The 44280-nt window shown below is 61.6% G+C and carries 46 protein-coding genes and 1 pseudogene (1 of these 47 only partly in view); 30 read left to right on the top strand and 17 right to left on the bottom strand.

Annotation, left to right across the window (positions count from 1 at the left end):
• From ACR0MM_RS14405 to ACR0MM_RS14350, 12 genes are all read left to right on the top strand, one after another.
• The coding region (locus ACR0MM_RS14405; protein WP_480696934.1) for an NAD(P)H-dependent oxidoreductase at window positions 1-503 on the top strand (503 nt) is incomplete at its 5' end.
• Window positions 490-1209 carry a glutathione S-transferase family protein gene (locus ACR0MM_RS14400; RefSeq protein ID WP_480696932.1) on the top strand — a complete coding sequence of 240 codons (720 nt, stop codon included), beginning with the start codon at window positions 490-492 and terminating at the stop codon, window positions 1207-1209. The genes ACR0MM_RS14405 and ACR0MM_RS14400, both read left to right, overlap by 14 nt.
• 223 nt (window positions 1210-1432) lie before the next feature.
• The gene (locus ACR0MM_RS14395) at window positions 1433-3412 is read left to right on the top strand and encodes a bifunctional 2',3'-cyclic-nucleotide 2'-phosphodiesterase/3'-nucleotidase (RefSeq protein ID WP_480696930.1); all 1980 of its coding nucleotides are present in this window, start codon (window positions 1433-1435) and stop codon (window positions 3410-3412) included.
• A gap of 311 nt (window positions 3413-3723) precedes the next feature.
• On the top strand, window positions 3724-4491 hold the full coding sequence (locus ACR0MM_RS14390; protein WP_480696928.1) for an urease accessory protein UreD: 768 nt from the start codon (window positions 3724-3726) through the stop codon (window positions 4489-4491).
• A gap of 1 nt (window position 4492) precedes the next feature.
• Window positions 4493-4795, top strand: a complete 303-nt coding sequence (locus ACR0MM_RS14385) for an urease subunit gamma (RefSeq protein ID WP_005976933.1) — start codon at window positions 4493-4495, stop codon at window positions 4793-4795.
• An 11-nt stretch (window positions 4796-4806) separates the two neighbouring features.
• Window positions 4807-4965, top strand: a complete 159-nt coding sequence (locus ACR0MM_RS14380) for a hypothetical protein (RefSeq protein WP_170407662.1) — start codon at window positions 4807-4809, stop codon at window positions 4963-4965.
• A complete protein-coding gene (locus ACR0MM_RS14375) occupies window positions 4962-5267 on the top strand; it encodes an urease subunit beta (RefSeq protein ID WP_480696926.1) in 306 nt (101 codons plus the stop codon). Before ACR0MM_RS14380 ends, ACR0MM_RS14375 begins: the two co-directional genes overlap by 4 nt.
• Entirely contained in the window at window positions 5267-6976 is a 1710-nt protein-coding gene (ureC, locus tag ACR0MM_RS14370) for an urease subunit alpha (protein ID WP_480696924.1), read from the top strand. The genes ACR0MM_RS14375 and ureC overlap by 1 nt, the downstream gene beginning before the upstream one ends.
• A gap of 14 nt (window positions 6977-6990) precedes the next feature.
• A complete protein-coding gene (locus ACR0MM_RS14365; RefSeq protein WP_170341538.1) occupies window positions 6991-7437 on the top strand; it encodes an urease accessory protein UreE in 447 nt (148 codons plus the stop codon).
• Window positions 7421-8074, top strand: a complete 654-nt coding sequence (locus ACR0MM_RS14360) for an urease accessory protein UreF (RefSeq protein ID WP_480696922.1) — start codon at window positions 7421-7423, stop codon at window positions 8072-8074. Before ACR0MM_RS14365 ends, ACR0MM_RS14360 begins: the two co-directional genes overlap by 17 nt.
• On the top strand, window positions 8071-8706 hold the full coding sequence (gene ureG / locus ACR0MM_RS14355; protein WP_480696920.1) for an urease accessory protein UreG: 636 nt from the start codon (window positions 8071-8073) through the stop codon (window positions 8704-8706). Before ACR0MM_RS14360 ends, ureG begins: the two co-directional genes overlap by 4 nt.
• Before the next feature lie 175 nt (window positions 8707-8881).
• Window positions 8882-9721 carry an EamA family transporter gene (locus ACR0MM_RS14350; protein ID WP_480696918.1) on the top strand — a complete coding sequence of 280 codons (840 nt, stop codon included), beginning with the start codon at window positions 8882-8884 and terminating at the stop codon, window positions 9719-9721.
• A 9-nt stretch (window positions 9722-9730) separates the two neighbouring features.
• Here ACR0MM_RS14350 and ACR0MM_RS14345 read toward each other — a convergent pair whose 3' ends face one another.
• Window positions 9731-10348, bottom strand: coding sequence for a TetR/AcrR family transcriptional regulator (locus ACR0MM_RS14345; protein ID WP_170365819.1), 618 nt, complete (start codon window positions 10346-10348; stop codon window positions 9731-9733).
• Between the two features lie 127 nt (window positions 10349-10475).
• Here ACR0MM_RS14345 and mbfA point away from each other — a divergent pair, with 127 nt between their 5' ends.
• The 6 genes from mbfA (at window position 10476) to ACR0MM_RS14315 (ending at window position 15978) form a co-directional block, all read left to right on the top strand.
• On the top strand, window positions 10476-11450 hold the full coding sequence (gene mbfA, locus ACR0MM_RS14340; protein WP_170365821.1) for an iron exporter MbfA: 975 nt from the start codon (window positions 10476-10478) through the stop codon (window positions 11448-11450).
• 44 nt (window positions 11451-11494) lie between these two features.
• Window positions 11495-12424, top strand: coding sequence for an AEC family transporter (locus ACR0MM_RS14335; protein WP_480696916.1), 930 nt, complete (start codon window positions 11495-11497; stop codon window positions 12422-12424).
• 101 nt (window positions 12425-12525) lie between these two features.
• Complete coding sequence (fghA, locus tag ACR0MM_RS14330) at window positions 12526-13359, top strand: S-formylglutathione hydrolase (protein ID WP_480696914.1); 834 nt, start codon at window positions 12526-12528, stop codon at window positions 13357-13359.
• Between the two features lie 3 nt (window positions 13360-13362).
• Window positions 13363-14832 (top strand): Si-specific NAD(P)(+) transhydrogenase, encoded by a 1470-nt coding sequence (gene sthA / locus ACR0MM_RS14325; RefSeq protein WP_480696912.1) that lies wholly within the window; start codon window positions 13363-13365, stop codon window positions 14830-14832.
• Window positions 14829-15284 (top strand): YaiI/YqxD family protein, encoded by a 456-nt coding sequence (locus tag ACR0MM_RS14320; RefSeq protein WP_170341523.1) that lies wholly within the window; start codon window positions 14829-14831, stop codon window positions 15282-15284. The genes sthA and ACR0MM_RS14320 overlap by 4 nt, the downstream gene beginning before the upstream one ends.
• A 73-nt stretch (window positions 15285-15357) precedes the next feature.
• Complete coding sequence (locus ACR0MM_RS14315; protein ID WP_480696910.1) at window positions 15358-15978, top strand: HAD family hydrolase; 621 nt, start codon at window positions 15358-15360, stop codon at window positions 15976-15978.
• 2 nt (window positions 15979-15980) lie between these two features.
• On the opposite strand, the gene ACR0MM_RS14310 is transcribed toward ACR0MM_RS14315, so the two are convergent.
• The gene (locus tag ACR0MM_RS14310; protein ID WP_170365830.1) at window positions 15981-17222 is read right to left on the bottom strand and encodes an MFS transporter; all 1242 of its coding nucleotides are present in this window, start codon (window positions 17220-17222) and stop codon (window positions 15981-15983) included.
• A gap of 145 nt (window positions 17223-17367) precedes the next feature.
• Between ACR0MM_RS14310 and zapE the strand changes: the two genes are divergently transcribed.
• Entirely contained in the window at window positions 17368-18426 is a 1059-nt protein-coding gene (zapE, locus tag ACR0MM_RS14305) for a cell division protein ZapE (RefSeq protein WP_480696942.1), read from the top strand.
• Window positions 18427-18465: 39 nt separating this feature from the next.
• Here the strand turns inward: zapE and ACR0MM_RS14300 are convergent, their stop codons facing one another.
• From ACR0MM_RS14300 to ACR0MM_RS14285, 4 genes are read right to left on the bottom strand one after another with little or no spacing between them, the layout of a single operon-like run.
• A complete protein-coding gene (locus ACR0MM_RS14300) occupies window positions 18466-19740 on the bottom strand; it encodes a bifunctional folylpolyglutamate synthase/dihydrofolate synthase (RefSeq protein ID WP_480696908.1) in 1275 nt (424 codons plus the stop codon).
• A complete protein-coding gene (gene accD / locus ACR0MM_RS14295) occupies window positions 19737-20681 on the bottom strand; it encodes an acetyl-CoA carboxylase, carboxyltransferase subunit beta (RefSeq protein WP_480696906.1) in 945 nt (314 codons plus the stop codon). Before accD ends, ACR0MM_RS14300 begins: the two co-directional genes overlap by 4 nt.
• Before the next feature lie 58 nt (window positions 20682-20739).
• Window positions 20740-21639, bottom strand: a complete 900-nt coding sequence (locus ACR0MM_RS14290) for a CPBP family intramembrane glutamic endopeptidase (RefSeq protein WP_480696904.1) — start codon at window positions 21637-21639, stop codon at window positions 20740-20742.
• 1 nt (window position 21640) lies between these two features.
• On the bottom strand, window positions 21641-24721 hold the full coding sequence (locus ACR0MM_RS14285; protein WP_480696902.1) for an ABC transporter transmembrane domain-containing protein: 3081 nt from the start codon (window positions 24719-24721) through the stop codon (window positions 21641-21643).
• Between the two features lie 245 nt (window positions 24722-24966).
• Here ACR0MM_RS14285 and ACR0MM_RS14280 point away from each other — a divergent pair, with 245 nt between their 5' ends.
• From ACR0MM_RS14280 to ACR0MM_RS14270, 3 genes are all read left to right on the top strand, one after another.
• Window positions 24967-25728, top strand: coding sequence for a DUF6478 family protein (locus ACR0MM_RS14280; RefSeq protein ID WP_480696900.1), 762 nt, complete (start codon window positions 24967-24969; stop codon window positions 25726-25728).
• Window positions 25729-25739: 11 nt separating this feature from the next.
• On the top strand, window positions 25740-26099 hold the full coding sequence (locus ACR0MM_RS14275) for a hypothetical protein (protein ID WP_480696898.1): 360 nt from the start codon (window positions 25740-25742) through the stop codon (window positions 26097-26099).
• A 110-nt stretch (window positions 26100-26209) separates the two neighbouring features.
• Window positions 26210-27736: an MFS transporter gene (locus ACR0MM_RS14270; RefSeq protein ID WP_480696896.1), complete on the top strand. Its 1527-nt coding sequence runs from the start codon at window positions 26210-26212 to the stop codon at window positions 27734-27736.
• 54 nt (window positions 27737-27790) lie between these two features.
• On the opposite strand, the gene ACR0MM_RS14265 is transcribed toward ACR0MM_RS14270, so the two are convergent.
• From ACR0MM_RS14265 to ACR0MM_RS14235, 7 genes are all read right to left on the bottom strand, one after another.
• Window positions 27791-29137 (bottom strand): S41 family peptidase, encoded by a 1347-nt coding sequence (locus ACR0MM_RS14265; RefSeq protein WP_480696894.1) that lies wholly within the window; start codon window positions 29135-29137, stop codon window positions 27791-27793.
• Window positions 29138-29143: 6 nt separating this feature from the next.
• On the bottom strand, window positions 29144-30277 hold the full coding sequence (locus tag ACR0MM_RS14260; protein ID WP_480696892.1) for a murein hydrolase activator EnvC family protein: 1134 nt from the start codon (window positions 30275-30277) through the stop codon (window positions 29144-29146).
• Window positions 30274-31791 (bottom strand): 2,3-bisphosphoglycerate-independent phosphoglycerate mutase, encoded by a 1518-nt coding sequence (gene gpmI, locus ACR0MM_RS14255; RefSeq protein ID WP_480696890.1) that lies wholly within the window; start codon window positions 31789-31791, stop codon window positions 30274-30276. The genes ACR0MM_RS14260 and gpmI overlap by 4 nt, the downstream gene beginning before the upstream one ends.
• A 92-nt stretch (window positions 31792-31883) precedes the next feature.
• Window positions 31884-33551, bottom strand: coding sequence for a sulfatase-like hydrolase/transferase (locus tag ACR0MM_RS14250; protein WP_480696888.1), 1668 nt, complete (start codon window positions 33549-33551; stop codon window positions 31884-31886).
• Window positions 33552-33797, bottom strand: coding sequence for a (Na+)-NQR maturation NqrM (gene nqrM / locus ACR0MM_RS14245; protein WP_170341485.1), 246 nt, complete (start codon window positions 33795-33797; stop codon window positions 33552-33554).
• Window positions 33798-33812: 15 nt separating this feature from the next.
• Complete coding sequence (locus ACR0MM_RS14240) at window positions 33813-34838, bottom strand: FAD:protein FMN transferase (protein ID WP_170359443.1); 1026 nt, start codon at window positions 34836-34838, stop codon at window positions 33813-33815.
• A 66-nt stretch (window positions 34839-34904) separates the two neighbouring features.
• Window positions 34905-35090, bottom strand: a complete 186-nt coding sequence (locus ACR0MM_RS14235; protein ID WP_170439636.1) for a hypothetical protein — start codon at window positions 35088-35090, stop codon at window positions 34905-34907.
• Window positions 35091-35215: 125 nt separating this feature from the next.
• Between ACR0MM_RS14235 and ACR0MM_RS14230 the strand changes: the two genes are divergently transcribed.
• Window positions 35216-35740, top strand: a complete 525-nt coding sequence (locus ACR0MM_RS14230; RefSeq protein WP_093963355.1) for a CBS domain-containing protein — start codon at window positions 35216-35218, stop codon at window positions 35738-35740.
• An 86-nt stretch (window positions 35741-35826) separates the two neighbouring features.
• Window positions 35827-36006: a hypothetical protein gene (locus tag ACR0MM_RS14225; RefSeq protein WP_480696885.1), complete on the top strand. Its 180-nt coding sequence runs from the start codon at window positions 35827-35829 to the stop codon at window positions 36004-36006.
• 267 nt (window positions 36007-36273) lie between these two features.
• Here ACR0MM_RS14225 and ACR0MM_RS14220 read toward each other — a convergent pair whose 3' ends face one another.
• The 3 genes from ACR0MM_RS14220 to ACR0MM_RS14210 all read right to left on the bottom strand — a co-directional run bounded on the left by ACR0MM_RS14220 (window position 36274) and on the right by ACR0MM_RS14210 (window position 39122).
• A complete protein-coding gene (locus ACR0MM_RS14220) occupies window positions 36274-37059 on the bottom strand; it encodes a GNVR domain-containing protein (protein WP_480696883.1) in 786 nt (261 codons plus the stop codon).
• 642 nt (window positions 37060-37701) lie between these two features.
• Window positions 37702-38205, bottom strand: a complete 504-nt coding sequence (locus ACR0MM_RS14215) for a sugar transferase (RefSeq protein ID WP_480696881.1) — start codon at window positions 38203-38205, stop codon at window positions 37702-37704.
• 116 nt (window positions 38206-38321) lie between these two features.
• Window positions 38322-39122: a metallophosphoesterase family protein gene (locus ACR0MM_RS14210; protein ID WP_480696879.1), complete on the bottom strand. Its 801-nt coding sequence runs from the start codon at window positions 39120-39122 to the stop codon at window positions 38322-38324.
• 728 nt (window positions 39123-39850) lie between these two features.
• Here ACR0MM_RS14210 and ACR0MM_RS14205 point away from each other — a divergent pair.
• Window positions 39851-40314 (top strand): annotated as a pseudogene (locus ACR0MM_RS14205) (phage head spike fiber domain-containing protein).
• A gap of 150 nt (window positions 40315-40464) precedes the next feature.
• Complete coding sequence (locus ACR0MM_RS14200) at window positions 40465-40884, top strand: hypothetical protein (protein WP_480696877.1); 420 nt, start codon at window positions 40465-40467, stop codon at window positions 40882-40884.
• Between the two features lie 5 nt (window positions 40885-40889).
• On the opposite strand, the gene nusG is transcribed toward ACR0MM_RS14200, so the two are convergent.
• The gene (gene nusG, locus ACR0MM_RS14195; RefSeq protein WP_480696875.1) at window positions 40890-41450 is read right to left on the bottom strand and encodes a transcription termination/antitermination protein NusG; all 561 of its coding nucleotides are present in this window, start codon (window positions 41448-41450) and stop codon (window positions 40890-40892) included.
• Between the two features lie 301 nt (window positions 41451-41751).
• On the opposite strand from nusG, the gene ACR0MM_RS14190 reads away from it, so the two are divergent.
• From ACR0MM_RS14190 to ACR0MM_RS14175, 4 genes are all read left to right on the top strand, one after another.
• The gene (locus ACR0MM_RS14190; RefSeq protein ID WP_480696873.1) at window positions 41752-42036 is read left to right on the top strand and encodes a hypothetical protein; all 285 of its coding nucleotides are present in this window, start codon (window positions 41752-41754) and stop codon (window positions 42034-42036) included.
• Between the two features lie 618 nt (window positions 42037-42654).
• On the top strand, window positions 42655-42942 hold the full coding sequence (locus ACR0MM_RS14185) for a helix-turn-helix domain-containing protein (protein WP_480696871.1): 288 nt from the start codon (window positions 42655-42657) through the stop codon (window positions 42940-42942).
• 15 nt (window positions 42943-42957) lie between these two features.
• Window positions 42958-43530: a glycosyltransferase gene (locus ACR0MM_RS14180; protein ID WP_480696869.1), complete on the top strand. Its 573-nt coding sequence runs from the start codon at window positions 42958-42960 to the stop codon at window positions 43528-43530.
• Between the two features lie 502 nt (window positions 43531-44032).
• Window positions 44033-44280 carry the 5' portion of a hypothetical protein gene (locus ACR0MM_RS14175; RefSeq protein WP_480696867.1) on the top strand. The gene runs 25 nt beyond the window's last position, so the window shows 248 of its 273 coding nt (coding positions 1-248); it begins with the start codon at window positions 44033-44035; its stop codon lies beyond the right edge, outside the window.

Raw genomic sequence — 44280 nt, 5'->3', positions numbered from 1 at the left:
GCCACGAGGTGCGCGTGACCACGGTTGCCGAAGGATACGACATCAATGCCGAGATCGACGCCCATGTCTGGGCGGATGTGGTCATCATGCAGTTTCCGGTGAATTGGATGGGTGTACCGTGGGTGTTCAAAAAGTACCTCGACGAGGTCTACACCGCGGGCATGGACGGCCGGCTGCTGGCCGGCGACGGCCGGACCGCCGAGGCGCCCAAGGCCAATTACGGCACCGGTGGCCTGCTGCACGGGACGAAATACATGCTGTCGGTCACCTTCAACGCCCCGCGCGAGGCGTTCGACAACCCGGCCGAGCCGTTCTTTGCCGGGGCCAGCGTCGATGACCTGCTGTGGCCAATGCACCTGAACGCCAAGTTTCTGGCGATGCAGCCCCTGCCCACCTTCGCGGCCTTCGACGTGATGAAGAACCCCCGGATCGAACAGGATTTCCAGCGGTTCGACGCGCATCTGAAAGAGCTTTTCGAGGAGATCGCGCATGTCGCAGCCTGACATTCACCTCTACACCGCGGCCACGATGAATGGCTACAAACCGGTGATTTTCCTGGAAGAGGCAGGCGTGCCCTACGACCTGACCCCCATCGACTTTTCCAAGCAGGAACAAAAGACGCCGGCGTTCTTGTCGCTGAACCCCAACGGCAAGATCCCGGCGATCGAGGACCGGGCCGAAGGTCGAGCGATTTTCGAAAGCGGCGCGATCCTGTGGCACCTCGCGCAGAAATACGGTCAGTTTCTTCCCTCAGACCCCGCGCAGCAGTCCGAGGTGATGCAGTGGATGCTGTTCCAGGTTGGGCATGTGGGTCCGATGATGGGCCAGGCGATGTATTTCCAGCATATTGCCGCACCCAATGGCCATACCGAGCCGTTCTCGATCCGCCGCTACGTGAACGAAAGCCGCCGCCTGATGGAGGTGATGAATGATCGCCTGAATGGGCGCGACTGGATCGCGGCAGACGAATACACGATCGCGGACATGATGCTGTACCCGTGGGCGCGGGCCTATGTCTGGGCGCGGGTTCAGGTCGATGACCTTCCGCAACTGAACGCATGGTTCGACCGCATTGATGCCCGGCCCGCAGTGCAGAAGGCGCTGACCATTCCCAAGGCCAATCCCCAGTTCTGGGATGCCACGGCTGATGCCAGCGCCTTTGCTCGGGAAAACGCCGCGCGGTTTGCCGGTGACGTGAAAAAGGACTGAGGCCTCGGCCCGGGTGCGCCAGCCCGGGCCCGCGCCACAGCACCTTGGGCGCCGCACGGCTCAAGCGCAGGTCGATGGCCGCGTGGACGCTTTACTCGGGTGTCAAAAGCGGTCAGTCTGAACCTTCGGCGCGCCGGGTGATCCCCTCGGATCGCGCTGTCACATCATTGTCGTCATAAACGTTCAGATGATGCGTCGACCAATTTATTTCGAGAGGTGCCTCATGACCCTATCCAGCAAATTCGCGATGTCGCGGCGTCAATTCATGGCCACGACCACGGCCGGCGTCGCCATGGTTTCCCTGCACCCGTTTTCCGCCGCTGCCGCAAACAATCAAGCGCATCTGCGGATCATGGAAACGACCGACATTCACGTTCACGTCTTTCCCTACGACTACTACGCCGACAAGCCGCGCGATACGGTGGGCCTGTCGCGCGCGGCCTCGATCATCAACCAGATCCGTGCCGAGGCCACAAACTCGATGCTGGTCGACAATGGCGACTTTCTTCAGGGCAACCCGATGGGCGACTACATCGCCTACGAGCGTGGCATGAACGATGGCGACACCCACCCGATCATCAATGCGTTCAACACATTGGGCTATGATGCCGCGACGCTGGGCAACCACGAGTTCAACTATGGCCTGAGCTTTCTGGAAAAATCGCTGGCCGGGGCGCAGTTCCCGATCGTGCTGGCCAATATCGCCAAGGAACAGGGTGCAAATCCGCGCGCGGACAAGACGCTGGTGCAGCCCTATGTCATTCTCGACCGCGAGATCGAGCTGGGCGATGGCAGCAAGCAGCCGATCCGCATCGGCGTCATCGGCTTCACCCCGCCGCAGATCATGAACTGGGACCGCCGCCACCTGGAAGGCAACGTGCAGGCCCGCGACATCGTCGAGACCGCCAAGGCCTATGTGCCCGAGATGAAAGAGCAAGGCTGCGATCTGATCCTGGCCCTGTCGCATTCGGGCATCGGCGCGGCCGATCACGCGGACGGGATGGAGAACGCCTCGGTCCCGCTGGCCGGGGTCGATGGCATCGACGCGCTGGTGACCGGGCACAACCACCTGGTCTTCCCCTCGCCCACCTTCGCCGACCGTGCGGGCGTTGACGTGGACAAGGGTACGCTGATGGGCAAGCCGGCCGTCATGGGCGGGTTCTGGGGGTCGCATCTAGGCGTGCTCGACCTGCTGCTGGAACGCGACGGCAACGAATGGCGCGTGGTCACCACCACCTCTGAGGCGCGGCCGATCTCGAAGCGCAACGAAGACCGCTCGATCAACGCGCTGGTCGAGGACGACCCCAAGGTGCTGGCCTCGGTCGCGCAGGACCACGAGGAAACGCTGGCCTATGTGCGCCGCGCGGTGGGCAAGACCTCGGCCCCGCTGCACAGCTATTTCGCGCTGGTGGCCGATGATCCGTCGGTCCAGATCGTGTCGATCGCGCAGAAATGGTATGTTGAGGAGATGCTGAAAGGCACCGAGCACGAGGGTCTGCCGATCCTGTCGGCCGCGGCGCCGTTCAAGGCCGGTGGCCGGGGTGGCCCGGAATACTATACCGACGTGCCGGTGGGCGATGTGGCGATCAAGAACGTGGCCGACCTGTATCTCTATCCCAACACCGTGCGCGCGGTGCGGGTGAACGGCGCGCAACTGCGCGGCTGGCTGGAGCGTTCGGCCGGGATGTTCAACCAGATCGAGCCGGGCGCCAAGGATGCGCTGCTGCTGAACCCCGAATTCCCGTCCTACAATTTCGACGTGATCGACGGTGTAACCTATCAGATCGACCTGTCTCAGCCCTCGCGCTTTGGCCCGAAGGGCGAAGAGGTCAACCCTGATGCGGCGCGCATCGTGAACCTGCAGTTCAACGGTGCCCCGGTGACCGACGACATGGAGTTCATCATCGCCACCAACAACTACCGCGCTTCGGGCGGCGGATCGTTCCCGGGCGCGATGGGCGACACCATCGTGTTCGAGGCCCCCGACACCAACCGCGACGTGATCGTGCGCTATATCGTCGAGCAGGGCACGATCGACCCCAAGGCCGACGGCAACTGGTCCTTCGCACCGCTGGGCGACACCACGGTTCTGTTCGAAACCGGTCCCAAGGCGCGCGATTACATCAGCGACGTCAAAGGTTTGGCGCTGGAAGACGCAGGCGACGGGGCCGACGGTTTCGCGGCCTTCCGCATCACGCTCTGACTGGCGACAGACATCGGATCGGGCGGCCAATCTGGCCGCCCTTTTCTCTTGATTTGTGGCCGAAGACCGGATGCTCACACGCATTGGCGTGATGCTTATTTTTCAGGCGTTAGGTGAATTAATGCTCGGGAATTGGGCAAACAAGTGTTCTGACCCAATTGCCTCTGCCGGGCTGCGCTGACTCGAGGAAAAGGCTGTGGTGCTTTCGCATCCGACAGTTCTTTCGCCCGGAGCCACCAATTACTTCTTTGTCCGCAATAACTGCCGCGCAAGCGATCGCCGCGCCTCCCCGTGCTGACGGGCGGGGTGTTGTGTCCGTAGTTGGCCGCGCGGGCCGAACCGAGTTGCGGGACCTGCGCCAGCAGGGGTCGCTGAAGCTGCTGTTTCCTCGGCGCGATGGCGCTGACATGCAGGCTGTTCTGGTCAATACCGCCGGCGGCGTCACCGGCGGAGACAGTTTTGACCTTTCCGCCACCGCCGTGGCAGATGCACATCTGACCCTGACCACGCAGGCGGCCGAGCGGGCTTATCGCGCGTCCGGAGCAATTCCGGGCCGGATTCGGACGCACCTGACCGTGGAGGCAGGCGGCCAGTTGAACTGGCTACCGCAGGAAACGATCCTGTTCGACGGTTGCGCGATCGACCGCCGCCTGCGTGTCGATCTGGCCCCCGATGCCGGCCTGCTGCTGGTGGAATCGCTGATCTTCGGACGCGCCGCGATGGGCGAGCAAGTCACATCGGCCCACTTCCAAGACCGCATCGAAATCTGGCGCGCGGGCCGGCTGGCCCATCTGGACGCGCTGCGTCTGACCGGTGATCTGGCGGCGGAAATGGCCCGGCCGGGCGTTGGCGACGGCGCCGGCGCACTCAGCAGCCTGATACTGATCCGCCCGGATGCCGCCGCGCATCTGGACCCGATCCGCGCGGCCTTGCCTGACACCGGCGGCGTCAGCCTTGTGGGTGAGGACATGCTGTTGATGCGCCTGCTGGCGCCCGACGGTTTCACGCTGCGCCAGACCCTTGTGCCGATCCTGAACCGGCTGACCCGCAACTCCCTGCCAAAACCCTGGATGATCTGACATGCAACTCTCGCCGCGTGAAAAAGACAAACTGCTGATCGCCATGGCCGCCGAGGTGGCGCGCAAACGCCTGGCCCGGGGCGTGCGCCTGAACTACCCCGAGGCCATCGCGCTGATCACCGATGCAGTGGTGGAGGGCGCCCGCGACGGCCGCTCGGTCGCCGACATGATGGAGGCCGGCGCGCAGGTCATCACCCGCGATCAGTGCATGGACGGCATCCCCGAGATGATCCACGAGGTGCAGGTCGAGGCGACGTTCCCCGACGGCACCAAGCTGGTCACCGTCCACAACCCCATCCGCTGAAGGAGATGACGATGAAACACCTGGCTTCCCTGCCCTTCGCCCTGATGGCCGCGCCCGCGCTGGCGCATGACGGGCCGCACCTGCACCCGCATGAAGCCGGCACCTGGCTGGCGCTGGTCCTGCTGCTGGCGATCGGCGGCGTCGCGATCTGGCTGAAGGCGCGCAAATGATCCCCGGAGAGGTCATCACTGCCCCCGGCGAGATCGAGCTGAACGCGGGCGCGGCGGCAATTACCCTGATGGTGGCCAATACCGGTGACCGGCCCGTGCAGGCGGGCTCGCACTATCATTTCGCCGAAACCAATCCGGCGCTGGATTTCGACCGGGCCGCCGCCCACGGCATGCGGCTGGACATCGCCGCCGGAACCGCCGTGCGGTTCGAGCCCGGTCAGCGGCGCGAGGTGCAGCTGATCCCGATCGCCGGCGCGCGGCGTGTCTTCGGGTTCAACGGCGCAGTCATGGGAGACCTCTGATGCCAGCCCGGATCAAACGTTCCGACTATGCCGCCATGTACGGCCCCACCACGGGCGACAAGGTGCGGCTGGCCGATACTGACCTGATCATTGAGGTCGAGCGCGACCTGACCACCTATGGCGAAGAGGTCAAGTTCGGCGGCGGCAAAGTGATCCGCGATGGCATGGGCCAGTCTCAGGCCTCCCGCGCCGAAGGGGCGGTGGACACCGTCATCACCAATGCGTTGATCGTCGACTGGACGGGCATCTACAAGGCGGATGTGGGCCTCAAGGATGGGCGCATCGTCAAGATCGGCAAGGCGGGCAACCCCGACACGCAGCCCGGCGTCGATATCATCGTCGGCCCCGGCACCGAAGCCATCGCCGGCGAGGGCCGCATCCTGACTGCCGGCGGGTTCGACAGCCACATCCATTTCATCTGCCCGCAACAGATCGAGGATGCGCTGCATTCCGGCCTGACCACCATGCTGGGCGGCGGCACCGGCCCGGCGCATGGCACGCTGGCCACCACCTGCACGCCCGGCCCCTGGCATATCGGACGCATGCTGCAGGCGGCCGATGCCTTTCCGATGAACCTGGCCTTTGCGGGCAAGGGCAACGCCTCGCAACCGGCGGCCCTGCGCGAACAGGTCCTGGCCGGGGCCTGCGCCCTGAAACTGCACGAGGACTGGGGCACCACCCCGGCAGCCATCGATTGCTGCCTGTCGGTGGCCGACGAGATGGACGTGCAGGTGATGATCCACACCGACACGCTGAACGAAAGCGGCTTCGTCGAAAACACCGTGGCCGCCATGAAAGGCCGCACGATCCACGCCTTCCATACCGAGGGCGCGGGCGGCGGCCACGCTCCCGATATCATCAAGATCTGCGGCGAGGCGCATGTGCTGCCATCGTCGACCAACCCGACCCGGCCTTTTACCGTGAACACGGTCGAAGAGCATCTGGACATGCTGATGGTCTGCCATCACCTCGACAAATCCATCCCCGAGGACGTGGCCTTTGCCGAAAGCCGCATCCGGCGCGAGACCATCGCGGCCGAGGACATTCTGCACGACATGGGCGCCTTCAGCATCATCGCCTCCGACAGCCAGGCGATGGGCCGCGTGGGAGAAGTGCTGATCCGCACCTGGCAGACCGCCGACAAGATGAAGAAACAACGCGGGCGCCTGCCGGAGGAAACAGGCGAAAACGACAATTTCCGCGTGCGCCGTTATATCGCTAAATACACGATCAACCCGGCCATTGCGCACGGGCTTGGCACCCATATCGGCAGCATCGAGGAGGGCAAACGCGCCGATCTGGTGCTGTGGAGCCCCGCTTTTTTCGGCGTGAAGCCCGAGATGGTGCTGTTGGGCGGCACCATCGCCTGTGCGCAGATGGGCGACCCGAACGCCTCGATCCCCACGCCGCAGCCGGTCTATTCCCGGCCGATGTGGGGGGCCTATGGCCGCTCGGTCGAACAGAGCGCGGCGACCTTCGTATCGGAAGCCGCGCAGGAGGACGGCATCGCCGCGCGTCTTGGCCTGGCCAAGCAGACCGTAGCCGTGCGCAACACACGCGCGATCGGCAAGCGCGACCTGCGGCTGAACGATGCCCTGCCCGAGATCGAGGTGAACCCCGAAACCTACGAGGTGCGCGCCGACGGCGAATTGCTGACTTGCCAGCCCGCCGAAACCCTGCCCATGGCGCAACGCTATTTCCTGTTCTGAGAAGGGACGCCCTGATGCTTGCCACATCACAGAAAATCCGCCGCAACGGGCAGTGGGACGAAACCCATGGCACCGTGACGCTGAACTACGAAGACCGCTTTCTGCGCCGCCGGATGCTGCGCACCGCACAGAATGAAGAGTTCCTGGTGGATCTGTCGCAGACGACCTCGCTGGACGGGGGGGATGCGTTCGAACTGGCTGATGGCCGCCTGATCGAGGTGGTCGCCGCCGAAGAGGACCTGTTCGCCGTCACCGGCCCCGATCTGACCCGGCTGGCCTGGCATATCGGCAACCGTCACACACCCTGCCAGATCGAGCCTGAACGCCTGGTGATCCGCCGCGACCATGTGATCCGCGACATGCTGTTGAAGCTTGGCGCGACGGTCCAGGACATCCGCGCACCCTTCAGCCCCGAAGGCGGCGCCTATGGGCACGGACGGACGCATGGCCACAGCCATTGACCTTGATCTGCTGACGCTGACGCAATGGCTGTCGCCCGCCTATCCGGTGGGGGCTTTTGCCTATTCGCACGGGCTGGAACGTCTGGTTCAATCGGGCGCGGTGCACGATGCGGCCAGCCTGCGGGACTGGCTGCAGGACGTGCTGGAACACGGTGCCGGATGGTCGGATGCCCTGTTTCTGACCGCCGCTTGGCGCGCCAAATCCGAGCTGGCCTTGATCGAAGTTGACGATATGGCCCGCGCCTTCGCCGGCCCCTTCGAGCGCAGGTTCGAGACCGCACAGCAGGGCGCGGCCTTCTGCGGTGTGACGGCTGCAGTCTGGGGCATCGAACTGACGGAACTGACCTACCCCGTCGCTGTCGGCTGCGCCGCGCGCCAGGCCGGTTTGCCGGTGGAACCGACCGCGCGGCTGTATCTGCATGCGTTGATCAGCAATCTTGTTTCTGCCGCGCAGCGGCTGTTATCCTTGGGCCAGACCGCTGCGCAAGGGGTGGTCCGAGACATGGCGCCCTTGTGCGCACATCAGGCGCACGCGGCAGTGGAGGCCGATCTGTCTGCCCTGTCCGGCACCGCCTTTCTGGCCGAGATCGCGGCCATGCAACATGAAACCCAACAACCAAGGATTTTCCGCACATGAGCAGCATGAACGGCCCTCTGCGGGTGGGCATCGGCGGCCCGGTCGGTGCGGGCAAGACCAGCCTGACCGCCGCCCTCGCCCGCGCGCTGCGCGACACCCATTCGATCGGGGTGATTACCAATGACATCTACACGCAGGAAGACGCCGATGCGCTGATGCGCATGCAGATCCTGCCGCAGGACCGGGTGATCGGCGTGGAAACCGGAGGCTGCCCCCATACGGCGATCCGTGAGGATGCCTCGATCAATCTGGCCGCCGTGGCCGAGATGGTGCGCCGTCACCCCGAGGTCGAGATCGTTCTGATCGAATCCGGCGGTGACAACCTGTCGGCCACCTTCAGCCCGGAACTGGCGGATGTGACGATCTATGTGATCGACGTGGCCGCGGGCGAAGAGATCCCCCGCAAGGGCGGCCCCGCGATCACTCGTTCTGACATCCTGATCATCAACAAGATCGATCTTGCCCCGCATGTCGGAGTGGACCTGTCGGTGATGCAGCGCGATGCGGCCCGGATGCGCGGCGATCGTCCATTCGTATTCACCAACCTGCGGAGCGGTAGCGGAACAAGTGAAATCATCGATCTGTTGGACAAGATTGCCGGCATCGACGCCGGACGGCGTGCAACGGCGTAAGACCCACAACACGACAATGGGCGTTTCCGGTTCCAGAATTTGGAACCTTGCGCCTGCCGGGTAATCCGATGTAACCGGATTCGACCACCGACGCTGTCCTTGCGATAGCCCGGTGCGAGAAAGTTGCAGCCGGGCCGACCCTTCTTGGGGCCGCCCCATCACCTGAGGACCGCCGGTGAGCCCATTCGTCGTCGCGATCATTCTGTCGGCTGCCATCCTGCACGCCGTCTGGAACGCCATCGTCAAAACCGCGGGCGACCGGACGACGACTCTGGGCCTAGTGGCCTTCGGGCATGTAATCCCGGCCAGCGTCATGATCCTTGTCCTGCCCTTTCCGGGCGGCGACAGCTTTGTCTACATCCTTTTGTCCACCGTGGTGCATTTCGGATATTACTTCATGCTGGGCAAAGCCTATCAGCATGGCGACCTCAGCGTGGTCTACCCGATTGCCCGAGGTATCGTCCCGGCGCTGGTGGCGCTTTGGGCTTATCTTTTGCTGGATGAGGTTCTGCCCCTGCAAGCCTGGATCGGCATCGGCCTGATCGCGATCGGCATCCAGCTCAGCAGTTGGAGCTCGCTCCGGCAAGGCGTCGGCGGCGCGGCGCTGGGGTTTGCGGTGGGTACCGGACTTTGCATCTCGGTTTATTCGGTTGTGGACGGCATCGGGGTGCGGCTGTCTGGAAACACGCTAAGCTATTGGGCTTGGGGGGCGTTTCTGCACCTGTTCATTGCCGGATTCGTGGGCCTGCGACGCCGGCAGGTTCTGACACAGCTTCCGGCGCGCACCTGGGCGATCGGCATCCTGGGCGGTTTCGTGTCGATGCTGGCTTATGGGCTGGTGCTCTATGCCAAGAATTTCGCGCCGCTGGGGGCAGTCTCGGCGTTGCGGGAAACCTCGGTGATTTTTGCGGCCCTGATCGGGTTCGTATTTCTGCACGAAGGCTATTGGGTGCGCAGGCTGGGGGCCGCCATCCTGATGGCGGGGGGCGTGGCGCTGGTTGGACTGTCGGGCTGAGCCGGTCCGTCAAGTGCCGTAACGCGCCATGAACATGTCAACGGCGTTGGTGGCCACTTCGTCGATTTCCTCGTCCGAGAACCGGGTTTGGATCCCCAAAGCCGCGAGGGTCCACAGGCGCACTTTGCACAATTCCGAGAACTGCTCGGCGGCAAAATGCACGTCGTCAATCGCCAGTTCACCTTTGGCCACGGCTTTTTCCAGATACTCGGCCATCTGGCGCTGACCGTTGGCGGGGCCGGCTTCGTAGAACGCCTTGCCCAGTTCCGGGAACCTGTCACGCTCGGCCACGCAGATGCGGAACACCTGTTGCGCAAAATCCGAAACCAGAAACCGGGTCAGATGCGTGGCGGTGATCATCAACGCCTCGCGCACTGGCTTGGTTTCGTCGATCATGGACAACACGTTTTCCGCCATGCGGCAACACTCGGTCTGCGCCACTTCGGAGAACAGAAGTCGTTTGTCTGGGAAATAGCTGTAGAGCGTTGCCTTCGACACACCCGCCGCGCGCGCGATATCATCGACGCTGGCGCCTTCGAACCCATCCGCCATGAAAACCTCTCGGGCGCCGTTCAGAACCTGGTCGAATTTCCGTCCGGTACGCACGATGGTAGCGGCTTGGGTCATGGTGTCTCCTTGGCTGAGTGCTGCGACAAATCTATAAACCAGTCAGTTCAGTTTCAACGGTTTTCAATTCGGCTTGAAAGTTCCGTTGCGCGGCGTAGATTAGAATAATTCTAAAACGAGGGTGGCTATGCGGTTTTTCACTCAGCGCAAACACTTCAGGGATCTGACCGAGCAGGAAGTTATCGCACTTGCGATTTCGTCCGAGGAAGATGACGCGCGGATCTATAGGTCATATGCAGAAATGCTACGCCCCGACTATCCGGCGACGGCCAAAATCTTCGATGGCATGGCTGCCGAGGAAGACGAGCACCGCCGTCGCCTGATCGCCCTGCACGAGGATCGGTTCGGCCCGGTGATCCCTCTGATTCGGCGCGAGCATGTCGCCGGTTACTACGCCCGCCGTCCGATCTGGCTGGTCGAGAATCTTGGAATCGAGCGAATCCGCGAAGAAGCCGAGATGATGGAGCGCGACGCGGAGCGCTTCTATCTGGCGGCTGCCGGTCGCACGACCGATGCAGCAACACGCAAACTTCTGGGCGACCTGGCTGCGGCCGAAGCGGGACATCAAGCTGCGGCCGCCGAATTGGAAGAAGCCCACCTGGATCACGATGAAAAAGAAGCTGAAAAGGTGATTTCGCACCGGCAATTCATCCTGACCTGGGTCCAGCCGGGATTGGCCGGGCTGATGGACGGGTCGGTGTCGACCTTGGCGCCGATCTTCGCGACGGCCTTTGCCACGCACGACCCTTGGACGACCTTTCTTGTGGGCCTTGCAGCGTCAGTGGGCGCAGGTATTTCCATGGGCTTCACCGAAGCGGCATCGGACGATGGCGAGCTGTCGGGCCGTGGATCACCGGTCAAGCGGGGTTTGGCGTCCGGCGTGATGACAACGGTCGGCGGATTGGGCCATGCCCTGCCCTATCTGATCCCGGAATTCTGGACGGCCACGATCATTGCATTCATCGTGGTGTTTTTCGAATTGTGGGCGATCGCGTGGATTCAGAACCGCTATATGGAAACTCCGTTCTTCCGCGCGGCTTTTCAGGTCGTTTTGGGCGGAGCGCTGGTGCTGGCAGCCGGAATATTGATCGGCAGCGGGTGATGACCCTGCTTGCGATGTGGTAATTCTATGTTACCAATCTGCGCATGGTCGATATCTTTCTGCGCACCCTGCCCTTCTTTGCGATCATCGGCCTGGGATACTGGGCCGGGCGCAGCCGGTTCTTCACCGAAGACGCCACGGCCTATCTGACCAAGTTCGTGTTCTATTTCGCGTTGTCGGCAATGCTGTTCCGCTTTGCCGCCACGCTGCCCTTTGCCGAGATCTTCAACGCGCGGCTGATGCTGGGCTATCTGATCGGCACCGCCGGCGTATACGCGCTGGCCACGTTGGTCGCCTATCTGCGCGGGCTCGACATCCCCACCGCGGCGGTCGAGGCGCAATGCGCCGCCATCGGAAATGTGGGCTTTCTGGGTCTGCCTATGTTGGCCCTGCTGTTTTCCGAAGCCGCCATCGGACCGGTCATGCTGGTTCTGACGGTCGATCTGGTGGTGTTTTCCTCTCTGATCGTGATCCTGATCAACGGCGGGCGGGATGGAAAGCTGACGGTTGGGACGTTGCGGCTCATCGGAGTCGGGCTGCTGAAAAACCCCATGATCGTCTCGATCTCGGCCGGGTTGATCTGGTCGGCCCTGCAGATGCCGGTGCCTGACCCGTTGAACGATTTTCTGACCATTCTGGGCGGCGCCGCGACGCCGGGGGCGCTGTTCGCAATCGGCGCCTCGCTGGCCAGCAAATCGGCCGAGCGGGTTCAGATCGCGCTGTGGCTCAGCCTTTGCAAACTGGCCGTGCATCCGGCCTGTGTGGCAGTGGTGCTGCTGTGGCTGCTGCCGACTGATCCTTTTGCCGCGGCGGTGGCGATCTCCGCCGCCGCCCTGCCCGTGGCCGGCAATGTCTATATGCTGGCGGCCCACTATGGGGTGGCGCCGCACCGGGCATCTGCCGCCATTCTGCTGTCGACCATTGTCAGCATTCTGACCGTGCCGGTGGTCATCGCGTGGGTTGCCGCATTCTGACGCGGCGACTTCAAAATGCGTGCGAACATTGGTGCCCGGACTTTACGCCGAGGCCTTCGCCCGTTAGCCATGGCACGAACCCAACGTAAGGATGATGCCAGATGGAAACCCTTTCCGAAAACGCCTGTTTCGGTGGTGTGCAGGGCGTGTACCGCCACGCCTCGACGGCGTGCCAGTGCGATATGACCTTTGGCCTGTTCCTGCCGGCGGAGGCCAAGGACGGCCCGGTTCCGGTCCTGTGGTATCTGTCGGGCCTGACCTGCACCCATGAAAACGCGATGGTCAAGGCCGGCGCGCAGGGCTGGGCCGCCGAACAAGGCATCGCACTGGTCTTCCCCGACACCTCGCCGCGCGGCGAAGGCGTCGCCGATCATGAGGATTACGACCTGGGCCAAGGCGCCGGGTTCTACGTCAACGCCACGCAATCGCCGTGGGCGCCGCATTTCAACATGTGGGACTATGTGGCCGAGGAACTGCCCGCGCTGCTGGTCGAAAACTTCGCAATCGACGGCGACCGACAGTCGATCACCGGCCATTCGATGGGCGGCCACGGCGCGCTGACGCTGGCGATGAACCTGCCGGGCCGGTTCCGTTCGGTCTCGGCCTTTGCGCCGATCTCGAACCCCACGGCCAGCGACTGGGGCCGTAAGCAACTGGGCGCCTATCTGGGCGATGACCCGGCCGCCTGGGTCAAACATGACGCGACTCTGATGATGAAGGAAAAGGGCTTTGACGGCCCGATCCTGACCGACACCGGCACCAACGACCAGTTCATCGACCTGCTGCGCCCCGAGGCCCTGGCCCAGGCCATCGCCGAACGCCGCCAGCAGGCGACGGTCCGGTTGCAGCCCGGCTATGACCATTCCTACTTTTTCGTGTCCACCTTCATGGAGGACCACGTCACCTTCCACGCCGAAGCCCTGTACGGAGACTGAGGGATGAGCGAATTCGACTATGACCTGATCATCATCGGCTCGGGTCCATCGGGCCGCGCGGCGGCGATTCAGGCGGGCAAGCTGAAACGCAAGGTTCTGGTGGTTGACCGCCGTGACCGGTTGGGCGGCGTGTCGGTGCACACGGGCACGATCCCGTCGAAGACCCTGCGCGAAACGGTGCTGAACCTGTCTGGCTGGCGCGAGCGCAGCTTTTACGGCCGTTCGTACCGGGTCAAGGACCAGATCCGCGCCGAGGACCTCAAGGCCCGGCTGCACATGACGCTGGACTATGAGGTTGACGTGCTGGAACACCAGTTCAACCGCAACCACGTTGAAACCATGGACGGCGTAGCGCGTTTCGTGGGCCCGCACGAGATCGAGGTCACTGCCGATGCGGGCGACACCACCCGCCTGACGGCCGCGAAATTCCTGATCTCGACCGGGACGAAAACCTATCGCCCCGATTACGTGCCCTTTAACGGCAAGACCATCGTCGATGGCGACGAGTTCCTGGAAATGGCCGAGATTCCGCGTTCGCTCTGCGTGATCGGCGCGGGCGTGATCGGGGTCGAGTATGCCACGATGTTCTCGGCGCTGGATGTGCGGGTGACGCTGATCGAACCGCGCGAGACCTTCCTTGATTTCATCGACAAGACCCTGATCCAAGAATTCACCCACCAGATCCGTGAAAACGGGGTGGACCTGCGCCTGGGCTCGGCCGTGGAAAAGATCGAGGACGCCGGCAAGCATGTCGAGATCACCATGTCAAACGGCCGCCATGTCCGGGCCGAGATGCTGCTGTTCGCGGCGGGCCGCATGGGCAACACCTCGGCGCTGAATCTGGGTGCGGTTGGGATCGAAACCGACCACCGCAACCGCATTTCGGTGGACCGCAAGACCTATCAGACCTCGGTACCGCATATCTATGCCACCGGCGACGTGATCGGGCATCCCTCGCTGGCCTCGACCTCGATGCAGCAGGGCCGCGTGGCCGCCTGCCACGCGCTCGAGACCCCCACCCTGCCCGAAAGCCCTTGGTTCCCTTATGGCATCTACTCGGTGCCCGAAATCTCGACCTGCGGCATGTCCGAGGAAGAGCTGCAGGAACGTGGCATTCCCTACGAGGTGGGCGTGGCCCGGTTCCGCGAGACCTCTCGCGGGCATATCATGGGGCTCGAGCACGGGATGCTGAAGATGCTGTTCTCGCTTAAAACCCGCCGGGTGCTGGGCGTGCAGATCGTCGGCGAAGGCGCGACCGAGCTGATCCACATCGCCCAGGCGGTGCTGAACCTGAAGGGCACGGTGGACTATTTCGTGCAGAACACCTTCAACTATCCGACCCTGGCAGAGGCCTACAAGATAGCCGGGCTCGACGCCTTCAACCGGATGCCGATCCCGGACGAGTTCAAGGTGCGCAAGTCCGAAGCGCCCGAGCCAGCAAAATTGGCGCCCAAGAAGGCCAAGCAGGCGTGACGACCCTGTATGTCGATGGCGACGCCTGCCCGGTCAAGGCCGAGGCCGAACGCGTCGCCACGCGGCACAAGGTGCCGATGGTCGTGGTCGCAAATGGCGGGCTGCGCCCCTCGGCCAACCCGCTGGTTCAGATCGTGACCGTAGCGCAAGGCGCGGACGAGGCCGACAAGTGGATCGCCGAGCGGTGTGGCTCGGGCGACATCGTCATCACCTCGGACATCCCGTTGGCCGCCAAATGCGTCGAGGCCGGCGCGCGCGTGTTGCGTTCCAACGGTGAAGCCTTCACCGCCGCAAATATCGGCCAGCAACTTGCGATGCGCGATCTGATGGCGGATCTGCGCGCCGCCAATCCGCTGGGTGCCGGGGGCGGTGGCAAACCGTTTTCCAAGGCCGACCGATCGCGGTTTCTGGACGCGCTCGAGCGCGAGATGCGCGCCGCCTTGCGCGGCTGAGATTGGCCTTGCATCCCGCCCGGCGGGTTGGTTCAGTCAGCCCCGAACGCAACACAAGAGAACAGGAACCCCCATGCCCGTAGAAGCGGTCGTTTTTGACATCGGCAACGTTCTGATCGAATGGCAGCCCGAGCGGTATTATGACTACGTGATCGGCGAGGACCGGCGCCGCGAGATGTTCTCGACCGTCGACCTGCACGGCATGAATGACTTGGTCGATCAGGGGCATCACTTCACCGACACGATCTATGCCTGGGCCGAGAAATACCCCGAATGGCGCAATGAGATCCGCATGTGGCACGACAACTGGATCGAACTGGCTGCGCCCGAGATTCCGCATTCGGTCCGGCTGCAGCGCGCGCTTCGGGCCAAGGGCGTGCCGGTCTTTGCGCTGACCAATTTCGGGGTGCAGAATTTCGACTATGCCTCCACCGTCTATCCGTTCCTGAACGAGTTCGACCGGCACTATGTTTCGGGGCGGATGAAGATGGTGAAACCGCATGCGCCGATCTACCAGATGGTCGAACAGGATTGCGGCCTGCCACCCGAGACGCTGCTGTTCACTGACGACCGGATCGACAACATCGAAACCGCCCGTGCGCGTGGATGGCAGACCCACCATTTCGACGGCCCGCAGGGCTGGGCCGAAAGGTTGGTGGCCGAAGGTCTGCTCTCCCCGGACGAGGCCGCCTGATCCTAGGCGGCAGCGGGCTGTGCGGGGCGGTTTTCGCGGATCGGCAGGTGCACGATCGCGCTGAAGGCGCCGATGGCCACGCCGATCCACCAGACAACGGTGTAATCGCCATAAAGGTCATACATGCGGCCGCCCAGCCAGATGCCCAGGAAACTGCCAACCTGATGGCTGAAGAATATGATGCCATACAGCGTGCCCATGTAGCGCAAGCCGTAAAGATGCGCGACGAGGCCGGAGGTCAACGGGATCGTCGCCAGCCACAGTGACCCCATGACCAGCGAGAACAGGATCACGGTCAGAGGCGTGATGGGAAACAGGATGAACGCCGCGGCCGCGATCGTGCGCCCGGTGTAGACCGCCGCCAGAAGGTATTTCTTGGGGAAGTGATTGCCCGCCCATCCGGCCAGAAGGGTGCCTCCGATATTGGCGAGCCCGATCAACGAGATCGCCAGCGCACCCAAAGCAGACGTTGTGGTGATGCCCATCGCATGCAGGACACCGCCGGGTTGGATCGGGCCGCACATCTCGGTCACGAAGGCCGGGAAATGCGCGGTGACGAAGCCCAGTTGGTAGCCGCAGCTGAAAAAACCCAAGAATATCAGCGCATAGGACGGGTCGCGGAAAGCGCGGCCCAGGATCTGGCCCATGCTTTCTTCCAACTCGGCCTTACTGACCTGCGCGGGCGCGCGCATGAAAGGCAGCGTCAGCACAAGGGCCAGAATGGCAATGGCGAAGATGATGAACACCTGCTGCCACGGCAGGAAGGTCAGCATCCATTCGGCCGTCGGCGCACCAATCACCTGCCCGAAGCTGCCCGCTGCCGTCACGATCGCCAGCGACATCGAGCGGTTCTGATCCGTCGAGGCCCGTCCGACCACCGCCAGCACCACACCAAAGCCCGTGCCCGCGATACCGAAGCCCACCAGCCAGGCATAAAGCTGATGCCCGAAGGGCGTGACGGACCAGGCCGACAGGACCATCCCCGCCGCATAGGTCAACGCGCCCAGAATGATCGCCCGCCGGTCGCCCATCTTCTCGGCGATGGCGGCAAAGATCGGCTGGCCGATGCCCCAGGCCAGGTTCTGGATCGCGATGGCCAGCGAGAAATCGGTGCGCAGCCAGCCGAACTCCTCGGCGATCGGAATCTGGAACACGCCGAACGAAGCGCGCACGGCAAAGCTGACCGTGATGATCACGCATCCGACGATCAGCACCGGGTTGAGCAGACGGGCGGTTGGGGTCATGAGGCCTCCGGTTTCTGCCCGCCGACAGTATCCGCTTGGGCCCGCTCGTCAATTCAGGAGTTTTGCGGTCACGATTAACCAAAATTGATGCGTGCCGGAGGATGCCTTCTTTTCAACGGCGCGGGCGGGCGCTATGGCTCGGGCCATGACCGACATGATCTCGTTGTACGAGGCCCGCGTTGCCGATGGCACCCTGAACCGCGACGACGCGCAAGAGGCCGTTCTGCCCCAGTTCGAGCGTATACGGGCGGCTCTGGCCGCGCCGGTGAAACGCGGGCTGTTCCGCAAGGCACCGCCGCCGCCCAAGGGTTTGTACCTGTGGGGCGGCGTGGGGCGCGGCAAGTCCATGTTGATGGACATGTTCGTCGAAACGCTGGGCGAAGTTCCGGCCCGGCGCGTCCATTTCCATGCCTTCATGCAGGAAATCCACGCCGGCATGCATGAGGCGCGCGAAACCGGCGTGCAGGATGCACTGGCGCCGGTGGCGGCCTCGGTCGTGAAATCCGTGCGCCTGCTGGCCTTTGACGAGATGCAGATCACCGACATCACCGACGCGATGATAGTCGGGCGGCTGTTCGACCTGCTGCACGCGGGTGGCGTCGTCGTTGTGACGACCTCCAACCGGCATCCCGACGATCTGTACAAGGATGGCCTGAACCGGCAGCTGTTCCTGCCCTTCATCCACCACATCAAGCAGCAGCTCGAAGTGTGGGAACTGACCTCGCCCACGGATTACCGGCAGAACCGGCTCGAGGGCTCGCCGGTCTATTTCACGCCCATCGGACCCGAGGCGCGGGAGAAGATCCGGGCCGTGTGGGCCGACCTGTCCGGTGGGCCGGCCGAACCCTTGACCCTGCATGTCAAGGGGCGCGAGGTAGTGTTGCCCGCTTTTCGCAATGGTGTGGCACGGGCCTCGTTCTATGATCTGTGCGGCCGGATGTTGGGGCCGGGGGACTATTTGGCCATTGCTGATGCGGTAAAAGTGCTGGTGCTCGAGGACATACCGCGCCTGTCGCGCAACAACTTCAACGAGGCGAAGCGGTTCGTCACGTTGATCGATGCGCTGTATGAGGCGAAGGTGAGGTTGATCTGTTCAGCGGCCGCCGAGCCTGAGATGCTGTATGTCGAGGGGGAAGGTGTTTTCGAGTTCGAGCGCACAGCCTCGCGCCTGCGGGAGATGCAGGCACAGGACTGGGGACAATAGCGAGCGTTGCCTCCAGCGTAGCTGTGACTCAATGAATGGTCAGCCGTTTTCGCGCAGGATGTTGCCCGCGAGGTAGAGCGAGCCGCAGATCAGCACGCGCGCCTGTGGGTCGGCTTTGATGATGGTGTCGAGGGCTTGGGACACACTGCTGGCGGTCGTCGCGGGCAGGTTCACCGATTTGGCGGCGGCGGCGGTTTCTTCGGCGCTCAGCGTGTTGGTCTCGCCCGGTATGGAAACGGCGGTCAGGCTGGCAGCTTTCTGGGCCAGTGGGGAGAGGTAGCCAGTTACATCCTTGGTATTGAGCATGCCGCAAATCAGGTGTGTGGGTCGCGGGGGCAGCTTGGCCAAGACGTCCGCCAGCGCGACACCGGCAGCGGCGTTGTGGCCGCCGTCCAGCCAGAGTTCGGCCTGAGGCGCCTGTTCGACGAGCGGGCCGGTTTTCAGGCGCTGCATCCGGGCGGGCCATTCGGCGCGGGTGACAGCGGACTCGTAGGCGTCATCGCCCAGGTCGAGGAGGCGCAGGACCGCCAGTGCGGCGCCGGCGTTCTGGATCTGGTGGGCGCCCAGCAGGTTTGGCAGCGGCAGGTCGCGCAGCCCGTTTTCGTCCTGATAGATCAGGCGGCCATGTTCCTCGTGGACGTGCCAGTGCTGTCCGTGGGCCAGCAAGGGTGCGCCGAGGCGGGCGGCGGTGGCCTCGATGACCTCCATCGCCTCGTCCAGCTGCGGGCCGACGATGCAAGGCACGCCGCGCTTGATGATGCCGGCCTTTTCGGCGGCGATCTTGGCCAGCGTGTTGCCCAGGAACTGTTCATGGTCGATCGAGACCGGGGTGATGACCGTGACCGCGGGCTTTGCGATCACGTTGGTGGCGTCGAGCCGCCCGCCAAGTCCGACTTCGAGCAGCGTGTAGTCGGCGGGTACACGGGAAAAGGCCAGCAGGGCCGCGCAGGTGGTGATCTCGAAATAGGTGATGTTCTCGCCGCCATTGGCGGCGTAGCACTCATCCAGAACGGCGGTCAGGTCGGGTTCCGAGATCAGCTTGCCCGCCAGCCGGATACGTTCGTGGAACCGTGCCAGATGCGGTGAGGTATAGGCATGGGCCGTCAGCCCGGCCCCTTCCAGCCCTGCACGGATCATCGCCTGGGTCGAGCCCTTGCCGTTGGTACCGGCGATGTGGATCACCGGCGGCAGCTTGTCCTGCGGATTACCCAAAGCTTCGAGCAGACGCCAGACACGGTCCAAGGTCAGGTCGATGATCTTGGGGTGCAGCGCCATCATCCGGTCGAGGATGACGTCGGATGTGGGCGCGGTCATTTCTTGGGCTGGTCTTCGGCAGGCTTGGCCTGCGCGTCAGGCTGTTCGGCTTCGCCCTCTTTCGGGGCGGGCAGATCGCCTTTGACCGCCGGGGGCAGACCCATCATCATCCGGGTGATGGTGATCAGCTCGTCCCGCAACTCGGTCCGTTTGGTGACCCGGTCCAGCATGCCGTGATCCAGCAGGTATTCGGCGCGCTGGAATCCGTCGGGCAGTTTCTCACGGATCGTCTGCTCGATCACGCGGGGGCCAGCGAAACAGATCAACGCGTTCGGCTCGGCAATATGCACGTCGCCGAGCATCGCGTAGGACGCCGTCACACCGCCGGTAGTGGGATGGGTCAGAACGACGATATAGGGCAGGCCCGCCTCTTTCAGCATCTCCACCGCGACCGTAGTGCGCGGCATCTGCATCAGGCTGAGGATGCCTTCCTGCATCCGGGCGCCGCCGGCGGCGGAGAACAGGATCAACGGGCGCTTGAGCTTTACCGCCTCTTGTGCGGCGGCGATGATGGCGTTGCCCACATACATACCCATCGAACCGCCCATGAACGAGAAATCCTGCGCCGCGGCCACGATCGGCGTGCGGCCGATCTCGCCGGTGGCAACCAGCATCGCTTCTTTCTCGCCGGTCTTTTTCTGCGCTGCCTTCATGCGGTCGGGGTATTTCTTCTGATCGCGGAACTGCAGCGGGTCTTCCTTGGGCGCGGGCACTGCGACTTCGTTGAAAATACCGCCGTCGAACAGGTGCTTGAACCGCTCGCGCGGGGTGATCAGCATGTGGTGTCCGCACTGGGTACAAACGTTCTGGTTGTCCGCCAGTTCACGGTGGAACAGCATCGTTCCGCACTCGTCGCATTTGTGCCAGAGATTCTCGGGCACCTCACGGCGGGAGAAGATCGAGTTGATCCGGGGGCGGACGTAGTTTGTGATCCAGTTCATGTCGGAACCTTGCTGATGCGGGTTGCAGTCAAATAAGACGCTACGGAAGGAAATGCAATCAGCGCCTGAGCGCAAGTCGCGCAACCAGCCAGCTGACGATCATCACCGCGAAATCCACGACAAGCCACTGGCGCAGGATACCGGTGTCCGATGTTTCGAACGGAAGATGATAGAGGGCCAACCCACCCAGACCGTCAGGCAACGATACAATCAGCAGAGCCGTTACATTGTTGGCAAAATGCATGGCGATTGCGGGTCCCAGCGTCCCTGCTCTGGCGGTGATGTCGGCACTAAGCAGGCCAAAGACAAAGGCCCAAACTGCGATCAGGATCGCATTGTCACCGGCCGCAAGTGGTGCGTAGTGCCCGACAGCAAAAATCAGGGAGGGTACACCCATCCAAATCCAAGGGGCCCTGAACCGCGCGGCCAGCGATTGTTGCAGGAACCCGCGGAACAGAATCTCTTCGGCGCTGACCTGAATAAGGACAGCCACCAGCGCAAGCGGCAACAGCAGCAGCCACCTGAAAACCGGCAGGTTTGGCTCCAAGGGCGGTCCCATATCGTATGGGGGCAGAATAAAAAGCATGGCGCCCAGCACCAAAAGCGCCCGCAGAACCCGCCAGAAATGCCGAGCAGTCAGAATCCGCGGCCCGACCACCGAGATCAGTTTCCGGTGCTGCACCTGTCGCACGGCCAATCCGACGCCCAGCGTGGCAAAGGCGAAACTGGAAAGGATGACCAGCAGCGCCAGGGCCGAGGACCCGTCTTCGAAACCGGACACCAATTCGGCCGAACCAAACGAGGTTACAGCGGCAAGGAGAACCAAGTTGAGTGCCAGAACGACGACCGTGATGATCGCGAACCCGACCAGCAGCCGCCAAAGTTCGGGATAAGCCCTGGCCGGCGCCACCAGGATTTCGTGCGGGGCATAGGCCGGGTGTGGCTGCGGGTCGCGCATCCTAACCGCCCGCCCCGGTCTCGGCTTCGGGTGTCAACGGGGTGTTCGACAGCAACAGTCGTTCCGAGACGGTTGTCAGATACCCGGCCACCGTTTCGAGAAGGCGCATCGAAACAGCCGCGTCACCCTCTACCACGGCGCGCAGCTCTTCCGCGCCGATCCGCAGGAACGAACAGTCGGTCATTGCGACGAGGTCAAGTTGCCGAGGCGCGCCGGTGATGATCGACAGGTCGCCGATCAGGCGGCCTGGCTCGACGACGGAGATGTTGCGCTTTTCGCCGTCCGGCATCGTCCATTCCAGGCTCGCCTGCCCGGAGATGCACAGATAGGCAGCGTCGGGCGTTTGCCCGCGCGAGAATATGGTCTGCCCCGCCGCCGCGTCGTACCATTGTGCCGAAAAAGCCAGCAGACGCTGGTGTTTTCCGTCAAGCCTCGAAAACAGTTCCGTTGCCGAAATGATCTTGAGTTTTCGGCTGAAGTCTTCGGGTTGTTCGTCATCCGCCTCGACCTTGGAACGCGATACACCGTCGATTCGGCCGTCCTTGATTTCCACGTACATGTCATAGGCCTCGGGATGGCCAAAATGATCTTCCATGAAGATCATGACCGAGTCGGGAAGCAACTCACGCAGCTTGAGACGCGTACGCAGACGGCTTTCCGAATCGTGGCTGGCAAGGACCTTGTCCAGAATCAGGATGTCGGGCCGCTTGATCGCTGCCCGTGAAAACGCGGCACGTTCCTGGAAAACCGTGGGCAGGTTGGCCCCGCCAAGACCGGTCGGCAGATCGTAGATGATGGCCGCCAGGCGACGGGTGAGGCCGGCCTCGATCAGGACTTCGGCTACGGCATCCTCGATCTCTTCGGCATGTGCCCCGGCCATCAGCGACACGCGGCCATACAGGGCATTTTCCATGACGGTCAGGCGCGGCACATAGGTTTCGGGTGCCACGGGAATGAACAGCCCGTCGAAAGATGCGTGCAGGTTTTGGGCCTGCGTGCGCCGGATCGACAGGATCTTTTCCTTGTACTCCTCGGGGAAACTGGGGCCGATCTGTTCGGCGGTCAGCATGAACGGCACCGTCAGCAACAGTGCCATTTCACGTTCGGACAGGGTTGCCTCACCTTTCGACATGCGGCGTTCGTCGATGTCGAGCAGTCGGTGGTACATGTCCTTGGACATGCCCAAGCGCAAGAATAGCGGGTGATCCGTCCCTTCGCGGCCGAATGTTTTGCGCAGCGTGCTGAGAACCGCCGTCGCGATGCTCAGGGCGTCCTTGTCCAGATCATGGGCCCGCAGCATGGCAAGAAAACGTGCGTCCCCGGCCAGGATGTCCGGTGAGATGTTGCGCGACGGTGAGGCAAACAGCAGGTTGCCCCCCAAAGGTACGGCCGGGTTGAACCGGTTCGGATCGAACCGGTAAACGTATTTGTCCAAGCCCTTTTCCTTGAGACGCGCCGCAACCTTGTCGCGCGCATCCACGATCGCCTTGGCCAGATGGGGGTGCAGTTCGGGATCGAATTGCGACCGTAACGTCCGCCGGAACATGAATTCGTCGATGCCCATCGCCTCGACCAGTTCGAACCACCAATCCCGGATCTCGTCGATGCTCTGCAGCCCGGCAAGGCGTGGGTCGACCCATTCGTCCTCCAGCAGGTCCGGCGAGTTGCCGGCGCGTACGGCTTCGACCTGATAACGTGATGGGGCCTTCTGAGCCTCGGCCTCGTGCTGGGGATGTGGACGCAAAGGCATCAGCAGGTTGTCCCCAAGCGTGCCGTTGAACAAGTAGGGTCGCGAGTGGGCATAGCCGACACGGGCGGCGATCACCGCCTGATGGAGTTCGCGAAGGTTGTGCCCAGACAGAAGGACCTCGCCCTGAACCGGCAGGATCTCGCGGATCAGCAACTGGGCCAGCGCCTGTCTTTCCGAGTCGTGCGAGGCCTTGATGGCTACCCGAGCGCCCTTCGGGATCGTCAGGTCGATGTCTTCAAGGATCAACTTTCCGTCCTCGTCGCGCACCGTGACATTGCGCAATTCGATGTCGCCCTGCAGGTGCGGGATGCTCTCCGGCTCGCCATAGAACAGTTCTTCGGGGATCATGTTCTCGGGCGCAAATCGTTCGGTGACGACCTGCCAGCGCAACGACATGTCCTGAACCTGATTGTAATAGGTCAGCAGATCGCGCCAAGGGCCGCTGAGGTCCTTGTACGCCCCCAGCGCCGCAACCAGCGCACCGACTGTTACTTCGCCTGTGATCGCGAGATAGCCGCCGACCGAATAGAACAGGAACGGCGTCATCTGCGTGATCAGGTTGTTGAGGAACTTCATGAAGAATTTCTTGTTGTAGATCCGGACCCGGATATCGAACAAGGTTCCCAGGCGATGACTGAACTGCGCAAGCCGATAGCGCCAACCACCATTCGCGCGCAGGTCGCTGATACCGGCGGCGGTTTCGCCGATCTCGGTGCTCAGGTGACGGATTTCCTGAATACGGTCCTTGTTCAAGAGGTTGATCTGGCGCTGCAGGCGCGGGATCAGCCAGGCTTGCAGCGGGATCAGCGCGATCGAGGCCAGCCCGAACCAGACGCTCTGCATGAACAGGAAAGTGACAATCGTCATCATCTGACCGAACTGGAAAACCGGCTGGGCGATCGCGTCGCCCATCAGTCCGCCCATCGGTTCCGCTTCGGACGATATCATCGACACCAGCTCGCCCTGGCTTGTGGTCGAGAAATACGGCTTGGGGAAGCGCAGCATTCGGCTGATCAGGGTGAATCTGAGCCGACGCAACATGCGTTCGGCCAGGATCCCCTTCATGGTGTTGATGCGCATCTTCATGAGGCCGCCAGCCAGCACGGTTCCCAAGAAGGCAAAACACAGGATCAGCAGGTATTGGACCTGGGTCACCTTCGTGCCGAACAGCGTTACCGTGTTTCCGGTCGCACCGATGGCGTCGTTGATGATCTGCTTGGGCAGTTCAAGCGAGGCATAGAGAAACGGAAACGAAAGTACGGTCAACAGCAGCAGAATGAACTGCTGTTTCTTGGAATGTTTCCAGATGAACGCGAATAGGGTGGGTTCCATGCCCCGGCCTCGTCTTGTTTTTTGGACTGCGGCCCGTTGCGGAGGATCCACGGCGACCGGGTGACTGACGGTAAGCTTTGCCCCGTGCTATTTCAAGAACGTGCCCCGGCGTGATCTTGCAAAAATCCGGCCGGCACGACCGGCGTCGTTCACAATTCGGAAATTTTGCAGTGCTATCTGTCGAAGGCGGGTTTATTCCGCCCGCGGAATCCGACTAAAGAGGTGCAGTTTCAAGCACTGGGCACATGAGCAGACTTCTGGATCGGTATTTCAGCCGCAAGGCAGTTGGGCACTGGAAACGGACGGCGCAGAACGCGCCGCACGAAGACCTGCCCCTGCTTCGCCAGCAGCGTGATCAGGCGCGAGTGCTTCGCGCCCAACTTGATCAGCTGATTCAGATTGCGGACGGGCGCCTGACCCGCCCGCATATCGGCACCCAGAATTTCCCCAGACCGCTTGGCACGGATTGGGCCTGGCGCCCGGATTTGTGGGGCAGCCCCCTGCCCGTTACGGGCCTGGTATCATTGTCTCGCAAGGCGCAACTTGATGACAGCGTGGCGCTTTTCCATGACTGTCCGCTGGCCGAGATTGCAGTCCGGCAAATGCGCAACAGCGGGGAAAAGGACCTGGCGCCTTTCAGCCTGGCGATCGACGTATTCAGCTTTCAAGGCTCGTTCCTCTCCGTGTCTGTCGAACTTCCGGGCAGCGCCGCCGAGGGTCTGACGCGGCAACACCTGGTCCGGACCCATGTGACGGTCGACAGTGAACGCCCGGCCGAGGTCTTTGCCAGGCTGAATATCCAGAATGGACCGAATACCGAGCAGGTGCTGCGAAAGCTGGAACCGAAAGATGCGACATCCGACATCGATTTTGATCTTGCGCATCTGTCCTTGAACGAACGTCGCATCGAGAAGATGTGGCTGGACCTTATCATCCAGGATCCTGGTATGAACCGTGTGGTGCTGCGGGATTTGACCCTGTGCCGCCATCATCGCGCTGACTTGTGAAAGGAAAGGCCATGGTGGAAACAAAACTCGTCCCGATCCGGTTCGAAGACGGCGTATGGGAAGGCCACTTTTCAGGAAGTACCGCACCCCAACTTGAAGCCCGGTACCGGGATCAGACCCTGCAAGGTATCGACGTTTCCGATGCCGAAGGTGGCTGGCATGTTCGGGTTCCCGTTCCAACGGCCCTGTTGTCCGAAGGTGTACACAGTGTGATTATCCTCGACAGCGCTTCACAGGAAAAAGTGGGTGACATCACCGTAATCGCGGGTGCGCCGGCCGTAAGCGATATCCGAGCCGAGATGGACCTGCTGCGCGCCGAACTTGACCTTCTGAAGCGCGTGGTGCGTCGGTTGAGCACTGATCAGAGTTGATCGGGCAAAAGCCTGCAGGTTCAACGTAGTCGAAGCCTGTTTGGATGCATTCCTATCTTTTTCGCTGAATTCATGCATGATTGAGCCACCAAGGAAACTCAGGGGGCCGAATGGAACGTGACAGCATTATCAAAGTCATAGCGCTGATGGTAACGGCGTTTGGCATCGGCATAGACTTTACCGGTGCGCTAATGCTGGTGCCGGCGATCGAAAACTCGTTTGATGCCGATATCACGAGTACTCAGTGGGTGTTGAACATCTACGCGTTGTTCTTCGCCATGACCATGGTCGCCGGCGGCCGGCTGGGCGACATGTACGGTCATCGCAAGATCATGATCATCGGATTGTCGCTGTTTCTATTCGCCTCGGTCATTTGTTTCGTATCTCCCAGCCTTGATTTCCTGATCGGCGCACGCGCGCTTCAAGGTATCGGCGCGGGATGCGTGTGGCCGTGCACGCTGGCCTTCGGGGCCACGAGGGTATCCCGTGAGGAACACCGTGCGATGGTCATGGGTTTGATCCTTGCCGGTGTCACGACGGGCAACGTATTTGGTCCGATGATCAGCGGGTTTGTCGCCAATCTTGGGGATTGGCGCCTGTTCTTTCTGGCAAATGTCGTCTTCTCGTGCATCTCGATGGCCACGGCAGTCCTGCTGATGCAGCCTGACAAGACCCACAAGACAGGTGAGCACATCGACTTTACCGGAATGGGTGTCCTTTCTTTTGCTGTCCTTCTGCTGCTGTACGCGCTGGATGTCGGATCGGACTGGGGCTGGCTGTCGGTTCCGCTGATGTTTCTGTTTTTCCTCAGCGCGGCGCTGTTTCTGTTGTTCCCACGCGTGGAGAAACGCGTGAAAGAACCGCTATTGCTGCCGCAGATGATGCAAAATCCGCAATTTCGCATCACCTTGGGTCTGAACATGTTCAACGTCTCGGCAGTCTTTGTGGGATTGCTGTATTTTCCGCAATACATGCAAAAGGTTCTTGGCTGGTCGGTATTTGAATCCGCTCTGGGCCTCGCGCCGCTGACCGTTCTTTTGGCTGTCGGGTCGATCGTGTCTGGCACCTTGTACAATGATTTTGGACCCAAGCGCCTGCTGTTCTGGGGGTATCTCTGCGCTACGATAGGCGCGGCCAGTGTCGTCGTGATGCCGGCCGGGCTGGGGTATTTCCATATTCTTCCGGGGATGGCTCTGATCGGGTTGGGAGCGACACTGACGGTTGGCCCGTCGGGCACCGCCGCCGTTTGCGCCGTCAAGCCCGAACGCGCCGGCCTGGTTGGCGGTCTGAGCTTCATGGTGCACTTGGTCTATGGCGCCATTTCGGTCGCCTGCGCGACGGCCATCATGTACATGGTCAGCCTGTCCAGCTTCCGCGAGCACCTTGCCAAAGCTGGCATCGACATGTCCCTAGCCGATCAAAAAGCCATCAATGGCGGTACTTTGACGACCAAGACCGCGCAGGCTGTCATGCAGAAATTCAGCGCGCCCGAGGCCGAAAAGATCAAATCCGCGTTGTCGATGGCCTTTGACAGCGGGATGGACATGGCTTTTGTCTTTTCAACGCTGTCGGTGTCGATAGGGCTGGTTCTGGCGCTGATGCTTGACGAAAAGAAACTGCACAAAATCGAGAGCTGAGCCAAAAGAAAAGGCCGCGGAAAACCGCGGCCCTTCGGCCATTGTTTGCGCAGCTTACTGCGATGCCCGCTCTGTCGGATTGAAGGCGGACAGGCCTTTGAGAATGTCGATCGCATAGGCCAACTGGTAGTCTTCGTTGCGCAGTTCGGCGGTTTCTTCCGCTTTGGTGCGGTCTTCCTCGATCTGGCGGATTTCATCCTCGGTCAAACTGTCATTGTTCAGGCTGCCCCGCAGGTCGGCCTCGGACCGGGTGCGGGCGTTGCTTTCTTCCTCTTCCTCAGCCTCGGGACGGACGCGGGGCTGTTCCACGATGATGTCGGGGCTGACACCCAAAGCCTGGATCGACCGACCCGACGGGGTGTAGTAGCGCGAGGTGGTCAGACGCATCGCCCCGTCGCCACGCAGCGGCATCACGGTCTGAACCGATCCTTTGCCGAAGCTTTTGGTGCCGACGACGATCGCGCGGTGGTGATCCTTCAATGCACCTGCAACAATTTCGGAAGCCGACGCCGATCCGCCGTTGATCAGCACTACGATCGGCTTGCCCTGGGCAAGATCACCCGGGGTTGCGTTGAAGCGTTCACCATCTTCGGGATTGCGCCCACGGGTCGAGACGATCTCGCCCTCGTTCAGGAATGCGTCCGATACCTTGATGGCTTGGGTCAACAGCCCGCCTGGGTTGTTGCGCAGGTCCAGAACAAAGCCGTTCACCTTGTCGATGCCGCCAGCTTCGGCGATCTGCTTTTCCATGCCCTCTTTCAGGTTCGGGAAGGTCTGATCGTTGAAGGTGGTCACACGAAGCACCACGCTGGCGCCTTCGGTGCGGGCGCGAACGGCGGTCAGTTTGATCGTGTCGCGGATGATGGTCACATCGAATGGGTCGGGTTCGCCTTCCCGCACGACGGTGATGACGATTTCCGAACCGACCGGGCCGCGCATCAGGTCGACTGCCTTGTCCAGCGTCAGGCCCAGGATGCTTTCGCCGTCCACATGAGTAATGAAATCGCCGGCCTCGATGCCCGCTTCGTCCGCAGGCGTGCCGTCAATCGGCGAGACGACTTTGACGAAGCCATCCTCTTGGGTGACCTCGATGCCCAGCCCACCGAATTCACCGCGCGTCTGCACGCGCATCTGCTCGGCGTCGTCCGGGGAAAGATAGCTTGAATGCGGATCCAGCGACGTCAACATGCCGTCGATCGCAGCCTCGATCAGTTCTTCGGGGGCGACTTCCTCAACATACTGGGCGCGGATCCGTTCGAAGATGTCTCCGAACAGGTCAAGTTGTTCATACACTCCGGCCTTGTTATCGGCCTCTTGCGCCAGCAGTGGCCCGGCGATCTGGGTAGTCGCAATAATCCCTGCCACGGTGCCGGCCAGACCGGCCATCACAAATCTCTTCATACTCGTCTATCCATCCTTGTCAGGCCGGAACCATGATTCCGGATCCACGGGGCTATTGTTCTCTCTTACCTCTATATAGAGCGTTTCTGGACGATCAGTTCCAGTGCCATCACCGCTTGTTGACAAAATCGCGCCGATTTCTGGTGTTTGACCGGGCATCAGGCCCACTGGTGTTCCTTCGGGGATCACCTGACCGGGGTCCCCATACACCTCCTGAAGGCCGGAGAAGACAAAAAGCAAACCGGGCTGCGGTTCCAGGATCACAAGGTTTCCAAGGTCCAGAAGCGGCCCTCGGTATCGGATCGTGGCCGCTGTGGGCGACAGCACCAATGCACGTGGTCTGGTTCCCAGTACAAGCCCCGGACGCGTGACCCCTGCGGCGTCCGTTTCGCCGGAACGATGGAGTATGACGCCTTGGGTCGGCAGCGGAATCTGTCCTTTCAGTTGGGACACATCCACGTTCGAGGCTATGATTTCTCCATCCGATATCTCAGATAGACCGTTGGCGAAACCATCCAGAGTCTCCGTTGATGAGATCAGGATGGCTGTCCGTACCGGGTCTTCAATGAAGCGGCGCGGCAGGTCGGTACGGTCCGCTATGGCCTCGCTCAGCTTCGTCCTGGCGTTCTGCACGCCTTCCAACCCTTCGGTCAGCGTGTCCGCAGCGCTTTGTTGCAAGCGGCGCAGGGTCTGCACCTCGTCCAGATCCCGGGCCAGCGCCTGGGCTCTGGTGTTCAGGCCAGGGGTGACTTCGGACAGCATCATCCCGGTGCGCGCCGCCCCCAGCGGCCCGGCCGGGTGCAGCATCAGAACCGGTGGCGCCGTGGTTTCGATGGTTTGCAGCACGCCCAGCAACTGGCGGATTTCGCGTTCGCGCGCGTTCAACTCGGCGGTCAGCTGGCTTTCGCGCAAAGCCGCTCGGCGCAGCCCGTCGCGCATGGCGGCCAGCCCGGCCTCGTAGGCCTGGATCGTCTCGGTCAGGGCACGCACGCGGTCGCGGGCGGTTTCGGCCTCGGTCAGCGCGATCGAGGCCTGTTCCAGCATCTGCGCTGCCTCCAGTGCCGCCTGCGCGGGGTCCGGCGCGGCCCGGACCGCCTGCCCCGCCATCAGGGCCGCCAGAAGAAGCGCGCGCAGCCTCATGACAGCAGGCTCTGACCCGTCATTTCCGGCGGCTTGGGCAGGCCCATCAGGTCCAGCACCGTAGGCGCCAGATCGGACAGGCGACCTTCGCGCAGGGTTGCGCCCTCGGGTCCGCCAACCAGCGCCACGGGTACCGGGTTCAGGGTGTGAGCGGTATGCGGCCCGCCTGTTTCGGGGTCGATCATGGTTTCGCAGTTGCCGTGATCGGCCGTCACGATCATGGCACCGCCTGCCTTTTCAAGCGCGGCGACCACGCGGGACAGGCCTTGGTCAACGGCCTCGCAGGCCTTGATCGCGGCCTGCAGGTCACCGGTATGGCCCACCATGTCGGGGTTGGCATAGTTGGTGACGATCAGGTCATAGCCGCCCTCGATCGCCTCGACGAAATTGTCCGTCACCTCTCCGGCCGACATCTCGGGCTGCAGATCATAGGTCGCCACCTTGGGCGACGGGGCCATATAGCGATCCTCGCCGGGCTCGGGGGTTTCCTTGCCGCCGTTCAGGAAGAACGTGACATGGGGGTATTTCTCGGTTTCGGCCAGGCGGAACTGGCGCAGGCCCTGCTTGGCAACCCATTCGCCCAGCGTGTTCACGATCTCGCGCTTGGGGAAAACGGTCGTCATGTAGGCATTGTGGCCGTCGGAATATTCCACCATGCCCAGCAGCGCCGACAGGTGCGGGCGCGGGCCGGTGTCGAATTCGGAAAATCCCGGTTCGCCGATGGCGCGCAGGATCTCGCGTGCACGGTCGGCGCGGAAATTGAGGCAGAAGAAGCCGTCGCCGTCGCGGACGCCCTCGTAGCCGGGCAGAACCGTGGGCGCGATGAACTCGTCCGTTTCGCCCCGGTCGTAGGCGGCCTGAATCGCAGCGCTTGCGGTATCAGCCCGCGCGCCTTCACCTTTGATGATCGCGTCATAGGCGCGACCGACCCGTTCCCACCGGTTGTCGCGGTCCATGGCATAATACCGCCCCGAGACGGTGACGACGCGCGCGTTCGCAGGCAGGCGGCGCTCCAGCTCGGCCAGGAAGTCCAGCGCCGATTTCGGGGCCACGTCGCGTCCGTCGGTGATGGCGTGCAGCGCCACCGGCACGCCCGCCTCGGTGATCGCTGTCGCGGCGGCGACGATATGGTTCAGGTGCCCATGCACCCCGCCATCCGAGACCAGCCCCATCAGATGCGCGATTCCGCCCGCCGCCTTCACCTTGGCGACAAAGTCCTGCAGCGCAGCGTTTTCAAAGAACGAGCCATCCTCGATCGCAAGATCGATCTGGCCCAGATCCATGGCCACGACCCGCCCGGCCCCGATATTGGTGTGCCCGACCTCGGAATTCCCCATCTGGCCGCTGGGTAGACCCACATCCGGGCCATGGGTGATCAGCCGCGCGTGCGGACCCTTGGACATGATCGCGTCGAAGGTGGGCGTTTGGGCCAGATAGGGCGCGTTGGCCTGCGTGTCGTCGGACAGGCCCCAACCATCAAGGATACACAGGACGACGGGTTTGGGTGCGCTCATGTCGGATCTCCGATAACTGCTCTTGTCCGTTCTTCTATCCCCTGCCCGCCGCATCGTGAACCGCCTTTTGCGGCGATGCGCCCCGCGTCGGGCTATTTCCTGATCTGCTGCCAGTGCCGCGCCTTGCGGCCGCGATACTTGACCGTCAGCTCGGGCGGTGCGTCGCTTTCGTCATAGGCGCCCAGGATAACGCCCTTGCCGCGACTTTTGGTGCGCATCTCGACCAGCTCGGCCGTCGAGCGCGTGGTACGCTGCGACGGACGCCGGGCCCAGGCGAACAGATGGTCGTACATCTGCGCGATTACATCCGCATGGGCCGCGCTGTCGCCCAAATCGGTCAGCTCGCCGGGGTCGTTTTCCAGATCGAACAGGATCGGGCGGAACCCGCCTTCGCAATGGATCAGCTTCCATTTTTTCGTGGCCACCATGAACATCGCCGCATCGCGCACCGAAACGCCCAGCGTTTCCGCGATGGGCGAGGCCGAATAGTCGTATTCGCAGATCACGAATTTGCGCGGGGTCTCGGCCGCCTGCCCGTGCAGGATGGGCAGCAGCGAGTGGCCTTCCAGAATATGGTCGGGCACCGCACCGCCCGCGACCTCGACGAATGTCGGGGCCAGGTCGATCGACTCGACCAGCGCGTCGCAGGCGGTGCCGCGCGTGGCATCGGCCTGTTCGGACGGGTCGTAGATGATCAGCGGCACCTTGGTCGAAGCGTCGTGGAAGAACGTCTTTTCGCCCATCCAGTGATCGCCCAGAAAATCGCCATGGTCCGAGGTCAGCACGATCATCGTGTCGTCCATGCGGCCGGTCTGGTCCATCCAGTCCAGCAACCGCCCGATCTGGTCATCGGCCTGCTTGATCAGGCCCATATAGGAGGGGATCACGGCCTCGCGCACATCCTGCCGCCAGAAGGTCTGACCGATCTTGGTGTGCATGAAGGCGCTCAGCACGGGATGCGCCTCTGCCCGTTCGGCCTCGGACCGGTTGGGGGGCAGAACATGCCCGGGCCCGTACATCGAGGCATAGGGCTCGGGGACGATATAGGGCCAGTGCGGTTTGATGTAGCTCAGGTGGCAGCACCACGGGCCGTCATGGGTTTCCATGAACTCCATGCCGCGCGTGGTCAGATAGGGGGTCTCGCTATCTTCTTCGGCGATGTTCGCGGCCTGCGGCGCGTTTTTCAGGAACCAGCCGGACAACACGTTTCCATCGGCATCCAGACCGGAATTGGCAAAGTCGTGCCAGGGGTTGTCGCTGTCATACCCCTTGTCAGCCAGCCAAGAGTTATAGGCGCGGGCCCCGTCGGGGTCATAGAACCCGTCGGGGCCTTCGGGGCGCATACCGTCGTCGCGCTCGAATACGTCGAAACCGCATTCGGCCACGCGCGCGCCGATCAGGCTGTCGGGTTCCAGGCCCAGCCGCGCCATGCCCTCGGCGTCGGCGCGCATATGGGTCTTGCCGACCAGCCAGCAGTCCATCCCCGCCTTGCGGAGATGGTCGCCCATGGTCAGCTCACCCACCTTCAGCGGGATGCCGTTCCACGAGGCGCCATGCGACTGCACATAGCGCCCGGTATAGGTGGACATGCGCGAGCTGCCGCAGATCGGCGACTGGATATAGGCCCGCGTGAACCGCACGCCGCGCGCGGCCAGCCGGTCGATATTGGGCGTGTGCAGATGTGGATGGCCGTAACAGCTCAGGTAATCCCAGCGCAGCTGGTCGAACATGATGAACAGGATGTTGCGGGCCTTGGCCATTCAGTGCTGCGCGCCCTGGCTTTCCATCTGCTCCACCATCCGGCGGGCGCGCTTGCAATGCAGCTTGTCACGCAGGGGGCTGTTGGGGTCCACGTCCTTTTGGCACACCACGCATTTGTCGGCCCCCGAAATCGCGTTCAATCCGCCGCAACTGCCTTTGATGGTCTTGCCCATCAGCATCACGCCCAGCGACATGCCGACCATGATGATCAGCAGCAGAACAAACGCGAGGATAAAGGTGCTCATCGGCCGGCCCGCCCTTCAGTTCGATCCCAGCGCATCCTTGAACGCGCTGCTTTGTACCGTGATATAGGCATCTTCGCCGCCTGTCACATCCCGCGAGATGAAAAACACCGCCAAACCCAGCTGATCGGCCAGTTTCAGCCCCCGCTCCTGCCCCAGCGCCAGCATCGCAGTGGCCCAGGCATCGGCCATCATCGCATTTTCGGCCAGAACCGTGACCGAGGTCGTCCGATGCGTGATCGGACGTCCGGTGGTCGGGTCGATGATGTGCGAATACCGCACCCCGTCCTGTTCGAAGAAGTTCTTGTAATCGCCCGAAGTCGCCATGCCGCGGTTGTCCAACGGCACGATGAACTGGATGGTCTGCGACCCGGTTTCGGGTTTTTCGATGCCGATGCGCCAGGCCTCGCCCTTGTCGTTCTGACCGCGGGCCACCAGGTCGCCGCCGATCTCGACCATGTAGCTCTCGATGCCGGCTTCTTGCAGCGTCTCGGCCACGGCGTCGATCCCGTAGCCCTTGGCGATGGCCGACAGGTTGATCCCCACGCCCGGCAGCGCCTTGGCCAGCGCCCCGGCCTGCGCATCCAGCGTCAGCAGGCGGGCCTGCCCCACCTGTTCCAGCGCCGCCGCGATCTCGGCATCCGACGGAACCGGGTCTTCGGGCTTGCGCGGGCCGAAGCCCCACAGCTCGATCAACGGGCCGAGGGTCACGTCGAAAACGCCGCCGCTTTGCTCGTGCACCTGGTTGGCCGCCGCGATCACATAGGCGAATTCCTGTGACACCGGCATCGGGTCGGTGCTGGCCGAGGCGGAAAAGACCGAGACTTCGGAATTCGGGTCCCAGTTGGACATCTTGGCATTTACCTGCGCCAGCGTTTCCTCCACGGAGGCGGACAGAGCAGCCTCGTCCAGATCCTCGCCGATTGCGGTGATGTGATATGTCGTGCCCATGGTTTCGCCGGACAGACGGACGATCTCGGGCTCCTCGTCGAACAGACAGCCAGAAACAACAAGCGGCAGGGCCAGAGCAAGCAGTCGGCGCATGGGGCGATCTCCTGGAAATGTGTTGCCCGGCATATGCCAGCGGCCCCACCCAGAGTCAAACCTGCGTCAGGGCGCCAGCGGCAGGAAGCCAAGGACCAGCAGCCCGACCGCAGCGGGCACTCCAAACAGCCACGCACGTTTCTGCCAACCCGGGGGCTGTTCTTTCCACAGTTTGCGGAAATTATGCCCGCAGATCACGACCAGAAGGAAGATCAGGGCGGCAACCGCAGGAGAGAGATGGAGTTGGGTCACGGGGTCCGGTTTTTCCTTGCGACCCGGCGCGGTTGCACCGGTTTTTGAATTTGCACCCTATACAGGTTTCTCTGCTGCGATAAGGTGGTGAGGACAGCCTGTAGCGTTGAAGGAGGAGACCGCCCATGGCCCCAAGCTCTTACCAGCCCCCGACACGTGGCGACAAGGCCGGGTCAAGCACTTACAGCCAATCCGCCGAGTCGAATTTGTCACATACTCAGACCACTGTCGCCAAATTGCTGGAAGGAAAAGGTGATGCGGTGTTTTCGGTTCGGCCGAATGACACCATCCATTCGGTGGTCGAAATTTTAAAGGAGAAACGCATCGGGGCGGTTGTCGTCACCGATCAGAACGGCGCATTGCAGGGGATCCTGTCCGAGCGGGATATCGTTCGCCGCATGGCGGATACTCCGGGTCAGACGCTGCCACAATCGGTCGAGGCGTTGATGACCCGCGATGTGCGGACCTGCACACCGGACGACCTGCTGATGGATGTGCTGAAGACGATGACCGAGGGGCGATTCCGCCACATGCCGGTTCTGCGCGACGGCAAGCTTTGCGGCATGATCACCATCGGAGATGTCGTGCATTTCCGGCTGAAAGAGCTGGAATACGAAGCCCTGCGCATGAAGCAGATGATCGTCGGCTAGATAGTCGCACGTTGTAGTAACGGGCATATGCCCCATAGGACTGACCGCCTGCCTTGGTCTGCTTTCGGGCAGACCCCAGGTCCGAGATGACCAGCACGGTGACCTGCAAGTTCACGCTGGAAAACTCGCGCAGCGCTTGTGCCAACTGGGCGCGGGACGTGGTGGCCGGTGCAACCGACAGAAGGATCGCGTCACAGGCCTGCCCGATTACCCGGGCGTCAGGAACGGCCAGTATCGGTGGGCTGCCGATCAGAGTATTGTCGTAGTCTGCCTTCATTCTCTGCATGAGGTCATGAAAGCGAGAAGACGAAAAATATCCGCGGCGCTGCGTGTGCTGCGCTCGCCCATCAGAACATTGACCGACAACCGGGTGTCGGTACGTAGAAGGTTGCCCAAGGGTGTCCCTCCGGTCAGCGCTGTGACCAGCCCACCGTTCGGGTTGTCTGGAAAATACTACCTGAAAGACAGGCTCCGGATGTCGGCTTCGACCAGCAGAACAGATCGACCGAGCCCCGCCATGCTTTGCGCAAGGGCTATCGACATCGTGGTCTTACCCTCATCCGGTACCGACGAGGTGCACAGAATGACCTGCGGTGGAGCGTCCGCATATGGCGACAGCAGCGACGTTCGCAGGATTCTGGCCGTCTCCAAGAGCGGTGACGTCGGATTTGTGGATAGGTACCCGACCAACTGACTGCGCTGGCGGCCAGCTCCAGATTGGCTCCAGTCGGAACCGTGGATTGCCGGATTTGCCGGAAAAGAACGATGCCCAGCCCCAAAGCCGCCCCGGCGATCACCCCAAGAAACATGATCAGACCAGAACGCGGTGCAACTTGTTTACCCGGAGTGGCCGCCGAGATTATGCGGCTGTCTGGCGTTTGTGCGCCCTGTTGGACGGCGGCTTCCTCCAGTCTGGAAATAAAGGTTTCGTGCAGCAACCGGGTTACACGGGCGTCGCGCTCGAACTGGCGCAGTTCGGCTGTCACACTGGCATTCTGGGCGATCAATTCTGAAACACGTTCGGCGAGAGCTATCCTTGCTGCTGCGTCCCTCGTGGCAACCTGCCTTGAAAGGCTGGTGGGAAGGCGACCATGAATGACTTCCTGAACCTCGCCTTTGAAGGGTTCGGGGTCCAAGTCAACAAGTGTCTGGTCCAGTTGGTCAAGCTCTTGAAGACGGCTTTGCAGATTGGCCAACCTTGTTCGGGTTTCGAAAAGGTGCGCGGCCAGTGCTTCGGGGCTGGCGCCCGCAGGACCTTGATGGCGTCCTCCTGCCGGGCGATTTCCTGCTCCAGCCCGGCCAACCGGTCCGACAAACATGAAACAGTTTCGGTCAGCCCTTCGGCTTTTGCATTGATTTGATCCCGAACAAAAACCTGGGCCAAGGTATCCGCAATCTCAGCCGACTTCTGAGGGCGGTTGGTTGTTGCGCCGATCCGGATGACATCTGAATTCCGGACGTTTTCGATAGATACCACCTGTGTGACGTTTTCCGCGACAATGCCCAGGGCTTCGCTATCCGACCGGTTCGCCGGATTTTGCCAAAATACGGTCCAACGCGATGCGAGGATGGCTGGATTGAACTATGGATCATCCTGGAGGTTTAGCTCCAGCGCCGGGCTATGCATCAAACGAGCAGAGCCAAGGATTTCGACTTGGGTATTGATGGCGGAGATGTCGACACCTAGCCCGTCATGGCTTGCGACGGCACGTCGGAATAGCCCGCAGAGCGTGTCAGAACCAACGTCGTTTCGGACCGGAAGCGGGGTTCTATCGCAAAGGGCGAGATCCCCAATCCCAGCAAAAGACCGAGACCCGCGCAGCCGGCGATTGTGTATCTGTCCGGCCATCACAGCCGGGCAAAGGCCAGCAGAACCAAACCGTCCACGGTTTTCTCGCTCCTGTTCGCGCCATGAGGTTTTTCGTCGGTCATGTTAGGCCTTTGCAAGTGCTTGTGTTCTGTCACCGTTTCTTGGCGTCAATTGCCCTTGAACTCTGCAATCGCCTGCAGCGTCCGCCAAATAATCCAAAATTCGAATGCAAGGCTCGGATTATTGATGTAGTAGTGGTCGGTCCAAAATTTTTCCGAATATCTTCAAGACTTTGTGCGTGCCCGACTTCGGTCTGGGCATAGCCGCTGATTCCGGGGCGGACGCCAAGCCGGGCGCGGTAACCGGGCCATAGGGGCCCCCTGATCTTACCGTGACCGGGCTTCATTGAACGGAATTTGTAGGCGACAAACGCTCTTCCTCCTCTGCCCATGCGGATCTGGCAGAACAACAGGGGCCCTCGGTTTAGAATGTGGTTCATGACGAGCAACAGGACTGCGCAAACCGCCAGGAGTGGCAACAGGGCCAGAGAAACAGCAACATCCATGAAGCGTTTGGTGATACTGAATGTCAGACCTACGCGCGGCGCGGCAAAACCGGAAAAAGCTGCCTGGGAACCAACAATATCGATGCTCATCCATCCCACCCTGAGCGTCTGATATCGCGTAGGCTCAGCGAGAGTTTCGCTGCGGAATGGTAAATACCGAGCTAATGTTAATAGAGTATTTAGAGATCATCATTTGACCATGGCCATCATGCCCGACCGGCGGTGTCCGAGGCTTCATTGCCGGGGCCGGTTGATACGAAATTGACGATGCCCGGGCTGATGTCTGCCGCCGTGAGCCGACCGGTCGCAAACGCGCCGGTATCGATCGAAATCACCCGCCCACTGACTTTTGGATCTGGGACGATGGTATGCCCGTGCACGACCCATTGGCCATCCAATCGAGCGGTGGGCGGGAAATTGGGGTGCCCCCACAAACAGACATGGCGCGGTTGGTCATCGATTGGCAGAGCCGGATCAAGGGCCGCGTGGACGATCGAGACATTCCCGCTTGACCAGGTCAGTGGCCGGTTCTCGAGCCAAGTCAGAACCGGGTCGCCGATCACAGACCGCAACTGATGCGAGATTTGGACAGCATCTTCGCCCAGTGTCGCTTCGGTTATTCCCGTCAGGCCGAACGACGCGAGTGTCTGAAGCCCACCGTTTCCCAGCCACAAGCGACTGGTCCGCTTGGGTTCCTCGATAAATCGAAGCAGCATCTCTTCATGATTGCCCAGCAGACAAATCACTTCACGCTCGCCGTTTTCCGAAAGATGCCGCAGGTGATGCAAAACCTGAGCACTGTAATCTCCACGGTCGACATAGTCCCCAACAAATACCAGAGGAATGTCCGGATCGAGACGGGTCAGCAGTTGCTGCAACAGGTCCAGTCGCCCGTGTATGTCACCAACGACATAGAACCGCTGATCGGGTGCCAGGGTCTCCAGCGGCGATTCCTGCTCAGGCTCGTCCGTGCCTCGCCTGAGTTTTTTGATCCACGATCCTATCATCAGACCTGTTCCCTATCGCGTTGTGGCCCAGGCAGCAATGGCGGACAGGGCCGGCTGACGCGACCGCCGTAGTTGTGAACAACAGGTTATTGAGGCGGGCGCGCAACGCAAGGGGCCTCGGCATCAGAGTGGCCCCCGACAAACAACAGGAGCTTTCCATGCCTTCGATGACTTACAAACCGGCTGCGCAGTGGTCTGTTGAAAACCGCCACGATGCGGCCGCGGACCAGGATATTCTTCTCAGCAACGTGGGTGGTGCATAGACCCGGTTTGAAATCATCGCTGACGATGCCATCCCTGAATTGGAGGCGGCTTTAGGTCACACGGTTCAACCGGGGCGGTCTTTTGCGATGCAGATGAAAGCAGGCGAGCGTCTATGGCTGGTCGGTGACGATGCCCAGCCAACTGTTTTGGTTGGATAAGCCATGAAACCAGGAGGACGTTTCAAAGGAGGCAGGTTTGACTTCAACGGTCGAAGGCAGTCTTTACCCAACCCTTGGGGCCCCTACATAGCTGGCGATCTTGTACCAGATGTGGTCTCGGATTTCCGGACCAATCTGCATCGCGGGTTGAACGGCCAAGCGGTTGCGTTCGCGGACTTGTTTGATTTTTTGCGCTCCACCGTCGGTACTTGCACCAATTCGTCCGGTGTGGTGTCGACCGCGGCTATTGGAAAGCCGCGGTACGACTACGTGTTCGAGGATGGGTAATGGCTCAGCCGAGGGCTGTTGATCGAGGCCCACGCAAGGACAAACCTGCTGCGTTGGTCAAGTGATTTTGGCAATTCCGCCTGGTCCCGCACACGGTCGAGCATTACACCGAACGCGGGTTTCAGTACGGATGGGTCAATGTCCGCAACGCGCGTGACCAGCAGCGCCTCGACATACGACGGCGCTGTTCGGCAGTCCGTGAGCTACACTTCGGGCGACACCCTGACGTTTTCGATTTACGCCAAGGCCGGAGACCGGCCTATGTTTTCTTACGTGAACGAACGCGCGGATCATTTAAGGATACCTATTTCGATCTGACGAACGGGGTAACCGGCACGGTGAATTCTGTGCATACCGCGCAGATCCAGAATGCTGGAAACGGTTGGTATCGCTGCGCGATCACCGTAGTAGCGACCCAGTCGGCAGGTACGGACTTCGAGATTTACAGCTCTGAGGACTACTACGATACCAGCTCGACCTAACCGGTATACGTGCTGATCTGGGGCGCACAGTTTGAGAAAGGTCACGGCCCCTCGTCATAAATCGCGACACAGGATACCCCAGTCCAGCGGGCGGGTGATGTTCTATCCATGTTTTGAGGCCATCTTTCAGATCCCAGTGCATCCGTCGTCGTGTCCCTCACTCTGTCAGGGAATCTGCAGATTGTTCAGGGGACAGGACCAGTCTCATTCCTTCACTGGACCGATCCATCAGGCGACCGCATCGAGTTGCACGTCGAGGCTGACACGGTCGCGACGGGGCATCTGGTGGTCGAACAAACCGCCAGTGGAACAGCCACTTCGGTGGCTTCCGGTATCGGCGTCATTGTTGCGGGTCGAGACCAGCCTGTTTTGATTGCGTCCCGCCACGCGCCAACTGAATGCGGCATTGCTGTATCAGGGTCCTTGCCCAAAAACGCGCCGGTCCAAGGGGTGCCGCAGCTGGCGAACGGTTTCTTGCTCATCGGGGCTGGAATGCTCGGACATATCGCCAACATCCGGATGTGGTGCGCGGATGTCGGAGCCGCCGGACTGAGCGAAGCAGCCGGTTGATCAATTCATACGGGCACGGCTGGGGTCACCTTGTGTACCGCAGATCTGGGCACGGCGGTTCGGACCTCCCGACCCATGATTTGAATCAGCAGGTGTATGCGCCCCTGAGTGTCCATTTCCGCGATCCGGCTTAGAATGCCCGAGAACGGCCCGTGCGAAATCCGAACCGCATCACCCTGCTTGAGGGACGGATCCGGGTGCAGCAAGCCGGTTCCGTCGCATCGGCGGAACAACTCGGCCATAAATGCGCGCGGCAAGGCCTGTGGCGCGGCGGCTGGTCCGGTCACCAGCCGAGTCACGCCGCGGGTGCTGTTGATGGCCTCCCATCCAGGCTCGGCCGGATTGAATCGGACAAAGACATAGCCGGGGAACAATTGCCGCGCCTCGGTCCGCAAGCGCCCACGGTTTCTGCGCGTTTCGAGCCTTTCGGGGTTGAAGGTTTCAAATCCTTGTCGGGCAAGGTTGCGTTCGGCAATCAGCTTCATGTTCGGGCGCAATTGCGCAGCAAACCAGCTGTCGGGGCAACGGGCAATGTTCTGAAGGTCTGTCGAAATCGAAGTAGTCACGGTTTCAGCCTCGCGTTTTCTGAAAAATGACAATTTATCAGACCGTTAATCTTTCTCGACACACCTTTGCAGTCAGGTGGAAATGATTGTTTGGGAAGTCGACATGAAGGCGGGAAATTCACGGATTCTGCTGAGCAAGGTGTTGCAGGCCGGTGCACTGGCCATCGCGCTGATCGCGTTTCCACTAGCCTCAGTCCCTGTTCGGGCGGGTCTGCATGTTCTTGTCGCAAGGAATGATATCGGCGGTCGCATTGAGCGCCGCGCGGAATAGCTGGATCACCTGCGCGCGCGCGGCGACCGGGTGGAAATTCGAGGGCATTATTGCCTGTCGGCCTGCACCATGTATCTGGGGGCCGAGGACGTCTGTATCGAGCCTGACAACGTCTATGGATTTCATTGCCCCAGCTTTTGGGGCTTGGCCTTGAATGACGCCAGTTTCGACTACTGGAGCCGAGTTGTAGCCAGTTATTACCCGGACGGGTTGAGGCAATGGTACATGCAGGTCGCGCGCCATCGGGTAAATGGGCACTACCGCGTATCCGGGCGCGAACTAATCGGATTGGGCATTCAGCAGTGCTCTGATTGATGTCCGGCATCAATTGCGCCCCGTGCTGCTGGTCGATGTGGGAGTAGTTGAACCGGACGCGATCGCTGCCACCGCCGCCCCCAGACCCAGCGCTGGTGCCAACAAGCCGAAAAGGTTCGTCGCCGCAGGTGTGACTTGCGGAACCTCCGGGTTGGCTTCCGCCCTGCTTGTCCTGTCGCATCTGACTCTAAGACTGCCATCGCGCATCCACCGCGCTCGGACCACGTTGCGCTATCCAAAGCCTTGAATGGAGACCGCGGACTCCATCGCCGACTGATCCTGCGCCATTGCCGGCCAAGGGACCACCGCGGTCCAAACACCAACAAGAACGGTCCACTGCTTCACTGATCTGCCCTACGTAATCTCCTCGGAGACTGAGCGGAAATGGTTAACAAACCGTTATTCGCCGCACCTAAGATGAAGATCCGATCTCGGTCTTGTGGTTGTCATTTCGTCAAAAAAACTGATGCCGTGCCCTCCGTTTTTTTGAGCAACAACATTTGCGATTGAAAATCGATCACTCATCTGAGAGATGTGGTGCATGAGTTGCGCTCGCGTGAAGATTGACCAGAGTCTCTTCCGATGCGGTAGCTATTGCCAAACAAAAACCATTGCAGAATGCGGGCTGCCGCGGTCGTGCGGAACAGTCACGCAGAGATCTTGACCGGAATGCAGTTGCGCGCGGCGCGTGGTGCACTGAATTGGTCCGTTCGGGAATTGGCCGAGCGGTCCGGTGTGGGTGCTGCCACCATCACTCGGTACGAAAAGGTGAACGGGGTACCTCGGTCGCGGAAGGGGAACCTGGGCAAATTGAGGCGAGCCTTTGAAGCCAGCGGTGTCCGTTTTGTCAGCGACAGACGGTCCTCCTTTGGGTTGTTGTTCGACATTCGTTTGCCCGATGCCTGACATCCGGTCGAACATATGAGGATTTCCATTGTTACGGCTGTATTGAACCGGGCTGACACGCTCACCCAAGCGCTGACATCCGTTGACGAGCAAAGCCATTCGCAGATCGAGCATCTGGAACAGGATGGAGGCTCGATAGACGGGACGCTTGAAGTGCTCCTCAATTGGCAGGGCGAGCGCCCATTGAACTGGCATTCTGCGCCGGATCAGGGTTTGTACGACGCCTTGAACCGAGGGATCGGGCGTTGTCGGGGCGATGTCATCGAATGCTGCATTCCGACGATGTCTTTGCAGATGCCGATGTGGTGGAGGATGTGGCGCGCGCCTCCGCGTGTGAAGGCTCCACCTTTCCACCTGGGAACGGGTGATGTGGTGGCGATTATACGCTCCGCACGGGTTGCCGGACTGGCTGGCGCGGGCGCTCAGTGGGAAACCTTTACGGTGCGCGATGACGGCGCGATCTCGATCCTCGACGCAGTTCGGGTTCAAGTCGCCGGCAGGACGATAAGTGAGGCGGATGCGGCTGTGTTCGACGCGCTGGCCAGACGCCAACGCGACCGGGTCGTGTCGCTGGAGGTGGTGGCGTAAAACTCGAAACACGTCGCGGTAGGCGGGCTGGTTGCAACGCCGGTCGTGGTCCCGCTGACCGGCGCTCCATTGACACTCGGTCAGGCGATTGCCGCGGCCGGACGCCTGACGAACTGGGTACGATCCGCATCTACCGCAGTGGGGACTTGTATCAGATTCCGTTGCGCGACTATCAGGCCCGACCGGAGTTCCGGCAACTGGTCCTTTTGAATGGAGACGCGGTGTTTGCCGATACCAGTTATGACCTAGACCGGGCTCTTGCGTTTTATCGTGATCAGATCGACGTCATCAGCCTAAACCGGGAGGCTCGGGGGCCGCCTTGGCCGAACTTGAGCAAGAGGTCGGTTTGCGCCGCGCCGAACTGACGGAGACACGCAAAATTTCACGGTTCGCAGCCAACTGGGCGCCGAACAGCGCGACTATGTCTGTCTAGCGGGGAGAGTTCCGCAAGAACGCTCGTGTTCCCCTGCCCTACGGCCAGCACCTGAGCCTGGCCGGTGCTTTGTTCGGCGAAGGCGGTTATAGCACCAGAACGGCGGACGCGTCGCAAATCTATGTTCTTCGTGCCCCTCCCAAGCCTGAGGAATTCGGTGCGGTCACTGCCTGGTACCTGGATGCGCGCAATCCTGCGGCATTGTCGATCGCGGCCCGTATGGAACTGCGCCCCAACGATATTGTCCTCATCCAGGAACAGCCGATCACGACCTGGGGTCGGGCGCTGGATCAATTCCTGCCCTCGCGGGTCAATGC

The organism is Ruegeria sp. BC6, from assembly GCF_056539185.1.
The sequence above is the reverse complement of the archived record's forward strand: the minus strand, read 5'-3'. Positions and strand labels throughout refer to the sequence as shown.

Coding starts and splice junctions, on each gene's coding strand:
- gpmI (WP_480696890.1), bottom strand. CDS start 31,791: ATGAGCGCACCCAAACCCGTCGTCCTGTGTATCCTTGATGGTTGGGGC.
- ACR0MM_RS14285 (WP_480696902.1), bottom strand. CDS start 24,721: ATGGAACCCACCCTATTCGCGTTCATCTGGAAACATTCCAAGAAACAG.
- ACR0MM_RS14270 (WP_480696896.1), top strand. CDS start 26,210: ATGGAACGTGACAGCATTATCAAAGTCATAGCGCTGATGGTAACGGCG.
- sthA (WP_480696912.1), top strand. CDS start 13,363: ATGAGCGAATTCGACTATGACCTGATCATCATCGGCTCGGGTCCATCG.
- ACR0MM_RS14180 (WP_480696869.1), top strand. CDS start 42,958: ATGAGGATTTCCATTGTTACGGCTGTATTGAACCGGGCTGACACGCTC.
- mbfA (WP_170365821.1), top strand. CDS start 10,476: ATGCGGTTTTTCACTCAGCGCAAACACTTCAGGGATCTGACCGAGCAG.
- fghA (WP_480696914.1), top strand. CDS start 12,526: ATGGAAACCCTTTCCGAAAACGCCTGTTTCGGTGGTGTGCAGGGCGTG.
- ureG (WP_480696920.1), top strand. CDS start 8,071: ATGAGCAGCATGAACGGCCCTCTGCGGGTGGGCATCGGCGGCCCGGTC.
- ACR0MM_RS14215 (WP_480696881.1), bottom strand. CDS start 38,205: ATGAGCATCGATATTGTTGGTTCCCAGGCAGCTTTTTCCGGTTTTGCC.
- ACR0MM_RS14360 (WP_480696922.1), top strand. CDS start 7,421: ATGGCCACAGCCATTGACCTTGATCTGCTGACGCTGACGCAATGGCTG.
- zapE (WP_480696942.1), top strand. CDS start 17,368: ATGACCGACATGATCTCGTTGTACGAGGCCCGCGTTGCCGATGGCACC.
- ACR0MM_RS14265 (WP_480696894.1), bottom strand. CDS start 29,137: ATGAAGAGATTTGTGATGGCCGGTCTGGCCGGCACCGTGGCAGGGATT.
- nqrM (WP_170341485.1), bottom strand. CDS start 33,797: ATGAGCACCTTTATCCTCGCGTTTGTTCTGCTGCTGATCATCATGGTC.
- ACR0MM_RS14210 (WP_480696879.1), bottom strand. CDS start 39,122: ATGATAGGATCGTGGATCAAAAAACTCAGGCGAGGCACGGACGAGCCT.
- ACR0MM_RS14280 (WP_480696900.1), top strand. CDS start 24,967: ATGAGCAGACTTCTGGATCGGTATTTCAGCCGCAAGGCAGTTGGGCAC.
- ACR0MM_RS14375 (WP_480696926.1), top strand. CDS start 4,962: ATGATCCCCGGAGAGGTCATCACTGCCCCCGGCGAGATCGAGCTGAAC.
- ACR0MM_RS14310 (WP_170365830.1), bottom strand. CDS start 17,222: ATGACCCCAACCGCCCGTCTGCTCAACCCGGTGCTGATCGTCGGATGC.
- ACR0MM_RS14260 (WP_480696892.1), bottom strand. CDS start 30,277: ATGAGGCTGCGCGCGCTTCTTCTGGCGGCCCTGATGGCGGGGCAGGCG.
- ACR0MM_RS14365 (WP_170341538.1), top strand. CDS start 6,991: ATGCTTGCCACATCACAGAAAATCCGCCGCAACGGGCAGTGGGACGAA.
- ACR0MM_RS14250 (WP_480696888.1), bottom strand. CDS start 33,551: ATGGCCAAGGCCCGCAACATCCTGTTCATCATGTTCGACCAGCTGCGC.
- ACR0MM_RS14385 (WP_005976933.1), top strand. CDS start 4,493: ATGCAACTCTCGCCGCGTGAAAAAGACAAACTGCTGATCGCCATGGCC.
- ACR0MM_RS14230 (WP_093963355.1), top strand. CDS start 35,216: ATGGCCCCAAGCTCTTACCAGCCCCCGACACGTGGCGACAAGGCCGGG.
- ACR0MM_RS14400 (WP_480696932.1), top strand. CDS start 490: ATGTCGCAGCCTGACATTCACCTCTACACCGCGGCCACGATGAATGGC.
- ACR0MM_RS14220 (WP_480696883.1), bottom strand. CDS start 37,059: ATGTTTGTCGGACCGGTTGGCCGGGCTGGAGCAGGAAATCGCCCGGCA.
- ACR0MM_RS14345 (WP_170365819.1), bottom strand. CDS start 10,348: ATGACCCAAGCCGCTACCATCGTGCGTACCGGACGGAAATTCGACCAG.
- ACR0MM_RS14275 (WP_480696898.1), top strand. CDS start 25,740: ATGGTGGAAACAAAACTCGTCCCGATCCGGTTCGAAGACGGCGTATGG.
- accD (WP_480696906.1), bottom strand. CDS start 20,681: ATGAACTGGATCACAAACTACGTCCGCCCCCGGATCAACTCGATCTTC.
- ACR0MM_RS14290 (WP_480696904.1), bottom strand. CDS start 21,639: ATGCGCGACCCGCAGCCACACCCGGCCTATGCCCCGCACGAAATCCTG.
- ACR0MM_RS14300 (WP_480696908.1), bottom strand. CDS start 19,740: ATGACCGCGCCCACATCCGACGTCATCCTCGACCGGATGATGGCGCTG.
- ureC (WP_480696924.1), top strand. CDS start 5,267: ATGCCAGCCCGGATCAAACGTTCCGACTATGCCGCCATGTACGGCCCC.
- ACR0MM_RS14240 (WP_170359443.1), bottom strand. CDS start 34,838: ATGCGCCGACTGCTTGCTCTGGCCCTGCCGCTTGTTGTTTCTGGCTGT.
- ACR0MM_RS14380 (WP_170407662.1), top strand. CDS start 4,807: ATGAAACACCTGGCTTCCCTGCCCTTCGCCCTGATGGCCGCGCCCGCG.
- ACR0MM_RS14315 (WP_480696910.1), top strand. CDS start 15,358: ATGCCCGTAGAAGCGGTCGTTTTTGACATCGGCAACGTTCTGATCGAA.
- ACR0MM_RS14335 (WP_480696916.1), top strand. CDS start 11,495: ATGGTCGATATCTTTCTGCGCACCCTGCCCTTCTTTGCGATCATCGGC.
- ACR0MM_RS14225 (WP_480696885.1), top strand. CDS start 35,827: ATGACCAGCACGGTGACCTGCAAGTTCACGCTGGAAAACTCGCGCAGC.
- ACR0MM_RS14185 (WP_480696871.1), top strand. CDS start 42,655: ATGCGGGCTGCCGCGGTCGTGCGGAACAGTCACGCAGAGATCTTGACC.
- ACR0MM_RS14395 (WP_480696930.1), top strand. CDS start 1,433: ATGACCCTATCCAGCAAATTCGCGATGTCGCGGCGTCAATTCATGGCC.